The sequence below is a fragment of the Cupriavidus pauculus genome (assembly GCF_008693385.1).
Taxonomy (GTDB): Bacteria; Pseudomonadota; Gammaproteobacteria; order Burkholderiales; family Burkholderiaceae; genus Cupriavidus; species Cupriavidus pauculus_D.
Genome location: NZ_CP044067.1, coordinates 57672 through 114748, shown reverse-complemented (window position 1 = coordinate 114748; position 57077 = coordinate 57672). Strand labels below are relative to the sequence as shown.

The window sequence follows — 57077 nt, the reverse complement described above, 5'->3', positions numbered from 1 at the left end:
AGTTCGCCCTCGAGCAGGTACAGGACCTCTTCGCCCTTGTGGCTCAACGACTCGTGGTGCATGGCTTCGCCGGGCAGGTACGTGAGTTCGAACGCGCTCATCTGCTGGTCGGCCAGCACGCCGCTCGTCAGGCGGTAGGTGTAGCCCTTGCCTTCCATTGCCGCGGCGGCATTGCGCTCCGCCGCGCGGCTCACCACGAATTCGGGCTGGGGCTCCTGGCCCGGCCCTTCGAAGAAGTCCCGCAACGGAATGCCCAGCCGATCCGCAATCACGATCAGGTTGGAGATCGATGCATTCGTCTCGCCGCGCTCGAGCCGCGACAGGAAGCCTGCCGATAGCGCGGTCTGTTCGCTCAGGCCATCGAGCGTGATGGCGCGCGCCTTTCGTGCCGCGCGAATGCGCATGCCGAGTTGCCGGGACACCGCCTCGACGCGTTGCTCAACGTTCATGGGCTGTTGTTGTCGGTTGTGTGCACGCGAGTTTATCCGGAATGCACAGAAACGGCGAGCGATATTGCCTGTGGGGCAAATTTTGAGCCGAAATGGTGCGCTCAAGATAATTCTTTTGCCTCCCATGAAATTTGTGTACGATGCAAATCAACTTGCGTCTCACGCAAATTCACCTTGGAGGCCCCCATGCCCACCATCCGCCCTGCCATCGGACCCCTCGCGCTCAGCGCATCACTGCTCGCGCCCTTCGCCACCCACGCACAGATCTCCGACAACGTCGTGAAGATCGGCATCCTCAACGATCAGTCGGGCCCGTACTCGGATCTGTCCGGCCAGGGCTCGGTCGAGGCGGCGCGGCTGGCCATAGAGGAGTTTGGCGGCAAGGTCGCGGGCAGCCGCATCGAGATCGTCGCCGGCGACCACCAGAACAAGGCGGACGTCGGCGCCACGAAGGCGCGCCAGTGGTTCGATCGCGAAGGGGTCGATGTCATCGCCGATTTCTCGAACTCGAGCGTCGGCCTGGCCGTGCAGGGCCTTGCGGCCGAGCGCAAGAAAATCACGCTCGTCGCGGCCGCATCGAGCGAGTTCACGGGCAAGTCATGCTCGCCGTACTCGACGCAATGGGTCTACAACAGCTACAGCAATGGTCATGGACTGGCCAAGCTGCTGTCGAAGCGCGGCTACGACTCGTGGTATCTGATGACGGTCGATTACGCGTTCGGCCACGCATTCGCCGCCGATATCCGCAAGACCGTGCTCGAGTCGGGCGGCAAGATGCTCGGCGAAGTGAAATTCCCGCTGAACTCGCCCGACCTCAGTTCGTATCTGCTGCAGGCGCAAAGCTCCGGCGCGAAGGTCATCGTGTCCGCCAGCGCGGGCAGCGACATGGCCTCCACCGTCAAGCAGGCCGCGGAATTCGGCGTCACGCGCAAGCAATCGCTCGCCGCGCCCGCCGTGTTCATCACGGACGTCCACAGCATGGGGCTCAAGAGCGCGCAGGGCCTGCAGTTCCTGACCGCGTTCTACTGGGACCGCAACGACGCCACGCGCGCGTGGTCGCGCAAGTTCTACGAGCGGCGCAAGGCCATGCCCACGATGACGCAGGCCGGCGTCTACTCCGCGGTGCGCCATTACCTCAAGGGCGTCGAGGCCGCCGGGACCGATGACGCCACGGCCGTGATGGCAAAGATGCGCCAGATGCCGGTCAAGGACATGTACACGGAGAACGGCTGGATTCGCGAAGACGGTCAGGTCATGCACGACATGTACCTCGTCGAGGTCAAGAAACCCGCCGAGTCCAGGGCCGCGTGGGATTACTACCGCATCCTCGACACGGTTCCCGCCAACGAAGCGTTTCAGCCGCTTGCGGCCAGCGCCTGCCCGCTCGTGCGCAAGTAAGTACGCCCCCGCCCTTATCGACACCCACAGGAGACCCCTTATGCCTCACGCCATCACGATGACGCTCGACGACGTCCATGCCCTCGCCAAACGCCTGCTGCAGGCGCAGGGGTTCGGCGCGCGGCACGCGCAGGCCATCGCCAACACCGTCACCGCCGCCGAACGCGACGAGTGCCGCCATCATGGCCTGTTCCGCATTCCGTTCTACGTGAACGCGTTGCGCGCGGGCCAGGCATCGGGCGATGCGGAGCCCACGCTGTCCGTGCTCGCACCGGGCGTGCTCAAGGTCGATGCGCACTATGGGTTCTCTCCGCTCGCGCTCGAGGTCGCCGATGCCCCGCTGGCCAAACTGGCGAGCGAGACCGGCATCGCGGCGATGGCCGTCAACAATGCGCTCAACGTGGCGGCGTTGTGGCCCGAGGTGGAGCGTCTTGGCGAGCGGGGTCTGGTGGCCTTTGCGTTCGTCGCGGCCAGCCCGTATGTCGCGCCGGCCGGCGGCACCCGGCCGCTGTATGGCACCAACCCGATGGCGTTCGCCTGGCCGCGCGCCAATCATCCGCCCGTAGTGTTCGATCAGGCATCGAGCGCGAGCGCGCGCGGCGAGATTCAGGTGCGCCTGCGCGATGGCCGGCAACTCGAGGAAGGCTGGGCCGTGGGGCCCGATGGGCAACCGACGATCGATCCGGCGACGGCGCTCGCGGGCGCGCAACTGCCATTCGGCGGCGTCAAGGGCGCGGCCATTGCCATGATGGTGGAACTGCTTGCGGGGCCGCTCGTCGGCGATCTGCTGAGCTACGAGGCCGGGGAGAAGGACGTGGCCAATACCGGCGCGCCGTGCGGTGGCGAGCTGATCATTGCGATCGATCCCGTGCGGTGCATGGCCAACGGCGATCGCGCCGCGCAACTCGCGCATGGCGAGCAGTTGTTCTCGAAGATCCTCGAACAACCGGGCACGCGGCTGCCGTCGGACCGCCGTTACGAGGCGCGCAAACGCACCGTGCAACACGGCGTCACGGTACCGGCATCGTTGTACGAAACGCTACAGGAACTGAGCACGGGCACGTACACGGGCAAGCGCAACGCATATGAAGGCGACGACGCGCTGCGCGCCGCGCTGGCGGCGCAGGGAGCCTGACGTGGACAGCTACACGCCCACCGAGAACACCCGGATACGCCGGCGGCCCGAACGTGGGCACTACGATCGCGCGCTGGTGCACGCCATCCTCGACGAAGCGCTGGTCTGCCACGTCGGTTTCGTCGCGGACGGCATGCCGCGCGTGATGCCCACCACCATCGTGCGCATCGGCGATGCGGTCTACCTGCACGGGAGCCCGCAGAACCGCATGCTCACGACGCTGGCGGCGGGCGCGCCGGCCTGCATCACGGTGACCCACGTCGATGCGATCGTCGCGGGACGATCGGGCTTCGGCTGCAGCGTGGACTATCGCTCGGTGGTGATCTACGGCCACGGCGAGGTCGTGGAAGGCGAGGACAAGGCAGGGGTCCTCGACGCCGTCATCGAGTCGTTCCTGCCGGGCCACCGTGTCCGCCCCTACAAGGCCAGCGAAATCGGCGCCACGCTGATCCTGCGCTTCCCCCTCGACGAAGTCTCGGCCAAGGTCCGCGACCTCGGTGTGAAGGAAGTGGACGGCGACTACGACCTGGACTTGTGGGCGGGCGTCATACCGCTACACATCGTCCCAGGCGAGATCCGCGACTGCCCACGACTGAAGCCGGGCATCGCGACGCCGGACTACGCGCGCGAATATCGGGGGCCGGCGCGGACAGCGCCAGCCTGAGGCCATGGTCAATGCCCGTGCTGCCAGCTCTTGTAGACGAACTCGAGGCTGTACCCGTCCGGGTCCCTGACCTGTGCCGCGTAATAGCGCGGGTCGTAGTGCCGTTGCGGGCCTGGTGGATGGATCTCCGTTGCGCCCGCCGCCAGTGCCGCCGCGTGGGCGGTGTTCACTGCGGCTTCCGAGTCCGCGATAAAGCCGACGTGCGCGGCGCCCGGTGCGGCCGGGCCCTGCCGTAGCCAGAAGAACAACCGCCCGTTGGCACCGAAGCCCTTCAGGTCCGGATGCCCGGGCGGGCCGTCCTTGCCGTCGTAGTCGTGACGGGCGGCGATGCCGAGGGTCGGCAGTACCGTTTCGTAGAAGCGAATCGAGCGGTCGATGTCGCTGACGGTGAGAAAGACGTGGTCGAGCATGCAGGAATCCTGAGGGGGCATCAAGACTGCACGATAGCGTCCCCGGGCGTCGCCGGCTATGCCGAATCTGCCGAATCCCTGCCTATTCCTGCCAGTCCGACGAGCGTTGGATCAGGCCGCCACGCGGAACGCCGACACCGCATGATGCAGTGCCCCCGCCTGATCCTCGAGCGACGCCGCCGCGGCGCTGGCCTCTTCCACGAGCGCCGCGTTCTGCTGCGTCATCTGGTCCATCTGCGACACCGCGCGGTTGACCTCCTCGATGCCCGTGCGCTGCTCCGCCGTTGCCGTGGCGATGCCATCCATGATGGCCGTGACGCGGCCCACGGCGGTAACGATCTCGGCCATGGTCTGGCCGGCCTGCTCCACCAGCATCGACCCGCTATCGACCTCGTTCACCGACTCGAGGATCAGCGTCTTGATTTCCTTGGCCGCACCCGCGCTGCGCTGCGCAAGGCTCCGCACCTCGCCCGCCACCACCGCGAAACCACGGCCCTGCTCGCCCGCACGCGCCGCTTCCACCGCGGCGTTGAGCGCAAGGATATTGGTCTGGAACGCAATACCGTCGATCACGCCGATGATGTCGTTGATCTTGCGCGAGCTCGCGGTGATGCCGCGCATCTTGTCCACCACCTCGCTGGCCACGCTACCGCCGCGCTCCGCGATCTGCGCGGCGTCCGCCACGTACCGGCTCGCCTCGGCCGCGTTGTCCGCGCTCTGGCGCACGGCGGCGGTAATCTGCTCGAGGCTCGCGGCGGTCTGCTGCAGCGACGCGGCCTGCTGTTCGGTGCGGCTCGACAGATCCGTATTGCCCGCGGCAATCTGCTGCGCCGCCGCGTTGATCGCATCGGCCGATTGCTGGATGCCGGCCACGGTGCCGGCGAGCTGGTCGCGCATATGGCCGATCGCGTACATCAGGCTGCTGCGATCATCGGCACGCGTTTCCGCGCGCACGGTCAGGTCGCCGCTCGCCATGCGCAATGCCAGCGCGGCCGCCACCGGCGGTTCACCGCCGACCGATCGCTGGATGCTGCGAATGACGAGCGTCGCCACCACCGAGATCGCGATGCCCAGCAGCACGAGCAGCCCCACCGACTGATACAGCGAACTGCGGAACTGGGATTCGATGTCATCCATATACGTGCCGGCAATCAGATCCCAGCCCCACGGCTTGAAGCGCGACACATACCCGATCTTGGGGCTGGGTTCGTCGCTGCCCGGCTTGGGCCACCAGTATTCCAGGTACCCCGTTCCCTCGGACGACTCGCCACGCGCGGCGATCTCCACGTACAACGGATACCCCTTGGCATCCTTGAAATCGCGCATGTTCTTGCCATTGAGCTTGGCATTGGTCGGATGCATGACCACCGCCGAATCCGCCCCGACGATGGTGATATAGCCATCCTTGCCATAGCGCTGCGCGGCGATACGTGCCGTGGCCTGCGACTTGGCATCGGCCTCGCTGATCTTGCCCTGCCGCGCCTGCTCGGCGTAGTCGCGGATCAGCGACATCGACATATCGACCACACTCGCGAGCTCGCCGCGACGGTCGGCCAGTTGCAGTTGCCGCGTCTGGAACGCATGCGTGACGGTCAGCAATAACAGGCCGAGCCAGGCCAGCACGAGAGGGATCCAGAGTTTCTTACGCAGGGTCAGGCGATTCATGTGGGGGGCGATCAAGAAGAACGAAAACGAAATTGGGGTGACGGGTTTCCCCCGGATATCGGAGCGTTTTCTGTTTGCTTGAGTCTTTTCATCGCGGTGCACCATTCATAGGCACAACGAGACACTTCGGTGCTAAGGTAGCCGCCAGTGCGACGGCGAAAGGGGAGCCTGCTGTGGATCGGATCGATGTCATGCGGCTGTTCATCCGCGTCGTGGAGACGGGCAACTTCTCGAAGGCGGCGCGCGCCGCGGGCATCGGCCAGCCGACCGCGAGCAAGATCGTCGCGGGCCTCGAAGAGCGGCTGGGGGCGCAGTTGCTGAACCGGACGTCGCGCGGACTCAGCCTCACCGAGGCAGGGCAGAGTTTCTACGAAGGCGCCGTCGATGTCGTCGAACGCGTGGACGAGGTCGAATCGCTCGTCGTCCGTGGCGAGGCAGCGCCATCCGGCGTGGTGCGCGTCGCGCTGTCGCCGGCATTCGGCCGCATGATGATCGTGCCGCATCTGCCGCGGTTCTTCGAACGGTATCCCGAGGTATCGGTCGAGTTCAGCGTCGAACAGCGCTATATCAACCTTATCGAGAACGGTATCGACCTCGCGATCCGTATCGGGCCCCTCACCGACTCGACCGAGATCGCGCGGCGCATCGGCAGTACGCAATACGCGACCGTCGCATCGCCGGCCTATCTCGCACGCGCGGGCACGCCGCAGTCCATCGAGGATCTGGCGAGCCACGCGTGCATCGCCATGATGTCGCGCGACGCACCGCGTCCGTGGCCGTTCGCCACCCCGCATGGCACGACCGAACATGTGCCCGCGGGACCGGTACGCAGCAATGACGCCGAGTACGTACGCGGCGCGGTCCTGGCCGGCCTCGGCATCGGCCATAACGCGGGCTGGCTCTATGCCCGCGATATCGAGGCAGGCCGGCTGGTCCCGCTCCTGGAAGACTTTCGCCCCGCCCCCTTTCCGATCAGCGCCGTATGGCCCGGCAGCCGCCGGCTGCCGACCCGCACGCGCGTGCTCATCGACTTCCTCGCCGAGACGTTCGCGGCAGACCCGTTGCTCGCCATTCGCTAGACCGCCATTCGCTAGACCGCATTCGACAGACCATTCTTCGCGGGCATACGTGCTATGCCCCGGGGCCCTCTACCGGCCGGCCCGCCGCGCGCCTATCTTTGCTCCAACGATGTTTGCTCCAACGATGACACCGCAAGGAGCGGAAAATGGTTGACGAAAACGGCCCCCATTACTTTGTCGCATTCCAGACACCCGGCCCCAAGTGGGTACCGGGCGTGAAGTACAACGAGCAGCCAGAGTTCGGCGTGCATGTGGCCTATATGATCGAGATGCACGATCGCGGCCTGACCGTATTGAGCGGCCCGTTCATGAAAGAGGCTGGCGGCCTGTCGGGCGTGCTCGACGACGGCGGCATGACGATCTTCAAGGCGAAGGACCTGGCGGAAGCCACACGCATCGCGAACGACGATCCGACCGTCAAGTCGGGGTTGCTCAACGTCGAGGTCAAGATGATGTGGGTGCCGTTCCACTGACCGGACCCAACCGAATGGTTACAATCGAACGCCAACAACGTTCAACGCTTGCACGCCATCGGTGTTCGATATCAAACGAAAACCCGGTCTCTCGCTGGAGCCGGTCGTCAGACGCGACCTGCTGATCCTGTGGCTCTCCATTTCGGCGGCGGCCCTCGTGCTGGGAGGGCTGCTGCTGTTATTGAGCCGCCAGGGCGCGGGTCGCCAGATCGCGCATGCGCGGCAGGTCACGGCGACCAGTTGCCAGGCACTGCAGGCGGGCACCGCGCGCCTTTACCGCCAGCCTTCCGCAACGGCCGGTGCCCCCGATGTGCTGACTCCCGCCGCGGCGCAGGCCATTCTCGATCTCGCACTGCGCGACCAGCCCGGCGTGGAGGGCGGCTTCTGGCGCGAGAGCGCGGGCGTGGTCGCGTATGCGTTTCCGACCTACGACGGCACCGGCATCAAGCGAGATCCACCCAGCGCCGAACTCGACCGCATTGCCTCCATGGCGCAGCGCGCGCAGGACGCTTCGGGCCTCGTGACCGACGTCCGTCCCGGCTTGCGTGAAGCCGTCGCGTTCGCCGCCTGTCCGGTGGAAGCCGGCGATCGCCGGCTGATCGCCTGGACGCTGGTGCGCGTACCGCTGTTTGCCGCGGAAACGCTCAATATCCTGATGCTCGCGGTCAGCCTGCTGCTGGCGCTCGTCATCGTTTCCGGCGCGTGGCTCGGGTGGGTCATCTCCCGGTGGCAGCGCCAGGCCGTCCAGCTGCGAACCCAGCTTGCGCAGGCGGAACGGCTCGCCACCCTTGGACGTGTTTCCGCGGGGCTTGCGCACGAGATTCGTAACCCTCTGGGCACGATGCGCATGAAAGCCGAGAACGCGATGGCCGCGCCAGCCAAGCTGCGCGAAGCGCGGGTCAATGGTGCGCTCGAATCGGTACTGACGCAGACGGCTCGCCTCGAAACACTGGTATCGAGCCTGCTGGCCCTGACGCAGCCGTTTCGTGTCGAGCGCGAGAGCGTCGACCTGGCCGCCTGGCTGGAGGCACGCCGCAGCGCCCATGCCGACGCGGCCCATGCGCGAGGGATACGCATCGGGCTGGTCATCGACCCGGCGCTTGCCTCGGCCGCCAATGGCCTCGCGCTGTTCGACCCGACGCAGATGGTGCGCGTGTTCGACAACCTGGTACTCAATGCCCTCGCGCATACGGGACAGGACGGCGAGATCGAACTGGGCGCACGTCGCACGAGTCGCGGCACCTTGCTCATGTGGGTGGCCGACGATGGCGTTGGCATTGCCGCCGACCTGCGAGACACGCTGTTCGAACCGTTCGCTACCGGCCGTGCGGGAGGCACGGGACTGGGCCTGGCGCTCGTCCGCGAGATCGTTCAGGGTCATGATGGACGTATCTATCTTGCGGACTCGCCGCAGGGAACACGCATCGAGATGGAGCTCCCGTGGCCCAAATCCTGATCGTTGACGACGACGTCGCGTTCCGCGAGAGCCTGGCGGAGATGCTTCGCGACCTCGGGCATCTCGTCCTGCAAGCGGAGACCACCGACGCGGGGCTGCACAGGCTCCGTACCGAGGCCATCGATGCCGCGATCGTCGACCTGCGACTCCCGGGCGACGATGGCCTGGTATTCCTGCGTCGCGCAAGCGGCTTCTCGAGCGTGCCCTGCATCATGCTGACCGCCTACGCGAGCGGCGGCAACACGATCGAGGCCATGCGCCTGGGGGCGTTCGACCATCTGACCAAGCCCGTGGCACGGGCCGCGCTCGTGGAAACGCTCGAGCGTGCATTGCGGCGTGAAGCCAACGAGGCAGCGGCCGCCACGCCTGCCGGCAACACGCCCGCGGATGACACCGAGCTGGTCAGCAGCAGCGAGGCCATGCGCCAGGTGTTCAAGCGCATTGGTCTTGCCGCCAACACGGACGCCACGGTCCTCATCCTTGGCGAAACCGGCACGGGCAAGGAACTCGTCGCGCGCGCATTGCATCGCAACAGCAATCGGGCGGCCAGACCGTTCGTCGCGGTGAATTGCGCCGCGATCCCTCCCGAACTCATGGAGAGCGAGCTGTTCGGCCACGTCAAGGGCGCATTCACGGGCGCCGTCAGCGATCGTATCGGACGCTTCCGCGAGGCCGATGGCGGCACGCTCTTTCTCGACGAGATCGGCGACATGCCGCTATCCACGCAGGCGAAGATCCTGCGGGTGCTACAGGAGCGCGAGATCACGCCCGTTGGCGCAAGTCGCGTCCAGCCCGTGGATGTCCGTATCGTCGCCGCCACGCATCGCGACCTTCCCGCCGCGGTCAGGGAAGGTCGCTTCCGCGAGGACCTCTGGTACCGCCTCCAGGTCGTCCCGCTCTGGCTGCCGCCGCTGCGCGACAGACTGGGCGACGTGCTGCTGCTGGCCGAGCATTTTCTGCGGCAACTGGGCGGCGACGTTCCCAAACGTTTGAGTGCCCCGGCTGCCCGGCTGCTGCTGTCGCATGCGTGGCCGGGTAACGTGCGGGAACTGCGCAATGCCATGGAACGCGCGGCCATTCTCAGCCATGGTCCCGTCATCGAGGTCGAACATATCGGACTGGAGGCGCAGGCGCGGTCCGTCACGGCGCTCGATATCGACTGGGATGGCCCCATGGAACTCGCCGTCGCTCGCGTCGAAAGGGAAATGATCGTGCGCGCGCTGGCGGCGACCGCCGGCAACCGGGCGGAGGCCGCGCGTCGCCTCGGACTGTCCCGGCAGCAGCTATACCGCAAGCTTGCCGAGCTCCGGATCGATTGAACGTTCCGCGCGCAGGTGTCCACGCAGGTGTCCGAATCTGTGACAGATGGCTGTCCCGGCGGCGGACAGTCCCACCGGGGGCGGAAACGTAACCCATTGATTTCACGCGAGTTAGATCGCGGCACGGTCCTTGCGCCCCATGGAGGCATCCCAACCACGAGGAGCCTCCCATGTCCCAGCACACGATCGCCATCTCCACAGTCCTTGCCTTCGGTCTCTGCGGCGCAAGTGCAATGGCTATGCCGCCCGACCCCGCCGACGCGCCGGCGCCGCCGGTTCCGGGGCCGGCATCTCCCGTATCGATCGGTGGATACCCGTTGGAGGGCCAGGTTCGGCAGATGCTCATCAACCCATACGGTGAAGTCGACGGCTTGCGACTGGGCGACGGTACCATCGCCAGGTTTCCGCCTCACCTGTCCGCATCGCTGACGTCCCTCGTCAAGGTCGGGGACACCGTCCGCATCATCGGCCGGCCGGAGGCGGCAGGCACGATCCGGGCCGATGCCATCGTCCAGACGGCCACGGGCCGCACCTTGTACGACCAGCCGCCGCCGCTGGGAGAGGGCCGCCCCCTGCCGCCGCACCTGCGGGCGCAGCGACTGGAGCCGCTGCAGGCCGAAGGACGTGTGCTGATGGTGCTGAGCGGGCGGCGCGGCGAAACCAACGGTGTCATCCTCGGCGACGGCACCATCGTTCGTTTTCCTCCCGACAGCCTGCGCCAATCCGTGCAGACGGGCGCGCCGTTTGCCGCGTCGGGACTCGGCACGCGCAATGCGTACGGCACCGCGCTGGAAGCGGTGAGCATGGGCTCGGCGCTTTCCGCGCTGCAGCCGCTCTATCGCTCCGCACCGTAACGGAACGCCGCCGCGTGCCGCGATGAGAACGCGAGTGAGCTCCCGCAACTGGCTATCGGGCCTGATCTTCTTTCTGTCGGACGTCCGCGACGGACTCGGGCCCTTTCTCGGTGTGCTGCTGCTCAGCCAGGGCTGGCGCGCCGACGACATCGGTTACGTGATGGCGGCCGGCGGTGCCGCCGGCATGCTTGCGACCACACCGATGGGAGCATGGGTCGACCGGTCGCACAGCAAGCGGCTGCTGCTCGCGGCCGGCACCTTCGGACTCACGCTGGCGACCGCGGCGCTATGGGCCAGCCCATCGTTCGGCATTGCCATGACCTCTCAGGTGGTGACCGGCATGGCGGGTGCGCTGCTGGGCGCCGGCATCATGGGCCTGACGCTGGGGATCGTGGACCATGACGACTTGCCCCGGCAATTGGGCATCAATGAAGCGTGGAACCACGCCGGCAATGTCGTGGCGGCAGCGCTGGCCGGCATGGCGGGCTATCTGTGGGGGCTGTCGGCGGTGTTCCTGCTGCTGACCGTGATGGCGTTCGCGGGGCTCGTCTGCCTCATCCGTATCCGTCCCGAGGACATCGATCATGAGCGCGCGCGCGGCGATAGCTCGCCGTCCGCCGCTTCGGCGCATGACGGCGGTCAGCCCCCCTCGACGCTGCGCGTGCTGGCCGAATCGCGCGAGCTGCGCATGCTCGCGATCACGATGCTGCTGTTCCATCTCGGCAATGCCGCGATGTTGCCCTGGTTCGCGCAGTCGATCGTGGCACATGGGCTGGTGAACCCGAGCGTCTTCACGGCCGCGACGGTCATCGTGGCGCAACTGGTGATGATTCCCGCCGCGCTGGGCGCGGGCCGCTACGCGAGCCGCCACGGGTACCGCGTGCTCATCGTCGCGGCGCTTCTGGTATTGCCCCTGCGCGGACTCATCGCGGGGACCTGGGCATCGCCATGGGCACTGATCCCCGTTCAGGCGCTCGACGGCATCGGAGCAGGCTTGCTCGGCGTCGCGCTACCGGGACTCGTTGCCGGCATCCTCCGAGGCACAGGCCACGTCAACGCCGGCCTCGGGGCCGTCATGGCCGTGCAGGGCGTCGGCGCGGCGCTGAGCCCCGCATTCGCCGGGTGGATCGCGCATCATTTCGGCTATAGCGCGGCGTTTATCGCGCTTGGCGGGGTGGCGATCCTCGGGTGGTTCAGCTACCGATCCGGCATCTCGCCGCGCGCACCCGCCATGCCGCAACGATAACGTCACGACCGGGAGCGAGTACGGGGCGTATAGTGGAGACGCCATTCACAGCGAAACCTGACAAGGAGTCCCTATGACTGCGTCCACTTTCTCTCGCCGCGCGGCATTGCTCGCTTCGGTATCCGTGCTCCTGCTCTCCGGCACCGCCAACGCCCAGATCGGCGACATGCTGAAATCCTCGCCGCTGGGCGGCAGTTCCGGCCAAGGTGCCACTGGCGCGCTCGGCGGGCTTGGCTCGCCTGGGGGCGGGTCGCTATCGTCGCTATCGTCGCTCTCGTCGCTGAGTTCCGGTTCGGCCGGTAACGCAGCCGGCGTCATCGAATTCTGCGTCAAGAACAACTATCTCAACGCCGACTCGGCCACTTCGGCGGTGAAGGACAAGCTGCTCGGCTCGGTGTCCGGCGGGACCCGGGACAGCAACTACAGCGACGGCTCGCGCGGGATTCTTTCCACCAGCAGTGGCAGCAAGTTTGATTTGAGCGGGGGCGGGCTGAAGGCCGAGGTCACCAGGCAGGTGTGCGACAAGATCCTGGCGCAGGGGAAGTCGATGCTTTGAGGCAATTCTCTGCACATCCGGACGCCCGCTCGCGCGGGCGTCTTATTTCTAGATTCGCGCCGCGACGGGAATGCTGAAGGTCAGCGTGCTACCGTGGCCGGGTTCGGAAGACGCTTCGAGCGTCCCGCCATGGGCCTCCATGATGGAGCGGCAGATGGCCAGCCCCATCCCGATCCCCGTGCTCTTTGTCGTGAAGAACGGATCGAAGATGTTCTCGAGGGTCGTGTCATCCATGCCGGTTCCGCTATCCGATACCTTCACGCAGACATAACCGCCCTCGACTTGCGACGACACGGCAAGCTTGCGGGCCGGCGCCGGCGTCTCGGTCATGGCCTCCAGCGCGTTGGTGATCAGGTTGAGCACCACTTGCTGCAACTGGACGCCGTCGCCAAAGACGGCCTTCCCGGAGGCCGACAAGGACATCGACAGTCTCACCCTGCGATCGTCGATCTCGGGCCGCATGAGCTCGAGCACGCTGATCAGGACTTCATCGATGGCAAGCGGTGCCAGCGATGCCGGAGTCTGCTTTGCCAGAGCCCGCAGCGCGCGGATAATCTCGGACGTACGCGCCGCCGCGCTGTTGATCTGATCGAAGGCCGCCACGGCCTCCGTCACATCGGGGACGCTCCTTGCGAGCCAGCGGCGCCCTGCCCCGCTGCAATTGATGATGGCGGCGAGCGGCTGGTTGATTTCATGCGCAATCGACGCCGCCATGCCGCCCATCGCCGTCAAATGGGAGGTTCGCGCGAGGTCTGCTCTCGCTTTCACCAATGCGGCCTCCGTTTCGGCGCGCCGTTCATTCTCATCGACAAGTTCCCTGTACAGACGCGCGGTCACGATGGAATTGGCGGCATGTTGCGCCAGCATCTCCAGAAGCGCCGCCCTGTCCGCGCTGAACGCTTCCGTGCGGCGATTGTTCTCGAGGTAAAGCACGCCGACCATCGTCCCCTGCCGCATCAGCGGAAAGCACATCGCAGCGCGCACGGGGCGAGCGGCCCGCCCGACCATCCGACTGGACGCCAGCGCCTGGCCCGCGTCAACGAACGCGACGAGCCGCCGGCTTCTGATCGTCTTGTTGAGGATCGCCAGCGGGAGGATCGCGTCGGTGGGTGCCGAGGCCATGGTCTGGAAGACGATCCTGCCATGGTGCAACGTACCGATGGATTCGACGATTGGCTCGCCCCCTCTCATCAATAGCAGCACACCATATTGCGCATCGGCCTGAAGAATCATCGTGTCCAGCACTCGCTCGACCAGCTTCTCCAGCAGAATCTCTTCGGAGAATGCCTGAACCGCCCGCATGCCTTGGTGCAAATCGTTTTCCATGTCTTGTCTCCGGTGCAGCAGCGCGCCCGCGCCGCCTTCCGAGACATCGGCAAGCGCACGGTAGCTTACGATCAAGCGCTGCACCTTCGCATGCGCCCCCCAAACTCCATAGCAATAGCGTGCCCGCCTGGCATGCTCGAGCGCCAGTTCGACGCTCCCCTGGGATTGGTGATGCCTCGCAGAGAACTCCCAGGCAATCGATTCGACCATGAGCTGCCCGCTGACATTGGCGGCCGATGCCGATCTGGAATAAAGCTGTGCGGCAAGAACGTGCTCTCCGCGTGCGCGCGCCAGCTCGGCGCCGACCAGCAACGCCTTTCCGCCGAGTCCTGGTACCGTCGCGCCCCATTGCTCGAGCAACGCGCGTCTCGTCTCGATGTCGTCAACGATGGAAGGACTGACCTCGGCCGGTATCGTGCCCCTGGACGTCACGCTCAGTCTGGCGATGGCACCGAAGAATGCCAGGCATGGACCGCCTCGGTGGGGTGCCCGGCCGGGTGTATCCGTCGCCAGTGCTTCCGCCGCGCGAAACCGTTCGGTAGCCAGGGGCAGATCGTCGTCGAAGAATGCGGCCAATCCCGAGTAGAGATGCACGAGTCGCCGCGTTTCCTTCAAACGCCCCGTCAACTTCTGGTCGGCGGGCAGCACCGCGGCCAGCGAGAACGGAATCGGGCGCCGCACCGGATTATCGTGGCGCAGGTCCCGCACCAGCCGAAGCTGGGCGCCGACAACCAGTTCCGTCGCTCTGTCGCATGCGCGGCGCGCCGCCTCGATCGCGATGCGGGCTTCGGCATGTACCCGGCCCAGATGCTCGCCATTGGCGATCCGATTCACGATCCCTTCGACGAGCCGGCTGGCAACTTCCTGATCATCTGCGATGGACGGCTGCAGGCCCTTCACTCGGGAATGCGCGTGTGCGGCAGATCCAGCCGATATAGCCGGACAGGACGCTCCAGACGCGTCTGCCCGCCATTGAACAACCCAATGCGGTCAAGCTGGGGCACGGGCAGATAGAGGCGGCCCTGGCCGTCGAATGCGGGCGCATCGACCCAATGCAGCCGTTTGTCGGTCAGGACCGTTTCCGTGACACCGTCCGGCGAGATCCGTTTCAGCGAATCGGACGCCAGGTCCGAGTAATAGAAGTTGCCCGCGGCATCCATGACCGAGCCACCCATGGGCGGCAGGTCCAGCCAGGGCTGCACCTTGCCCGCGAGTTGGGCCGGCGTCAGGGCGACGTCGTTCAGCCAGCGGGTTTCGATCTTCGACCACGGCCCCTCGAGCGGGCCGAAATACAGCCAGCGGCCATCGTGGCTGACCTCCAGCGGATCGGCGTGAACACGCAGCGGACGTCCGTCCGGACCACGCAAGATCCGTCCATCGACGACGATATCGCGCCCGGCCGAAGCGGTCGTGGAACGCTCGCTTTCCAGCACCCGTCGCGCCACACCCGATTGCAGATCCAGCACGATGAGGCCCGGATCCCCCGCGTCGGTCAGATAGGCATGGTCGCCATGGAATCGAATGTCATCGATATAGCTATGGGTGCGCGCGACGTCCGGGCCAAGTGGAACAACCCGCCTGACCTGCCCCGTAGCCAGATCGATGGCGACCAGTTTCGCCGCGCCCGGCACCACGGTCCCGCCAAAGGCCGTCACCCCCGTATCGACGACCCATAGCTGTCCCGCGCCGTCGCGCCGGAGCGCATTGACGTTGACGAAGCGGTTATCGACGGCAACCGACGATGCGTCGGCATTCCACGCTGCGTCCGGAAACGGTACCAGCGCCCCGTCGGTGCCGACGCGGGCCACCGATGGGCCGAGCGAGCCCGTCCAGCGCGGGCCGGCCACGTAGATGCCACCGGCATCGTCGATCGCCGTGGCGTTCCAGATCATGCTGTCGCTCTCGGCCACAACATGCAGCGTCGGTGCCGCCACAGCGGCCTCTGCGACGATACTCAACGCGGCGGCGAGCAGCAGGGAAAGGGTCCACATTCTCATTATCGATCTCAAACGGAAGACATACGCTTACGGAACGTTCCTGGCGTCATCGCGGTGCTTCGACGGAACTGCTTGATGAAATGCGAGGCATCGCCGTACCCGCATCGATGGCCGATCTCGGCGACACTGAGGTTTCGAAACGCGCGGCTTGTCAGCATGGCCTTCGCGGACTCGACGCGGGTCTCCATCAGGTATTTCGCCATCGAGACGCCCAGTACCGCGAGATGGCGGTGAAGGCTTCTGACCGACATCCCCAGATCCGTCGCAATATCGACCGCGGCGATACTTGCTTCACGGTGCCTGTCGCGGATGCAACGCTGGATCTTCCCGGCCAGCTCGGACGAGCGGCTCAGCTGGATGTCGCTGGGTGGATTGAGTGCGCGCCCCGCCAACGCACCGAGCTCGCTGGCGAGCAATGACGCGTCATGGGCAACCGAATCCTGAAAGTCCTGAAACATCTGCCGGATAAAGGCGCAAAGGACTCGCGCCCAGCCCGCCGACGCATCGATATGCGCACCGACATGATCGTCGGCCCGATAGATCCAGCCCTCGATCCAGTGGGACGGCAATCCGACAAGAATGAGATCGGACTCGTCCGGCAGGTGAATCGCATACTCCCGCCCCGAACTCAGCAGTACCGCGTCCTGGCCACGCAGATCCACCGAGCCTCTTTCGGTATGCACCGACCAGGGACCGTTGTGAGACGTGACCAGGTGATAGGAGTCCCGCGAATCCAGCGCGATATTGCGCCGGGTCCTCCGCACCCTTCTGCCGACGGTCGCCATGGTCCTGCTCATACGGAGCGGCCCGAAGTCGCCAGAGAGAAGCTTCGCCTGAAAGCGCTCGGAGTCGGAAATATCGATGTCGCTCCTGGCAAGGGAGTGACCGATCGCGTCGATCCAGTACTCCCGTCTCAGCCGGGATTCGACGTCGTCCGTGGACCAGCGCCGGATCGACGTGTTTGGCTTTTCCATCTCGCGCGCCCAATGTGTATCATCATCAATGGTGCCTCAATCCCACCGCGTCCATGGCGACATTTACGACGATGTTTTCAGACACGATGCTCAGCAATCCAATGGAACGATGCCGACCATCTGAGAGGTGCGCACGAGATCGGGCAATGAACGCGCATTCATCTTTCGCATGACGGAAGCCCGGTGAACCTTGACGGTGATCTCGCTGATACCGAGGCTTGCCGCGATCCGCTTGTTCAGCGAACCCGCCACGACCCGAACGAACACCTCGAGCTCGCGAGGCGTCAGGGTCTTGAGCGTGTCGAGCGCCTCGTTGCGTGCCCGCACCTGCTCGCGCCTTTGCGCGTCCCGATGCAGTGCAATCATGACGGTATCGATGACTTGCTGTTCGGCGATGGGCTTGGTCAGGAAGTCGACGGCGCCCGCTTTCATGGCCGTGACGCACGCCTGCATATCGGTATGCCCACTCATGAAGATGATCGGCATCTGCAACGCCGGCTGCTGGCGCTGCAGGAACATCAGACCGCTTTCTCCACGGAGCCTGACGTCCAGCAACAGGCAGCTCGGCGCATCCTCGACGGTCGAGGCCTTGAACGCTTCCGTGCCTTCGAACGAGCGAATGCGTAATCCCACGGAGCGAAGCAGCGAGTCGAGCGACGCGCGGATCAGGGCATCGTCGTCGATGATGTAAACGATGGGTGAAGCCCCATCGGCGAACAGGTTCTCTGACATGGCAGTGATGGGAAGGATGACGACATGACCACTCACGTGAAATCATAGATGTCATACGTCCCGGCGAATGGTTTCGCCGTGCCGGGCTGATGGTCCATTCCCGCCAAGTCCGCGCGTACGCCCAACCGAACGTACGCGCGTGCGCCGCGCTACGCCACCTTACATATTCAACGACCGCTTCCGCACCGCCAGCGCCGCCTCCCGCATGGCCTCCGGCAGCGACGGATGCGCGTGGCTGATCATGCCGATGTCCTCGGACGCCGCCTTGAACTCCATCGCCACCACCGCTTCCGTGATCAGGTCGGAGGCGTTGGTCGAGACGATATGCACGCCGAGGATTTCATCGGTCTTCGCGTCCGCGATCATCTTGACGAAGCCTTCCGCATGCCCGAGCCCCAGGGCGCGGCCATTGACGGCCATGGGGAACTGCCCCGCGCGATATTCGCGGCCTTCGGCCTTCAGCTGGGCTTCCGTCTTGCCGACCCATGCGATCTCGGGTTCGGTGTAGATGACCCACGGAATGCAGTTGTAGTCGATATGCGGCTTCTGCCCGTCGATGACTTCGGCCACGAGTACGCCCTCGTCTTCCGCCTTGTGCGCCAGCATCGGCCCCCGCACGACGTCCCCGATCGCATAGATCCCCGGTACCGACGTACGGCACTTGTCGTCCACCGGAATAAAGCCGCGCGTATCGGCCGCCAGCCCGACCTGGTCGAGGCCGAGGTTGTCGGTGTTCGGCACGCGGCCGATCGAGACGATCAGGCGGTCCGCGTCGAGCTTGTGGTCCTTGCCGTCCTTGTCCTGATAGGCGATCTTGACGCCCTTGGCCGATGTAGTGATGTCGCCGATCTTGACGCCGAGTTCGATCGTCAGGCCCTGCTTCTTGAAGCTCTTGGCCGCTTCCTTCGCCACGCCCTCATCGACGGTCGGGAGGAAGCCCGGCAGCGCTTCCAGCAGCGTGACCTCGGACCCGAGCCGGCGCCAGACGGAACCGAGCTCCAGCCCGATGACACCCGCGCCGATCACGGCGAGCTTTTTCGGTACCGAGTCGAACGACAATGCACCTTCGTTGTCGGACACGATCTTGTTGTCCACGGGCACGTTCGGCAGATGCCGCGCCTTCGACCCCGTGGCGATGATCACGTCGCGCGCCGCGTACGACTGCGTCTTGTCGCCTTCCGTCACGTCCACGACGAACGCGCCGTCGGCCGCGCGCTTGTTGAACTTGCCGTGGCCCTTGAGCCAGGTCACCTTGTTCTTCTTGAACAGGAATTCGACGCCGCCCGTGAACTTGTCCACGATCGCGGCCTTGCGCTTGAGCATCTGCGGCAGATCGAGCGTCACGCCCTGCACGCGTACGCCGTGCTCGGCCATGCCGTGCTGCGCCTGCTCGAAGTTCTCCGACGAGGCCAGCAGCGCCTTGCTCGGAATGCAGCCGACATTGAGGCAGGTGCCGCCGAGACGCGGCTTGCCAGCGTCGTCGAGCCACTCCTCGACGCATGCCACGGTGCGGCCCAGCTGCGCGGCACGAATCGCCGCGATATAGCCGCCGGGACCGCCGCCGATCACGATGACGTCGTAGTCGACCTTGGCCGACGCGCTCACCGAAGACCCGGCAGCGGCGGGCGCGGCAGCAGGTGCCGGGGCCGCGGCGGGCTTCGCAGCCGGCGCGGCGGCCGCGGGAGCCGGTGCAGCGGCGGCCGGCGCGGCAGCCGTGGCCTTGCCCTCGGTATCCACCACCGCAATCACCTCGTCCGCCCGTACCGTTGCCCCATCGGGCTGCACGATCTTCGCCAGCACGCCAGGCGCGGGACTCGGCACCTCCAGCGTGACCTTGTCCGTTTCAATCTCGATGAGGATCTCGTCCTGCCCGACCGCCTCGCCAACCTTCTTTTTCCATTGGATCAGGGTTGCCTCCGCAACGGACTCGGAGAGCTGGGGAACCTTCACATCGATCATTGCCATGGTCATCCTCGTTGAACTGTCGTGCGACGAAAACTGCTCCAACCCGCAAGTGTATGGCGTTGGGCGGTATTGCGCATCCGTAGCGCTGTCACACCTTCGACATCAATCGCTGCGGATGTTGTTGTCCCTGATGACCTTGCCCCATTTTGCGTAATCGCCCTGCATGCGCGACGTCAGCTGGTCGGGCGGCAGATACGACGCGATGGTGCCGGCGCCCAGCATCTTCTGCTGCACCGCCGCATCCGCCAGCGCGCCCTTCAGCGCATCGGACAGCCTGGCCACCACGTCCTTCGGTGTGCCAGCCGGCACCAGCAGCCCGCCCCACGACGATGCATCGAAGCCCGGAAAGCCCTGCTCCGCCACGGTTTTGACGTCCGGCGCAAACGACACGCGCTTGCTGGACCCCACGGCGATCGGGCGCAGCTTGCCGGCCTTGATATGCGGCAACGCGGCAATCATGTCCGAAAACATCATCGGGACCTGGCCCGCCAGCAGATCGGCGATGGCCGGGGCGCTCCCCTTGTACGGCACGTGCTGCACGTCGAAGTGGCCGAGGTTCTTCAGCAATTCCGTCGAAAGGTGCCCAAAGCTGCCATTGCCCGCGCTCGTATAGTTGGTCTGCCCCGGCGCCGCCTTGGCCTTGGCGATGTACTGCTGCAGGTCCGTCACGTCGGGCAGCGCGTTGGGGTTCACCACCATGACGATCGGCAGTTCGTAGGCATTGCCGACCGGCGTGAAGTCCTTGAAGATGTCGTAGCCCTTGCGCGGCAGCAGATGCGGCGCAAGCAGCGTCGGCGTGGCCAGCATGACCAGCGTGTAGCCATCGGGCGCGGCCTTGGCGACCGTTTCCGTGCCGATCGTGCCCGATGCGCCCGGGCGATTGTCGATCACGAACGTGGTCTTCAGCGTCTCGCCCATTTTCTGGCCGATGATGCGCGCGGCCGTGTCGGTCGGCCCGCCCGCGGGGAACGGCACGACGAGGCGGATGGGCTTGTCGGCGGGAAATGGCGCCTGCGCGATGGCCGAGGCCATCGGCAGGGCGGTCGCCATCGCCGCCATGGCAAGTGTGGTGAGCGATGCGAGCGTCGTGCGACGCGCTTGACGGTACTTCATGTTGTGTCCTCCGGTGTATGACGTTGCTTTATCGTTGTTGTGGGGTACTGCCGCGCAGCGTCATCGCGCCAGGGCGAAACAGCCGCGCATCCATCTGCCGCAGATCGTCCGCGACGGCAATCGGCGTCGCGCATTGATCGAGCACGTCGCGCTGCAGGTCGATGCCCGGCGCGATCTCGACCAGCGTCAGGCGGGACTCGCCGTTCGCATCGGTGCGCATTTCGAAGACCGCGCGTTCGGTCACGTAGATCACGGGAATGCCGAGCGATGCGACATAGGGCCCGTTGAAACTCAGATGCGAGACCTCGGGCACGATTTTCTTCACGCGCCCTTCCGCGACGATGGACAGACGTTCGTCCCGCACCGCGATCTCGAGTCCGCCCGCCGTCAGCGTGCCCATGAAGACCACCGCGCGCGCACTCTGCGTGATATTGATGAAACCGCCCACGCCCGCGATCAGCGCACGCTCGCCCTCGCCGAACTTGCTCACGTTCACGTTGCCGTGCCCGTCGAGTTCGGCCAGCCCGAGTATCGCGAGGTCGATGCCGCCGCCTTCATAGAAGTCGAACTGCGCGGGTTGGTCGACCACGGCCTCCGGATACGCCGACGCGCCGAAGCTCAGGCCATCGGCCGGCGTACCGCCGATCGGGCCCGCTTCCACGGTGAGCGTGAAGCCATCGAGCCCGGCCTGATGCGCGAGCGCGCCCACGGCCGCGGGCATGCCCACGCCGAGATTGACCACGCGCGGCGCGCGGGCCGCGAGTTCCATCACGGCGCGGCGTTGCACGATCGTGCGCGCATCGAGCGATGCCGGGGCGGACGGCAGCGCCTCCGCCGCATGCGCGGCTTCGCCACGCCATGGCCGCACGTAGGCCTCGTTGTAGACCTCGGCAAACGTCATCTGATGATGCTCGGGGGCCTCGCTGACCACGACGTAATCGACGAGGATGCCCGGCACATGAATCGCCTGCAGCGTCTCGTGAAAATCGACGAGCGACTCCACCTGCGCGATGACGATGCCGCCCGAGTTGTGCGCGGCCTGCGCCATCGCGAGCAGTTCGTGGTGGAACGCCTCGCGATGCGTGCTGAGGTTGCCGCGCGGATCGGCGGCGGTGCAGCGGATCAGCGCGCAATCGATGCGGAAGCTCGGATAGAACAGATACTCGTCGCCACGGAAGTCGATCGCTTCCACCCAGTTCGCGCTGCCCGCGGCGATCGCATCGCGGGCACGCGCGTTGATGGCACCGCCGTGATAGCGCGCATCCTGTGCCGTGCGTGGATCGACGAACGTATGCAGGCCCACCTTGGTCAGCACGCCGGGCTTGCCGCCCGCAATCGCACGGTACAGATGCGTGATGACGCCCTGCGGCAGGTTGTAGCCCTCGCATGCCTCCTGCATGGCCAGCGTGGCGAGCCGCGTGGCCGACCGCCAGTGCCCGCCGACGATCGCGCGCGTCATGCCTGCATTGCCGAAATGGTTGACACCCCGCGCGCCGCGATCGCCCTGCCCCGCGGAATACACGAGCGTCAGATCGCGTGGCATTCCGCGCTGCAGAAAACGCCGCTCCAGCGCCTCCGTCACGCCTTCCGCGTGGCCCGCGCCGACAAAGCCCGCGCTGGCGACGGTCCATCCGCTCTGGACGAGTTCCGCCGCCTGGCTGGCCGTGATGACCTTCATGCCTGTCTCCCGATTTTGTAATCTGCGAACATTTGTTCGGAAAACGACTATCATACGGATCGCACGGCCAGATGCAAGCCCGTCTCCCACACCACCCATTCCCGACATGCCACGTGCCGTTTCCGCCGACAAGGAAGACGCCCTCGACGTCCCGAACGAGGCGCCCAAGAAGGACGAATTGCTCGATTCCCTGACCAAGGGGCTCGCACTGCTGCGCCTCTATGCAACGGGCGTCGACGGGTTGACGATGCAGGAAGTGGCCGAGCAGCTCGACGTCACGCGCGCGGCTGCGCGCCGGCTGCTGCTGACGCTCGTGCATAACGAATACCTCGTGCAGGACGGCCGCAGGTTCCTTCTGACGCCGAAGGTCATGGACCTCGGCTATGCGTACTTCGCGTCGATGAACCTGCCGCAGATCGCGCGGCCCTATCTGCAGGCGCTGTGCGCGGAGGTAGGAGAGAGCTGCTCGATCGGCATGCTCGATCACGAATCGGTCGTACTCGTCGCGCGCGAGGAACCGCGCCAGCTATTGCGCGTGGATATGGCGATCGGCCGCCGCATGCCGGCCTATGCGCATTCGCTCGGCCGCGTGTTGCTGGCCGGGCTCGACGACGCGTCGCGCGAGGCGTATCTGAAGCAGGCGGCGTTGCGCAAGCTGACGCCGTTCACGGTGACGTCGCGCCAGACGCTTGCGCGCAAGCTCGCGGAGATTCGCAGCGCGGGGCACTGCACGCTGATCAGCGAGCTCGTCGATGGGTTCGCGGGTATCTCCGTGCCGCTGCACGACCAGACGGGCAAGGTCGTGGCCGGCGTGGGCCTGAGCATGGTGCTCGGCAGCCGCGATCAGGCGTTTCTGGAGAAGCGTTTTCTGCCGGCGCTACGGCTCACCGCGCAGAAGATCGAGACGATTCTGAAGGCGCGTTAGCTCACACGGTCGCTGGTATCGACACGGAGACGGTCGCGGTGGCAGCCGCTTCCGCCGACGACATCGCCAGAAACTCGTGGATCTGCGCCACGACGGCCGCGCCCTCGCCGATCGCGCCACCGACGCGCTTGACCGAGCCCGATCGCACATCGCCCACCGCGAATACGCCGGGCACGCACGTCTCCAGCGCGGCAGGCAGCCGGTCCGACGGTCCATCGACCGCGGCCGCGCCCGTGCGCACAAAGCCCGAGCGATCGGTGGTGACATCGCACCCTTCGAGCCAGCGCGTTTCCGGTTCGGCGCCCACGAACAGGAACACGTTGCGAATATTGCGTTCCGTCTCGACGCCGGTCTGCCGGTTCTGCCACGACACGCCCACGAGGCCATCGCACGACCCCTTGTGCAGCGCGACGAGTTCCGTGTGCGGCAGCAGCTCGATATTCGGCGTGGCCGCGATGCGATCGATCAGGTAGCGCGACATCGTCGCCGCCAGTCCCGGCCCGCGCACGAGCATATTGACCTTGCCCGCGTGCTGCGACAGGAATACCGCCGCCTGCCCGGCCGAATTGCCGCCGCCCACGAGCGCCACCTCCGCGTTCGCACAGCTGCGCGCCTCGATGGCCGAGGCCCAGTACCAGACGCCGCGCCCTTCGAAGTCGGGCAGCATCGGCACATTGGGGCGGCGATAGCGCGCCCCGCTCGCGATCACGACCGTCCGCACGCGCAGCCGGCGGCCGTCGGTCAGCTCGATATGCATCACGTTGTCGGGTCCCGTGCGCTCGCAGTCGAGCAGGCGGACTTCCGACGGAATCCATAGCTCCGCGCCGAACTTCTCGGCCTGCACATGCGCGCGGCCCGTCAGTGCCGCACCGGAGATACCGGTCGGAAAGCCGAGGTAGTTCTCGATGCGGGCACTGGCCCCGGCCTGTCCGCCGTAAGCGCGTCGGTCGAGCACGACGACGTGCAACCCCTCGGAGGCGGCGTACACGGCGGTGGCCAGACCCGCGGGACCGGCACCCACCACGGCGACGTCGAAGATCTCGTGCCGCTCGTCGGTTTCCACCATGCCCATGCAGCGGGCCAGTTCGGTCTCCGTGGGATTGACGAGCACCGCGCCGCCCGGACAGACGGCAACGGGGTCGCCGGCCGCCGCGCCATATTGTTCGATCAGCGCCGCGGCACCGGCGTCCTCGCGTGCATCGACCACGCGATACGGTTCGCCATTGCTGCGCAGAAAGCTCTCGAGATGCAGCAGCGCGCCCGAGCCCGGGCGGCCGATCAGCACCGGACCGCTCTCGCCCCATTCGATCAGCGACACGCGGCGCAGGATCAGCGCGCGGATCAGCCGCTCGCCCAGGTCCGCCTCCGCGACGATCAGCGCGCGCAACTCCTGCGGCGTGACGAGCAGCGTCTCCACGTGATCGATGGCCACGGCATCCACAAGCGACGGCTTGCCCGACATTGCCGCCAGTTCGGCCGCGAAGTCGCCGCGCGTAAATTGGGTCAACGGCCGCGTATTGCCCAGCCCGTCGCGCTGGTTGATCTGCACGGTGCCGGTCAGGATGACGAACATCCCCGCCGTCCGCACGCCCGTGCACTCGAGGTGTCCACCGGGGGCATAGCAGCGCAGGGTTCCGAACCGCCCGATGCGGGCAAGCTCGGGTTCGGAGAACCGCATGTACATCTGATGATGGCGGGACATCATGGAGGCTGGAATGTCCCGATCTACCGCGCCGGTTGTCGCACCGGTTGTCGCTTCGTTCGTCGTGCTGGTCGTCTTGCTGGTCATCGCTGCTCCCCTGCAGGTTGTCGGCGCGGGCCACCAGCATGAACGTTACTCCGACTCGGCGACGTAGGGTGCGTAAACGCGGATCAAATGTCGTGAATCGCGCGGGAGCGGCCCCAGCGCCACATCGCACGCATCCGCCGGCACAGGTGGTTGCGCCGGCGGACGGTGACTCAGCGGTCAGTCGGGGATGACGCCTCAGGCCATATGCGACGCGCACTCTCCGCGTGCACCAAGACCGCGCGCGCCATCGGTATAGGCATCACGCATACCGATATGGTTGCCGCCATCGGTGTAGGGGTCGCGCGGACCCATTCGCGCGCCGTCCGTGAACGGATCGAAGCCGCCCTGCTTGCAGGTGGTCGTGCCCGCATGCTTGGTGGACGCACTGGCCGGAACGAAAGTTTCGCTCCATGCGGCGTGCGCGGCCTGGGACAGGCCGAAGGTCATCGTGGAAACAACAAACAGGGTCTTGGCAAGCTTCGTAGACATCGCGACTACTCCAACATCGAACTCCAATCGGTAACGGAAACGGCTGGCATGGCCAAACCGTGGAGCCATTGTCGGAAATCGAACGGATACGAACATGAGGCGAGCGTCCCGGTTTCGGGTGAGAACATCGGGAATACGCCCGCGCGCATGGGACTTCGGTCCCCACCGAGGGAATACCCTATCCCTCAGTTCCTACCCTTTCACCGCGGCCTCGATCTTCGCGACGTCGATCTTCGTCATCGACATCATCGCCGTGAACGCACGCTTGGCCGCCGCGCGGTCCTTGCTGGTGTACGCCTCCGTCAGCACGCGAGGCGTGATCTGCCACGAGATGCCCCATTTGTCCTTGCACCAGCCGCAGACGCTTTCCTGCCCGCCATTGCCGACGATCGCATTCCAGAGCCGGTCGGTTTCCGCCTGATCGTCGGTGGCGATCTGAAACGAAAACGACTCGTTGTGCTTGAACTCGGGGCCGCCGTTCAGGCCGATGCACGGAATGCCCGCCACCGTGAACTCGACGGTAATCACGTCGCCTTCCTTGCCCGACGGATAGTCGCTCGGGGCATGGTGCACCGCGACGACGCGGCTGTCCGGAAATGTTGCCGCGTAGAAATTGGCGGCCGCTTCCGCATCACCTTCGTACCACAAACAGATCGTGTTCTTGTTTGTCACGTCGTGTCTCCCTGGGGTGAATTCCCCCGAGCAGCATACGACCGGCCCATGACGCGTTCAAAGCGCAGTTTTGTAAGCAGATAGTGTTCGACATTGCAACTTTGTTGCATTAAGCTTGCCGACTGTTTCCACCTTCCGCGAGCAGTTTTCCATGCCTCCTCCCGATACGCGCGCCGCGCCACCGCCAGTGGCCGCCCTGCACGACGTGGTCTTTGCATGGCCCGGACAACGCGACGCGCGCCTGCGCATCGGCCGCTTCGACGTGGCGGCGGGCGAGCATGTGTTCGTCTCGGGCGAGAGCGGCAGTGGCAAGAGCACCCTGCTCGGCCTGCTCGCGGGCGTGCTCGTGCCGGACGAAGGCACGGTGACGATCTGCGACACCGCCTTGCATACGCTGGCCGGCGCGCGGCGCGATCGCTTTCGCGCGGACCATATGGGCATCATCTTCCAGCAGCTGAACCTGCTGCCGTATCTGTCCGTGCTCGACAACGTCCTGCTCGCCTGCCGCTTCTCGGCCGCGCGCCGCGAACGTTCGCGCGAGCAGGGCGACACGCCCGCCGACGCGGCGGCCATGCTGCTTGGCCGGCTCGATCTGCCCGAAGCGTTGTGGCGGCGCCCCGCGTCCCGGCTTTCCGTCGGCCAGCAACAGCGCGTCGCCGCGGCACGCGCACTGCTCGGCCGGCCACAGATGGTCCTGGCCGACGAGCCGACGTCCGCGCTCGACGCCGCGCGGCAGGCCGCGTTCATGGATCTGCTGCAACGCGAATGCCGCGCCGTGGGCGCGAGCCTGATCTTCGTGAGTCACGACGAACGGCTGGCCGCGCATTTCGACCGGCGGTTCCCGATGCCGTCCATGGCAATGCCGGCGCTTGCCGCGGAGGCCATCGCATGACGTTGTTCGGTCTTGCCGCGCGCAGCGCGTGGAACCGGCGGTACAACCTGCTGCTGATGGTCGTGGCCATCGCCCTGTCCACGGCACTGCTGCTCGGCGTGGAGCGCATCCGGCAGCAGGTGCGCGCGGGATTCTCGCAATCGGTGTCGGGCACGGATCTGATCGTCGGCGCGCGGGGCAGCCCCATGCAGCTGATGCTCTACACCGTGTTCCACCTCGGCAGCGCCACCAACGACATGCGCTGGGATAGCGCGCGACGTATCGCCGCGCATCCGTTGGTCGCGTGGACCATTCCGGTATCGCTTGGCGATTCGCATCGCGGGTTTCCGGTGCTGGCGACCAATGGCGACTACTTCCAGTACTTCCGCTATGGCGCGCAGCATGCGCTGCGGCTGGCGGAGGGCAAACCGCTCGATGCGCGGCCCGATGGGCTGTTCGACGCGGTGATCGGCGCCGAGGTTGCCCGCACGCTCCACTACCGGATCGGCGACCGCATCGTGCTCAGCCATGGCGATGACGATGCCCACGAGCATGATCACGGGCCGCTCGGCGAGCATCACGACCATGCGGACAAGCCGTTCGTGGTCACCGGCATTCTGGCGCCCACGGGGACGCCCGTCGATCGCACCGTGCACATCACGCTGGAGGCGATGGAAGCGATCCATCTCGACTGGCAGGCGGGCGCGCCAATGCCGGGCATGTCCATTCCGCAGCAACTCGTCCGCAAGTTCGATCTGACGCCGAAGCACGTGACCGGGCTACTGGTTGGCCTGAAGCTGCGCTCGCGGGTGTTTGCCGTACAGCGCGAGATTGCGGACGACACGCGCGAACCGCTGATGGCGGTGCTGCCCGGTGTCGCGCTCGATGAACTCTGGGACATGATCGGCGTGGCCGAGACCGGCATGATGCTGATGTCGGCATTGGTCGTTGCCGTGGGGCTCGCCGGGCTGGTATCGTCCATCCTCGCCGCGCTGGGCGAACGGCGCCGCGAACTCGCGATTCTTCGCGCGGTGGGCGCGCGCCCGCTGGATCTGTTGTTGCTGCTGGCGGCCGAGGGCTTCTGCCTGATGCTCGCCGGCACGCTGGCCGGTTACATGCTGTTGACGGCGGTGTCCGTCGCCATTGCACCGTGGCTGCAGGCGAGCCTCGGCATCGCATTGCCCGTGGCCTGGCCGCAGGCCAGCGAATTGCCGTTGCTCGGGGCGATCGTTGCCGCCGGTGCGGTGGCTTCGCTGCTGCCGGGCTGGCGCGCGTACCGCATCAGCCTTGCCGATGGATTGACCCCGAATACCTGAGCCCTTGCCAGTGACCACACGACGCCGGACCCTGCACGCCCTCGCCGCCCTGAGCGGCATCTGTCTGCTGCCCGCCGCGCGCGCGGCGAACGACGTCCGCGAGATCAAGTGGAGCGAACTGCTGCCCGCCGGGTGGGACGCGAAAGCGCCGTTCCAGGGGCTCGACCTCGACAAGCTCGAAGACGGCGATCCGCGCGCGCAGGAAGCGCTGGCGCGCGCACGCGACTACTGGAAGTCCGCGCCCGTCGAACGATCGCTCGACGGCGCGCGCGTGCGGCTGCCGGGCTACGTGGTGCCGATGTCCGGCGATGCGCGCATCATCGGCGAGTTCCTGCTGGTGCCATACTTCGGGGCATGCATCCACGTACCGCCGCCGCCGGCCAACCAGATCGTCCATGTGAAGCTCGACAAACCTTCCCGCACGCCGCTCCGCGTGATGCGCGCGGTATGGGCCACGGGCACGCTGCGCGTCGAGCGCCTGACGTCGGCGATGGGGGATGCCGGTTATGCGTTGCATAACGCGAGCGTCGAGCTCCATGTCCGTTGATGCGAGTTGCCGATGAAGTCTCCAGGCCGACGCCTGTCCGCGCCGTTATTGGCCACCGCCGCCGTCATCGTCTGCACGGCCGCTGCCGTGGGGGGCGGTTACTGGCTGCGTTCCCAGTCGCCCGCGCCGATTGCCGATACGAAGGCACCCGTCGTAGCGCAGCCTGATGCGCCCGTCGGCAACTATCGCGAGATCGACTGGCAAACCCTGCTGCCCAAGGGCTGGGACCCAATGGCCCCGTTCAAGGGCCTGAAGCTCGACGACATGGAAGACAACGATCCCCGCGCGGAGATCGCCATGGACAAGGCCCGCCAGTACTGGCAATCGGCACCGGTCGAACCGTCGCTCGACGGCACCGCGGTCCGCCTGCCCGGCTTCGTCGTCTCGCTCGACGGCGAAGGCGAGGCCGTTCGCGAGTTCCTGCTGGTCCCCTACTTTGGCGCCTGCATCCATCTGCCGCCACCGCCTTCCAACCAGGTGGTCCACGTGCGCACCAACCGCCCGCTGGACGGGCTGCGCACGATGGACACGGTCTGGATCCGCGGCGTCATGCGCGTGGAGCGCGCGGAAACCATGATGGGCGATGCCGGGTATGGGATGACGGACGCGATCCTCGAACCGTACCGGCCCTGACGCGACCGTTCCCCCGCCACACGGTCGTTCTGTGGAAATTCGTTGACTTGGCTACAATCTCGGAGGCCCGCAGAGGCCATTCGAGATAACGACACCGAGACGCCAACGACATGTCCAACCCCCTCCGTTCCGCGCTGCCCATCCTGGTCGGCGCGTCCGTCATGCTGTCCCTCGCCATGGGGCTCCGGCAAAGTCTCGGGATCTTCGTGCCGCCGCTCACGCGCGATATCGGGATTTCCGTGGGCGATTTCACGATCGCGGTTGCCGTGCAGAACCTCACGTGGGGTGTCCTGCAGCCGTTCGCGGGCGCGCTGGCGGTGCGGGTCGGGTTCCGGCCACTGATGATCGGCGGGTCGCTGCTGTATCTCGTCGGCCTGCTTCTGCTGGCGACGTCGCAGGGGCTCTGGGCCGTGATCCTCGGTGCGGGGTTGCTGATCGGTGCCGCCATGGCCACCACGGGCACCGCGATGTCGATGGCCGCCGCGTCCAACGCGGTGCCGCCGCATGTGCGCAGCCTCGTGCTCGGCTTCGTGTCGGCCTGCGGATCGCTCGGGGCGATGATCGCCGCGCCGCTCGGGCAGGCGATCTCGCAGGGCTGGGGCTGGCGCCTTGGCGTGGCCTCGTTCGTGATTCTCGCGCTGATCATGCTGCCCGCCGCGTGGTCCGCCGGCCGCGTCGACGCCTTGCGCCAGGCCACGCCCACCCATGCTCCCGTCGAACAAAGCGGCCGCCATGCGCTGATGAGCGCGCTGCGCCATCCGCCCTTTGTCGTCATGGCGCTGGCCTATACGGTCTGCGGCATGCAACTCGTCTTCCTGACCACGCACCTGCCGGCCTACCTCGACCTGTGCGGCATGGATCCGATGCTGTCCGCCAAGGCGCTCGGCCTGATCGGCGGCTTCAACGTGCTCGGCAGCCTGTTCTTCGGCTGGGCCGGCGGCCGGGTCAACAAGCTGCATCTGCTGGGCTGCATCTATATCCTGCGGTCGGCCGGCTTCGTCTGGTATTTCCATGCGTCGCCGACGCCCGAGACCACGATGATCTTCGCGTCGGTCATGGGCTTCCTGTGGCTCGGCGTGTCGCCGCTGGTGCAGGGGTGGATTGCGCAGACGTTCGGCCTGCGCTGGCAGGCGATGATCGCGGGCGTGGCGTTCTTCAGCCACCAGATCGGCAGCTTTATCGGGGCGTTCGGCGGTGGCTGGCTGTACGAGCTCGCGCGCAACTACGATACGGCGTGGAAGCTGGGGGCGGCGATGGGGCTGTGCGTGGGCGCCGTGCAGATCGCGTTCGCGTTTGCCTCGCGCACGCAGGCGCCGCGCCTAGCGACCTGAGCGCGCATCGTCGGCTTCGGTCCATCGTTTTAGCGCGCGGCGGAAGTTCGCGCCATCGCTGAAGCCGAGCAGCAGCGCAATATCGTCGGTGCTCATGCGCGTGGTCTTCAGATACTCGGTGGCGAGCGAGAACCGCACGTCGTCGAGAATCGCGCCGAACGACGTGTCTTCCGCCGCCAGATGCCGCCGCAACGTGCGGCTCGTCATGCCGAGCGCGTCCGCCACCGCATCCATGCCCGGAAACACGCCCGGCTCGCGCATCAGGATCTGGTAGACCTCGCCCGACACGCCGCTCGATGTCTTGGCCTCGCCCACGAGCCGGTCGCAGGTCTCCTGAATCAGCGCCGCGGAATGCCGATGCGCGAGCTGCGGCTTCTGCCCGAGGATCGCACTGTCGTAGATGAGTTCATATTCGGGTTGCCCAAACTCGCAGCGGCAGCCCAGATACCGGTCATACAGGCTCGCGTGCGCGGGCGCCGGGTGGGCAAAGCGCGCGAGAACGGGCGGGCAACGCTGCCCGGCCACATCCTGCAGATGCGTCACGTGCTGCGTGAACTGCTGCTCGATCAGGAACTGGCGCAATTCGTCCGAAGCGATGGCCACCATGGCATCGGGAAACGTCCACACCATCCGGTCCGGATACTCGGTCCATTCGATCGCGACCGTCGGTGTCGCGAGGCGATGGTATTTGACGCCGAGCCGGAAGTAATCGCGCAGCGACAGGCACGACATCAGCGCGTACCCGTACATGCCGTACGCCGCGAGATGCAGCCGTCCGCCCACCACGAACGGCGTCGCGGGGTCATGCGACAAGGCCAGCGCATTGCGGCAGACGGCGATGTATTGCCGCACGGACGTCAGCAGCGACGTGTCCGATAACGCCTCGGGCGCCAGCCCGCTGCCGCGCAGGCTGTCCTCGGGCGCGATGCCCTGCTCGGCCAGTACCTCCACCAGCGCGGCGATCTTGTACGGCGCATGGATGCGCTCGTTGTGCAGCGGAAATCTCGGCGGCACGGTTGTCTCCTCTGTCCTTCCCAGTTCTTCCCTGTTCTTCCCTGTCCTTCACTGTCCTTCCCGCCCAGCCTTCAATCTGTCCTCTTTGGACATGACCGTGTCCGGAAATGACCTTACGTCGGGCATGCTACCGAACTATCATCCCCTCCACAAGCTCGCCCGAGCCATATAACGAGACAGCCACCGTGACACCTACCCCCAAGCGTTCCGACGCCCGCAAAGTCATCATCTCGTGCGCCGTCACCGGCTCCGCGCACGTGCCCTCGATGTCGCCCTACCTGCCGCTGACGCCCGCCGATATCGCCTCGCAGGCAATCGAGGCCGCGCAGGCCGGCGCCGCCATCCTCCATCTGCACGCGCGAAACCCCGTCGATGGCCGTCCCACGCCGGACCCCGCGGTCTTCCGCGAATTCGTGCCCGAGATCGTGCGGGAGACCGATGCGGTCATCAACATCACCACCGGCGGCAGCACGCGCATGACGCTCGACGAGCGCCTGGCCTATCCGCGCGTGGCACGCCCCGAGATGTGCTCGCTCAACATGGGCTCGATGAACTTCTCGCTGCATCCCATCGCGCAGAAGATCGACCGCGAGGATGGCTGGCGCTTCGACTGGGAGAAGGAATACCTCGAAGGCATGGAGGACATGATCTTCCGCAATACCTTCCGGGACATCCGCAACATCCTCACCGAGTTCGCGGACCACGGCACGCGCTTCGAGTTCGAGTGCTACGACGTGGGCCATCTTTACAACCTCGCGCACTTCATGAACCTCGGGCTGGTCAAGCCGCCGTTCTTCATCCAGACCGTGCTCGGCATTCTGGGCGGCCTCGGCCCCGATCCCGAAAACCTCGTGGTCATGCGCAATACCGCGGACCGCCTCTTCGGGCGCGAGAACTACCACTTCTCCGTCCTCGGCGCCGGCCGGCACCAGATGCCGCTGGTCACGATGGCCGCGATCCTGGGCGGCAACGTGCGCGTGGGCCTCGAGGACAGCGTCTATCTGTCGAAGGGCGTGAAAGCGCGCAGCAACGCCGAGCAGGTCCGCAAGATCCGCCGCGTGCTCGAGGAACTGTCGTTCGAGATCGCCACGCCCGACGAAGCACGCGAGATGCTCGGGCTCAAGGGCGCGGCGGCGGTGACTTTCTGAGCCTCACGACAACAACCATCTGGAGACAACAATGGTGACCCCTTCGTTCGATTCGGGCAGTGACACGACCCACGCCGAAGCCACGCGCAAGGCAATGCGGTATCTGATCCCGCTGATGTGCGCGATCTACTTCATGTCGTACCTCGACCGCACCAATGTCGCGCTGGCCAAGGTGCAGCTCGCGCATGACCTCGGCATTACGGCCGCCATCTACGGGCTCGGCGCCGGCATCTTCTTTATCGGCTATGCGCTGCTGGAAGTGCCGAGCAACCTGATTGCCCACCGCGTGGGGCCGCGCCGCTGGATCGCGCGCATCGCGGTGACATGGGGCGCGCTGTCGGCCGGCATGATGTTCGTGCAGGGCGAATGGTCGTTCTACGTGCTGCGCGTGCTGCTCGGCATCGCCGAGTCGGGGCTGTTTCCGGCGCTGATGTACATGGTGACGCTGTGGTTCGCGCCGAAGGATCGTCCCGTCGCGGTCGGCTGGATCTACACGGCACCGGCCATCGCGCTCGTCATCGGCAACCCGATTGGCGGCGCGCTGATGCAGATGGACGGCATCGGCGGACTGCATGGCTGGCAATGGATGTTCCTGATCGAGGGGCTGCCCACGATCTTCGTCGGCATCCTGCTGTACTTCAAGCTGCCGGAGCGGCCGTCGGACGCGCGCTGGCTGTCGCGCGCGGAAGCCCAGTCGCTCGAGTCCCGCGCGGTCATCGACGACCATGCGCACCTGACTTCCGCCCACTGGATGGCGGCGCTCAAGCGTCCGACCACCGTGCTGATCGGCCTCATCTACTTCCTGAATCAGGTCGCGTTCGTGGGGCTCGTGTTCTTTACGCCGGCCATCATCCAGCAGATGCATGTCACCTCGCCGCTGCTCATCGGCGTGCTGTCCGGCAGCGTCGGCATCGGCTTCCTGCTCGGCGTGCTCACGCTGCCGCGCATCCATCGCCGCACGCAGTCGGACTGCAAGTTCCTGTGGGTGCTGACCGCGGGCTCCGCGTTGACCGCGGCGGGTATCCTGCTGACGTCGAACCAGACGCTGCAGATCGTGCTGCTGGCGGGCACGGCGTTCTTCGGCGGCGGCGTGCTCCCGTCCTACTGGACCATTGCGATGAAGCGCCTGCAGGGTATCCACGCGGCGGCGGGGCTGGCCTTTATCAACACGATCGGTCTGCTGGGCGGCTTCGCGGGTCCTTACCTGTTCGGCATGGCGGAGGCCGCCACGGGGCGCAGCGCATCGGGCTTTGCGGTGATCATCGGCGCCGCGTTGCTCGGCCTGCTGATCGTACCGCTGCTGGCGCGGGCCATCGACAATGAATCCGACGCCGGTCGGGCAAGTACCGAAGGCGGTCTTCCCCAGCGCGCGTAATAATCTCCACTCCTCACCACACGACAACGAGCAGGTTCATGAGACTCAGCAGCAAGGTAGCCATCATCACGGGCGCGGGCCAGGGCATCGGCGCCGCCACCGCCCTCAAGTTCGCCCGCGAGGGCGCGACCGTGGCCGTGTGCGACGTCAATCCCGAGGCCATATCGGCGGTGGTTCAGGCCTGCCGCGAGGCCGGTGCCGATGCGCACGGCTATACCGTGGACGTGACCGATCGCGACGCGGTGGACCTGATGGTGGCGAGTGTGCTGGCGCGCTGGCAGCGCATCGACGTGCTCGTCAACAACGCGGGCATCACGCGCGATGCGCGCCTCCAGAAGATGACCGCGAAGCAGTTCGACGACGTGATCGACGTGAACCTGCGCGCGGTCTTCCACGTCGCGCAGGCCGTCGTCGATACGATGATCGACCAGCGCGCCGGGGTGATTCTGAACGCGAGTTCCGTGGTGGGCGTGTATGGCAACTACGGCCAGACCAATTATGCGGCCGCCAAGTTCGGCGTCATCGGTTTCACCAAGACCTGGAGCCGCGAACTCGGTCCCAAGGGCATTCGCGTGAATGCGGTGGCACCGGGCTTTATCGAGACGCCAATCCTCGGCACCGTGCCGGACGAGGTGCTCGCGAAAATGCGCGATGACGTGCCGCTGCGGCGCCTTGGCCAACCCGAGGAGATCGCCAACGTGTATGCGTTTCTTGCAAGCGACGAAGCGAGCTATATCAATGGCGCGGTGCTCGAGGTCTCTGGCGGCATGACGCTGTAACGGCCCGGCACGACAAAGGAGACAGACTCACCATGACCATCCTCGACATGCTCAAGCCCCGCGCCGGCCTGCGCGTGCTGATCTCGGGCGGCGCCTCGGGCATCGGCGCGGTAATCGCCGACGCTTTCCTCGAGGCGGACGCGTCGGTCTACGTCTGCGATATCGATGCAGAGGCCGTGGCACGTGCCGCGAGCCGTCACCCGCGCCTGTTCGCGGGCGTGGCCGATGTCGCCGACGCCGCGCAGGTCGACCGCGTGATCGACGCCGCCAGCGAAGCGCTTGGCGGGCTAGATGTGCTCGTCAACAACGCGGGCATCGCCGGCCCCACCGGCGCGGTGGACGCCATCACGCCCGAGCAGTGGCAACAGACGGTCACGACCAACCTGAACAGCCAGCATGCCTTCCTGCGCAAGGCGGTACCGCTGCTCAAGGCCACGTCGGACAGTCCGACCATCATCGCGATGTCGTCGGTCGCGGGCCGGCTCGGGTATGCCTACCGCACGCCCTATGCGGCGACCAAATGGGCCATCGTCGGCCTCGTGAAATCGCTGGCCATCGAGCTCGGCCCGGACGATATCCGCGTCAATGCCATCCTGCCCGGCGTCGTCGAAGGTCCGCGCATGGACCGCGTGATCGCCGCGCGCGCGGACGAGCGCGGTATCGGCTTTGACGCGATGAAGGCCGAGTACCTGAGCAAGATCTCGCTACGGCGCATGGTCACGGCCGAGGATGTGGCCGCCATGGCGCTGTTCCTCGCCTCGCCCGCCGGACGCAATGTCTCCGGGCAGGCCATCAGCGTGGACGGCAACGTCGAGTACCTCTGACACGCGCAGGAGCAGCGCTGCGCGGACAGGCCGCCGTACACCGTGCTAGCGGGTCTTCCTCGGCCTGCGGCAACGGCACCGGACACCGAATGGCCTCCGCGCGGCCGCCACGCCACGCCACACCGCGCCGCGCGACCATCCACCTCGCTCCCTCGCGTTTCAGCGGGATCCCCCCCAAAACCAATCACCTGCGCCCGGAAAGCGCCAATAATCGCGCATCGATACGTGGCAGCGTCACAGCGACATCGACCGCGGCGTGGATCACCGTTCCCCAGTCCGCACGCCCGTGCCGACACCGCCGCCATATAGTAGATGTCAGCCATCGTCGCGTCGTAACCGTTGTTCAGGATCAGCTGCGGCCGGGTATCGCCCGGATGCGAGGCCGAGCGGATCGGATAGCCCCGCAGTACAGTGTCGCCAGGCGGGATATCGCGCTTTTGCGCGGGCGTATCGCGTAACGCCATCGCGCGATCGAACGCATCGGTCTCCCTGGTCCGCGCGGCAATCCGGCGCGGCATTCCGGCTCGGATTGCCGGCGTGCCGTACATCGGGTGGTACGCCGTGGCATGAAACACGCTTGCTTTCTGCCATCGCGCGGCGGCCATGGCGCGCTGCCCCCGGGCGAGGGTTTCGCCAGCATCCCGCGCGATACGTTCGGCAGCGCGCATCCAGGCATTGTGGAAAACCCCATCGTCACCATGATCGACCTCGCGGGCGATGGCGGCGACTTCCCCGTAGTCCGCGCCGCTGTAGGGGATGCAGGCCAGCGGCCAGGTGTCACCCCGACGATTGGCATGGCAGGACGCCTCGATGGGCCGAAAATGCGCCCGGCCGTTGTTGCCGCATGACAACATTTCACCGCAGAGATCCCGCGGACGCCCGTCCCCACGAAAGTAGGGATCCTGCGGATATTGGCAGTAGGCCTCAAGCTTTTCGTGATCGTTGTGTCTGTGTCCCCCTTTGCGCATACCCCCTGGAGAACCCTTCATGCCGCTTGCCGATGTCAAAGAAACGCCGACGATTGCCCGCAATCGCCGGTCCGCGCCGCTTCCGACGTGGATTGCCAATCGGATGGAGGCCCATTTCGTCGACCGGATGGAGAAGCTCTGGGGCGGCGACCATCTGCTCCATGGCCGCACGCCGGACCCCGATGCCCTGCATCTGAGCAGCAACGACTATCTGTGCCTGCTGGGGGAGCCCGGGCTCGTACAGGCGCAGGCGCGCGCGTTGCTCGACGAGCAGCCCGAACTGCTGATGTCCTCGGTGTTCCGGCACGGCGATACGCCCCAGCAGCGGCTCGAGCGCAAGCTCGCGGACCTGATGCAGGCGGAAGACGGCCTGATCGCCCAGTCCGGCTGGGCGGCGAACGTCGGTCTGGTGCAATGCATCGCGGGCCCCGGCGTGCCCGTCTATATCGACATGAACGCGCACGCGTCGCTGTGGGAGGGCATCAGCGCGGCCGGGGCGCAGGCCGTGCCGATCCGCCATAACGACTTCGCGCATGCGGAACGCCAGATCGAGCGCATCGGGCCCGGTGTCATCATGGTCGATTCGGTCTACAGCACCACGGGCAGCGTTGCCCCGCTCGAGGCGTTCGTGCGCGTCGCCGAAACCACGAAAAGCGTGATCGTGGTCGATGAGTCCCACTCGCTCGGCACCCATGGCCCACGCGGCGGCGGACTGGTACCGGCCCTCGGCCTGTCGGAACGCGTCCATTTCCGTACCGCGTCGCTGGCCAAGGCATTCGCCGGCCGCGCGGGCTTCGTCACCTGTTCCAGCCAGTTCAAGGAGTTCTTTGCCGTGGAAGCGCGGCCGGCGATTTTCAGTTCCGGCCTGTTGCGCCACGAGATTGCATGGTTCGACGCCGCCACGGACTTTATCGCGCAGGCGGAAGACCGCCGGCAGCAGCTGCACGCGATCACGCGGTCCATCAGAGCCGCCATCTCCGATCTGGGCTACAACATCAGCGACGGCAGCGAGCAGATCATCGGGCTCGAAGCGGGAACGGAGCCGCAGGTGATGACGCTACGCAATGCACTGCAACGGCGCGGGATCTTCGGCGCGGTGTTCTGCTCGCCCGCCACCCCCAAGAATAGGGCATTGATGCGCCTAACGCTGCATGCGAAACTCACGCCTTCCGATGTGGAGCGGCTTGTCGCGGTACTGGCGGCGATCCGGGATGAAGTCAGGCTCGAGGAATGGTCGTCGACGCGCAGGGCGCGGCGCGGCACATCGGGGCCGGCCGGCGGGGCATAGCCACGATCCCCACAATCCCTCAAGGAGTGCAGGCTGGATATGGAAGCAACGCGGAAGCAGGCAGGCGGCGAATCCAGTGCACGACGGCTGGTAAAAAATACATGGCGCGCCCTGTTCGAGCGGGCCTCGCGTACCACGCTGCTCGACGAGGAAAGCGTCGTGCGTCTGCGCCGGATCCAGATGGTCGGCGCGCTCGGCGTCATCGGGCATCCGCTCTACTACATCATCTGGTCCTACGTCTTCCCGCAGCCTTACGAGAACCTGTGGCTGCGGCTCGTCTGCACGATCCTGTTCGCTCCGCTGCTGTTCGCCTCCGCGCTGTCGCACAAGCGCTGGCTGCCGATGTATGCGCTGTTCGCGATTACCGTGGGCATGCCGTTCGCGTTTATTTTTCTCTATCTGGAGAATCACGGTTCGCTGGTGTGGGCGGAATCCGTCATCATCGCCATCGTGGTGCTCTACCACTTCAGTTCCGGCTTTGCGACCGTTGCGTTGCTCTCCGGCGCGGCCGCCGCGTTTGCGCTGTTCGTGCTGGCCGGCCACTCGCTTGCGGGCATTCCATGGCAGTCGCTGCTGTTGCAGTTGCCGATCATTGCCTTCGTCATTGCCGTGCTCATCGTCATCAAGCTCGATCGTCAACTGCTCGTGGAGCAGAAACGGCGCGGCATGGCGGTGGCACTCGCGACGGTCGCGCACGAACTGCGTACGCCGCTGACGAGCCTGGCGATGACCGCGGTCGGCCTCAGGGACCGCTTGCCGATGGCGCTCGACGCGCAGTCGCCCTATCGCGATGCGCTGCTGCAGGCCGTTGCCCGGCTGCAGACGGACGTGGCGTATGTCAACGGCAGCATCGAACTGCTGGTGGCAAACTCGAAGGATCCCAAGTCGGCCCGGCAGGAAGCGTTCGAACTCGCCGATTCGATTCGCGCGAGCATCGGCCGCTTTCCGTTCGAGCCCGCCTACGAGGGCATCGTGACGGTCGAGTCGTGCGAGCCCGTGCATGTCATGGGCAATGCGCAGTTGTTCGAACTGGTCATCACCAACCTCACGAAGAACGCGCTGGAGGCCATCAAGCGGGCGGGCAAGGGGCGCATCCACATCCGCTGCGACGCGCGGGACGATGGCATCTATGTGCTGTTTCGCGATACGGCCACGGGCGTGTCGCCGCACGTGCTTGCGCGCATGTTCCAGCCGTTCTTCTCGTACCCGGCCCACCGGGGCACCGGTATCGGACTGGCGTTCTGCAAGGACGTGCTCCGTAGCTGGGGCGCATCGATTACGTGCCGGTCCGTCGAGCACGAATTCACGGAATTCGAGATTCAGTTTCCCGCGCTGAAGCCGGGGAATCCGGTGACATGATCGGCGATTCGGTCGCTATTCATTCAGGCGCGAGGCTGGAAGCCACCGGAAGATCGGGATCGACCACGCTGTCGTAGTAGTGGAAGGCGTGGCATGCGCTGGCCCAGTACCGGTTCGTGTTCTTGCGGTGACCGATGCCGATCAGCGTGCGGCCCGCGGCCTTGATTTTTTGCGACACGGGCATGAAGTCGCTATCGCCGCCGATGACGATCACGGTACCGATATGGCTGAAACGGCCCATATCCTCCGCGGCGTCGAGGCATAGCTTGATATCGGCCCCGTTCTTGGCGGACGGGCCCGGCGGGAACAGCTGGATAAGCTCCACCGCCCCCTGCAGCAGGGCATCGCGGTATCGGCCGAAGAACTGCCAGTTGCAGTAGGCCCGGTTGATGGCAATGGTGCCGAAGGATGCGCAGCGCTCCACCAGCGCCTGTACATCGATCAACGGCTCCTGCGCCTTGAAGCGGTTGTCCTGCTTCGCATAGGCGCCCTCGCCGTATTTCGCTTCGACGAGTCCGGCATGCAGATTCTCGAAATCCCAGTAAATCGCCACGGCCCGGCCCGCCGCACTGCCCTCGTCGTTCAAGTTCTTCTCCTGTATCGGTGCATCTCGGTATCCATCCGATGGATTGTCTACCGCATGACGCGATACGTCGACTGGACGAGTCCCGACGGAAAATGCCGGATCGAGGCAAGCGTGAGGCTCACGTCATGCGCGAGGCTGCCGAACAACGGCCGGCCAGCGCCGATCAGGACGGGCACCGTGGTGACGACGAGGTCCGCGATCAATCCTTCGCGCAGGAAGGACTGGACCACCTGACCGCCATCGACGTACACGCGACGCACGCCCTCCGCATCCAGCTGCGCCATCGCGACTGCGGGCGCGCTATCGGAGAACCGCACCTTTCCCTGAAGCGCCTCCGGCACGGGCGTACCCGCCAGTTCGCGGGACAGCACGAGCACCGGCCTGTCGTAGGCCCATTCCCCCATGGTCAGCACCTTTTCATAGGTGCCCCGCCCCATGACGATCATGTCCTTGTCGGCGATAAAGTCCGGGTAACCATGATCCTCGGCCGGATCGTCCCGCTCCAGCAGCCAGCCGATGTCCCCATCGGGGCGCGCGATAAAGCCGTCGAGGCTCGTGGCGATAAAGACGTGTCCTGTGGTCATGGGGAATGAGCGCGAGCGCTCGGAAGATGCAAGCCTCGGGAAAAGAGGAAGCTGCATCATACCGCGCCGATGCAGCGCCGCTGCCCTTTGCCGGGAGCCTGTTCAGGAGGCGGTCATCCTTCCCTGATAGCGTCGCGCCCCATCGTGGAGGAGCCACTTGTGAAACTCGTGGCAATACTGTTGACGATGGGCGCAGTGCTCGTATGCACAGACGCTGCCGCTCTATTCCGATGAACCGCGCTTTCTCGCACAGATCCAGCCGTTGTCTGCCGGGAGGACGGCGAGAACACGCGCATACGCCGCGAGTTCTCGAGCGTGAAGTGAAGGCTTGAAGACGGCTTTACGCTGATCGGCTGCAGCGCTTGTCTGCTGACGATAAGAAAACAGCGAGTGCGCATCGAAACGCCGCGCCGTGCGTGTATGTTGACAGGTCACTGGGAATAGGCGACTACTGGACCGGCCTGTAAGTGACACATAGTGCATAATTTGCTGCGCGGCGGCGGACGCATTATCATGGCCTAGGTAGATATCACGGCCATGATATATCCCATGGCCATGGGACAAGCGATGAAAAGCGCATCTGAACTCTCTCTAGCCAGCTTTTTTTCCGATCTCGGTTGGGACGTCGCTCTCGGCCCTCCTGCTGAACGGCTTCGCCCCGATCTGACGATCAGAAAAGGCTCGTTCCATTACGTCGCCGAGGTAAAAACTGCGGCGGAAGCCCGTTCGGATCGGGTCGTAGCGCTATTGGCCCAAGCCATTCTCGAAGCGCTGTCCTACGCCGGCAGCGAGCCAGGTGCCAAACCGCTGGCGCTTGTCGGTGTGAACGAGTTACCCGATGCGCTGGTTCGTCGGGTGTCCGATTTCACGGGACAGTTCGCGCCCGACATTGCGTTCGGTCTCTTCGGCGCCGATGGTCGGCGGTACTTCGAGGGGAATGGACTGTCCGAACTCACGCGCTTGGACGAACGCCCGGACGCCGTTGGTCACTCGTCGCCGCATGCCCCCAATCTCCTATCCGACCTCAACCAGTGGATGCTGAAGGTCCTGCTTGCGCCGGAGATTCCAGCCTCCCTGCTCACGGCTCCGCGCAAGGAATTCAAAAGCGGTACGGAGCTCGCCGAGGCTGCAAAAGTCTCTCCGATGAGTGTGTCGCGGTTTCTCGGCGCGTTGCGACGCGACGGCTTTTTGTCATCGGGCAGAACGCTCCGACTTGTCAGGCGGGAAGCACTGTTCGAACGGTGGAAATCGAGCGCCGTTCGTGTCGGACCAGAACAGCCATCCAGATACCTGATCTCCGATGTCGATGGCGGGCAGTTGAAGAAGTTCATGGGACGCTATCGGAGCGAAGCGTGCATAGGGTTGTTCGCGGCGGCTGACGCCTATGGCTTGGGGCACGTTTCGGGCGTGCCTCCGCACGTGTATGTTCGCAAGATAGGCAGCTCGATTGACGGGGATCAATGGAAGGGCATACGCCCCGCACGCGAAGGCGAAAAGCCGAGTCTAATTCTGCGGCAACCGCTGTTTCCTGAGTCTGTATTCAGGGGAGCTGTCCATAGCGATCAGGTATCGGCCACGGATGCGATTCAAGTATGGCTTGATGTGTTCCTGCATCCCTCACGGGGGCGGGAACAGGCAAAACTGATCGAAGAAAAACTCATCAACAAACTGATTGGGGAGTCCGCTTGAACGATCTGGATGCCTTCGTAAGACTGGCGATTGCACTGCAGCCCTGGCGGCATCAAATTGTCTTCGCAGGCGGTTGGGCCTACCGCCTGTATCGGCAACACCCATTGGCGATCATCCCTCCTTACGACGCGCTCTATACGAGGGACGCAGATGTCGCGCTGGGGGACAAGGAAGCGTTCGACGGGAACATCAAGGAGGCGCTTGCCAAAGCGGGATTCCAGGAAGAACTGGAAAGCGAGTTCAGGCCTCCGGTGTCCAAGTACACGCTGGGCAAGGAAGAACAGGGCTTCTATGTCGAGTTCCTCACGACCTTGCGCGGCAGCGGAGTCAGGCGATCAGGCGAACATGACGCGACCACCGAGTTGGCCGGCGTGATCGCGCAAAAGCTGCGCTACATGGATCTGCTGCTGATCGACCCATGGCACGTCTCGTTGGCCACAGATGCAAACTCGACGGAGGCACTTAACCGACTCCAAATTCCCAACCCGGTAGCGTTCATTGCACAAAAGCTTCTTATCCACGACAAACGGAAGAAGGAAAAGAAGCCGCAAGATCTCCTTTACATTCACGACACCCTCGAGCTATTTGGCTCACGGATCGACGTCCTCAACAAAACGTGGAAGCAGGCGATTATCCCCGCGTATGCCGACTGCGACATCGCGAAGATTCTTGAGGCGCGCAAACAGATCTTCGCCGGGACCACGGACATGTTGCGCGAGGCTGCGCGCATTCCCGCGGACCGGATTCTTGAACCTGAAGAGATGCGAGGTCTGTGCTCCGAACTGCTGGATGAAGTCTTCGAGTAACGACTGATCGGCGCCCTTCCCCTCTGACACCTACCCGCCGCGTGGCCCACGCCGCATGGCGCGGCGCACGATGGTCTGGCGCGCGTTGGCCACCGCGCGGACCTTGTCGTTGGCGGCGCGTAGCCGCTCGATGACTGCCGCGCGGCGTTGGGCGATTTCTTCGGGGGATTCGAGCGTGTCGTAGCTGGTGTCCACCGCGCCGGCGGGCACGGCCCGCTCGAGTTCGAACAGCGCGATGCTGATCTCGGTCACGGCGACATAGTCCCAGCGGGTGGGCACCGCGGCTTCCGAGAACCAGATTTCGCCTTCGCCGGGCGCGATCAGCGCGACCACGTCGAAGCCGCGCACCTCGAACCGCAGCATCTCCGGCCGCGGATGCGAGAACGCGCGCTCGAGGTAGCGGCGAAAGGCCAGCGCGTCGATCCGATGCCGCGCGTCCGCCTGCGGGTCGTCGGGCGCGACGAATACATGCTCCTCGCGCGGCCGCGTGCCAAGCATGACTTCGCGGTAGGCAATCGGCGGCAACGGCGACGAGGGCAACGAGGGCGGCGGCGGCGCGGCGGGTGGTTTCGCTTCAGGCATCGGCATCCGGCGGCAGCCGGTCTCCGGCATGAGAAGTCCCCATTATCGCGATCCGATGCCACGCCGTCGTGACCCATTTGTGGAGACCGTCGCACCCGGGCAACGCCGAACAGCGAGATTTCGCACCAAAACGCGTCACGCACTACTGCACCAACTCGGGTACACTTGCATCGTTCGTGTTCACATCCAGTCGAGACAATGGAGTCCATGCAAGAGCTTCGGGCCACGAACCTGCGCGAGCAGGTGGTGGAACGTGTGCGGTCGGAGATCGTATCGGGGCGCACGCCCGCAGGCACGGTCTACTCGGTGCCGGGCCTCGCCAATGACCTTGGCGTATCGACCACGCCCGTCCGTGAAGCGCTACTCGAACTGAGCCGGAACGGATTGCTGGTCCCCATGCGCAATCGCGGCTTCCGCGTCGAGGCGTTGTCGCTCGAGGCCCTCGACAATCTGTTCACGATGCGCGAACTGCTCGAGCGGTTCGCGCTCGAATCGCTCGCGCGGCAGGGGCTCAAGGATCCGAAACCCGTGCGCGAACTCGCCGATGCCGTGGGCCGCGCCGTCGAACGCGGCGATGTGGCCGCCTATATCGCCACCGACCGCGCGTTCCACGAAGCGCTGGTGTCGCAGGTCGGCAACCCGCTGCTCACCCGCCTGATCATGCAGCTGCGCGACGATATGCGGCTCTACGGCATCGACTCCGAAGAAGGCAAGCAGCGCCAGCGCGATTCCGTGCAGGAACACTATCAGATGGTGGACCTGGCGATTCGCCAGGACGTGGCGGCCATCGGTGAACTGATCAGCCGCCATATCCTCGCGTGGAAACCGCTGTTCCGCTCCGCCCTCGCCCAGCAGGCCTGAGCCAGATCCTCAGCCAGATCCTGAGCCGAACCCTGCGCCGTCAGCCCGTCGCCCCGCGCGCGATCGACATGCCGCGCAGGGCCGCGCGTTCGGGCGTGCCCCGCGCGTAGCCGAGCACGGGTTTATTGACGGGCAGGCCGGCGGAGAAACAAGCGTTCATGGTGGTCATGATGGACAGGTTCGCCATGCCGCATCAATGCGCGGGCATCACGGGCGGGTGGTAGCTGAAGGTCGCCATCAGCAGCGCCGCCACGGCGATCACGATCGGCGTATGGATCAGGAACTGCACGGCCGTGTAGCCGACGAGGTCCTTCGACTTGAGCTTCAGAATCCCGAGCAGCGGCAGCATCCAGAACGGATTGATGAAGTTGGGCAGCGTCTCCGCGATGTTGTAGACCATCACTGTCCAGCCGAGGTGCGCGTGCAGATCGTTCGCGGCCGTCATGATGTACGGCGCCTCGATGACCCATTTGCCGCCGGCAGAGGGAATAAAGAAGCCGAGCACCGCCGAATAGATCCCGACCAGCACCGAGAAAATGCCCGAGTCATGGGCCAGGCTCACGAACCAGTGCGCGATCTCGTCGGACAGCGTCACGCCCTGCGCATTGCCGACTTTGGTCAGCATGTAGCCGATGCCGCCATAGAACGGAAACTGCAGCAGCACGCCCCCGACGCTCGGCATCGCGCGCACGAAGCTTTCCAGGAAACTGCGCGGACGCCAGTGCAGCAGCAGGCCCAGCAGCAGGAACACGAAGTTGTACGTGTTGAGCTGCGACATCGTGATGAGCGGATTGCCGCTGCGGAACGCGTTCCACAGCCAGCCCGCGGCAAGCAGCACGACGACGATCGTCAGCAGCGGGCTGAACTCGAGGTAGTCGCCGGGGCGCTTGCGCTGGGCCGGCGCCATCTGGTCGTCCTCGAGCTCCACGCCAAGGTCCTCCGCCGTGCGCGTGGCGCCGCGGCTGGGCGCCGTCATATGGCAGATGACCGCCGACACCACGGTCACGAGCACGATCACCAGCAGGTTCTGCCAGGTGAGGATGGTCTCGCCAAACCCGATGACACCGGTAATGGGCAGCAGCGACGCCGGAATGCTCGCGGGCGTGGCCTGCAGCTGCGCGGCCGACGAGCTCATGCCCAGCGTGAAGCCGCAGCCCATGCCCAGATACGCAGCCGCGCCCGCGGCGCGATAGTCGAGCATCAGGGACCGGCGGCGTGCCATCTCCCGCACGAGCAGTCCCGAGAAGATCAGGCTGAGGCCCCAGTTGACGAGCGATAGCCCGATGCTGAGCACCCCCACGAACACGATGGCACCGCGCGAGGTCTTCGGGATCTGCGCGAGCCGCCGCAGCAGCGCGGCGACCGGCGGCGACATGGCCAGCACGTAGCCCGTGACGGCGACCATCGCCATCTGCATCGTAAAGGGGATGATGCTCCAGAACCCGTCGCCGAACGCCTTGCTGGCGGCCATCGGATTGCCGCTGTGCAACGCGGCGCCAAGGCCGACCACGGCACAGGCGACGACCACGAACACATAGGCGTCCGGGAACCATTTCTCGGCCCAGGCGACGATGGCCTGCGAGAAGCGCTCCATGGAGGTAGTGGGTGGCGCCAGGTCTGCGGCGGGCCGGGATTGCGGTTGGGACATGGTTTGCCTCGTTGCGATAAGCGTGGTGGGGGGATCTCGGGCGCCGTGGCTAACGGCGCAGTGTGACGGGGGTAAGCGGTACGGCCATGCAGGTCAGGCAGCGATCGGGCGGCCCATCCCATGGCGACATATGGGCGACCTTGCCTTCGACGACGGTCATGACGCAGCTCTCGCACTGGCCCACGCGGCAGCCGCTGGGCAGCCGGATGCCAGCCTGCCCGGCGGCATCGAGCACGGTGCCGCGCGCGGGCGTCCATTCGAACGTGGCATCGGCGTCGAGAATGCGCACCGGCTGCGGCGCGAGCGTGCGCGGTATCTGCACGTCGGCGGAGAACGTTTCCTCGAAGATGTCGAAATCGGGCAGGCCCCTGCCCTGCAGTGCCGCACGCACGCTGGTCAGGAAGCCCGGCGCGCCGCACAGATAGGCCAGCGGCCGGCGCGCGACCAGTGCCGCGTCGAGCATCGAAAAATCGGGCGCGACCGAGCCATGCACGCATGTCAGTTGCACGTTGCCAAGGCGATCGGCGAGCGCATGCAGGACATCGGCAAACGGATGCGCCACGCCGGGGCGCGCCAGGTGGACAACCACGACCGGCGGGGTGGCGTGTCCCTGCGCGCGGCGTTGCGCGAGCGCTTCCAGATGGCCGACGAACGGCGTGATGCCGATACCGCCCGCCACCAGCACGATCGGCCGCCGGGTCTGCGTGGGAATCGTGAACACGCCCGACGGCGTGGAAAGCTGCACGATTGCCCCCGTCTCCAGCGCATGGAGCCGCGACGACATGCGTCCGGGCGGATGGTCGTCCGAGCGGGCCAGCCGCACGGCAATGGACAACGCGCGCGGTGCCACGTTGGGGCCGATCAGCGAGTACGCGCGGCGCGTATCGATGTCCGCCATCGATACGACCACATGCTGTCCCGGCAGGAAGTCCGGCAACGGCCCTCCGTCCTCGGGCGCGAAGTCGAAGCGCTCGACATCCTCGGCGATGCGCGCCTTGGCCACGAGCCGGAACGCGCGCGCGCCGGGCCATGCCCCGCGGTTGCCGGCCACATCGGCCTCGATGCGGCACATCGTCGCGCGCAACGGTACCGAGCCGCTGACAGGATCGCGCTCGTCGTCGCCGAGAATCGCGTTGATGTTCGACGTTGCGCTCCCATGCGCGGCCGTATCCGTATGCCCGAGCGGCTCGCATCCCTGCCACCAGCCGAACTCGGCCACGGCCACGTGATCGTGCAGGGCCGCATCCACGCGCGCCTTGAGCCGCACCGCGCCCAGCCGCGTGACCACGCGCACCCAGTCTCCGTTGTGCACGCCGATCGTCGCCGCGAACCCCTTGCCGATCTGCACCTGCGGGGCCGGTGCCTTGCGGCGCAGCGTGGCCACATGCCGGTGCGACGAATGCACGTACCAGCCGCTCTTCGCGGTGGTCAGCACGGTCGGGTAGGCGGTGCGAGCGGCCGGATGCTGGGCAGGCTCGACGAACGTCGGCAACGGTGGCTGGCCGATCTCCTGCAATGCTTCCGCATAGAGCTCCACGCGGCGCGTGCGCGTGGCAAAGCCCGTCACACCGCCATCGGCGCGCGTGGCGGCATATTTCTCGCGCGACGCAGGTTGCGGAAAACGCAGACCTTCCGGGTGCCGCCGCAGATCGTCCACGGTGATGCCCAGCGGCGCCAGCTGATGGTTCCAGCCGGCCTCGATGCTGCCGCCGAACATCGCATCCCGCATGCCCATACGCATGGCCAGCGCCATCACGATCTCGTAATCGGCCCGCGCCTCGCCCGGCGGCGGCACCATGCGCGGGCGCAGCTGCACGTGCTCGACGGCCGCCTGCGTGATCTCGAACCCGCACTTGAGCGCCTCGCGCTCCCACGGCAGGTTGGCCGGCAGCACGAGGTCCGCCTGCTCCGCCGTCGGGTTCATGAACATATCGACGTGCACGTGATAGTCGAGCGCGTCCAGCATGCGCCGGTTGCGCGCGGCATCGGCCTGCGTGACCACGAGGTTGGTACCGAAGCTCACGAGCGTGCGCACCCGATAGGGATCGCCGTCCAGCACCGCACGCGCGAGATCGCGCGCGGTAATCCAGCCAAGCCGCGGCGGGCCCAGTGGCAGCTCGTCGAGGCCCAGCGCCCTGGCGCGCTGTTCGGGCGGCAGCAGTTCCGCATAGTCGTTGACGGTGCGATACGGCGGCGGACTGGTCCACAGGTTGCCGCCTTCGCGATCGCATGCACCGGTCAGCGCGTAGAGCGTGGCGATCGCGCGTTCGGTCTGCGTGGCGTTGGTGTGCTGCCCCACGCCGGTCCACGCGTGATAGGCAAGGCGCGGCGCGTGCATGAACAGCGCGTTGAACTGTTCGACCTGCTCGCGCGTCATCCATGTCAGGCGTGCCACATGTTCGGGCGTATAGGCCTCCACGTGCCGGGCAAGCGCATGGAGCACCGTGGCATAGCGGCGCGTGTGGCCGTGCCGGTCGAGGCATTCGCCTTCCGCCCGCAGTACGACGCCATCGGGATCGTTGCGCGAGGCGGGGTCGAACGGACGCGGGGTACCGTCATGCGCGCGCACGACAAAGTGCCCGCCCTCGCCCTGCTCGTCCCACAACTCGTCCGCGCGCAGCAGTCGATCCGTATCGAGATCGACGAGCAGCGGCGCGTTGGTCCATGTCCGCACGAACGCTTCGTCGAAGCTTTGCGTGGCAATCAGATGCCGGATCGCGCCGAGCGCCAGCGCCGCGTCGGCACCGGGCCGCACGGGGAGCCACAGATCGGCCTGCTGGCCGGAGCCGTCCTGCTTCGGGTCGATGACGACGATCTTCGCGCCCCGCTGCCGCGCGGCCGCGACGCGCGATGCCTGCGCCAGCCACGTGCGGGCCGGGTTGTGGCCCCAGAGCACGACCACGTCGGCATGGTCCAGGTCCGGTGCGCCGATGCCGCGGCCGAAGGTCAGCGCATGCGCGTAGTCCTTGTGCCAGCCGCAGACCTCCACCGCATACAGCAGGTTCGGGCTGCCATAGCATCGGATAAACCGTTCGACCCACTCGAAGCTATCGACCATCGGCGTGCCGCTCGGCGTCGTCACCGCAAAGGCCACGGACTCGGCGCCATGCCGTGCGCGCGCCGCGAGCAGACGTTCCGCCATCTCGTCGAGGGCCTCGTCCCACGAAATCGCCCGCCATTGCGGATCCGCGGCGCCGCGTGGCGTGGTCCGGCGCAGCGGCCGCGTCAGCCGCAAAGGGCTCGCCACGAGTTCGGGCGCGGCCCGTCCCTTGGCGCATAACGCGCCCCCGGTCGGATGTCCGGGCAACGGCAATACCCGGACCAGACGACCCTGCTCCTCATCGATCTCGTTCAGCGATCCACAGCGGGACCGGCACAGCGTGCAGTACCCGGCAACTTGTTTGGTCATCTTAGTAGCGCGTCACACATCATATTTCCGTATTGAGCGCATGGTAGCGGGTAGTACGCTAGGCTGCATCAGGGTTTACGCGAGATAAATGCCGACAAATGCGCGCCCTTCCGCGGTGCATACGGTCGCCCTTGCCTAGGGTGCAGCCACATCCTATAACGTGTCACGCGCTACTGATTTCGGTGCGCACCCTACGAATGTGGAGTCAGAAAGACATGGATATCCAACGTTGGAAGCGGCTCGTCTGCCTGGGCTGCGGCTTTATGTACGACGAGGCGGAGGGGTTGCCCGAGCACGGACTGCAGGCCGGCACCCGCTGGGAGGATGTGCCCGACGACTGGGTCTGCCCCGACTGCGGCACGCCGAAGGCGCGGTTTGAAATGGTCGAGCTGCCGTACGCGCATGAACCGGTGCCGGCCACCGCGGAGAAAGCAGCACCCGTTCCCACCCGACCGCCCGAGAACTTCGTGCTGCGCGACAGCGAGCGCGGGTTCCACCAATACCTGTCGACGGGCGAGACCTCGTCGTACGTGGCCGGGCATCCGAACGCCGTCATCAGCCGGCATTCGAGTTTCAACTTCGCCGACTACCAGTCGGGTCGCCGCGGGTTCGGACCGATGCGCATGTTCGGCGAGGAAACCTTCAGCGGCATGGGTTGCGGCTACAACATGCATCCGCACCACGACTTCGTGATCTGCGCGTTCGTGCTCGAAGGCGAGCTCACGCACATCAACACGGTCGGCAACGTCGATCAGCTCCATGCGGGCGACTACTACGTATTCTCGGCCGGAGCGGGCGGCAAGCATGCGGAGCTGAACATCAGGAGCGAGGACATGCGGATCGTCTACATCTGGTTCCTGCCGGGCCAGTTGCTGCTGCCGCCGTCCTACCACCGCGCGCGGTATGCCGCGGAGACCTCGCGCAACCGCCTTGTCACGCTCGTTGGCGATACACCGGGCGCACTGCCGATTCCGCAGGACGCCCGCGTTTCGCGGCTGAGCGCCGACGGTCCCATGCTGCAGCGCTACCAGCCGTCCTCCCCCCGTCATGGCGTGTACCTCTTCGTCATCGAGGGGTCCGCCGAATGCGCGGACGTCGCGCTCACGCGCCGCGACAGCATGGCCCTGTTCGGCGGCGAAGCGTTTGCGTTCCGCACCGGCCCCGGCCATACCGACATTCTTGTCGTCGAAACCACCTATTGAAGGATCCCGTCATGCCGATCATGCACGTCACCCATGTGGAGGGCGCGCTGCGCCCCGCCCAGAAAGCCGCCCTCGCGAAGGCCCTCAACGAAGTCCTGCTCGTGATGGAAGGCAATGCCCGCACGCGCGGCGGCCGTGCCTTTGCGTGGGTCCTGTTCCACGAGGTCCACGAGCAGGACTGGTGGATCGATGGCCGTACCGACGACAGCCTTGTCGCGCCCCCTGGCACGTTCCTCGTCCACGTGACGATTCCCGAGGGCTATATGAATGCGGCGCACAAGACCGAGGTGCATGCCGCGGTCAACGGCGCGATCCTCGGCGTGCTGGGCGGTGAAGATCACCCCGATGCCGGGTCCAGCGTCCTCGTCGTCATCGACGAGGTGACCGAAGGCAACTGGGGCGCGCGCGGGCGGACCATCAGCCTGGCGAGCATTTCGGAGGCCGTGGGCCTGCCGAAGGACGGCGAGCGGTATGCGTGGGTGCGTGCGTATTTCGCGGCCAAGGCCCGGCAATATGCGGCGGCCGGGTATCCGGCCGATTGCGGCGGCCTGCTGCCGGAGGCCGCCTGATCCGCCTTCGTTTATCGCATCCTCGAAGGTGACCTTCCACAAATGAAAATTGCCTGCATGGCAGGCGTGTCGCACAGTCTCCTCTGCCTCAACAAGAACGGCAGATGCCGAAAAACAGGAGGAGACATGTTGCGATCGATACTGAGACCCGTGCTGCGATGCATGCTCGGCGCCGCGATGGTGGCGCTGCTGCATGGCGCGGCGCTGGCCGATACCTATCCGTCCCGCCCCGTGCGGCTGCTCGTCGGCTATGCGCCAGGCGGGCCCGTGGACACCGCGGCGCGGATCTACGCCGACTATCTGGGACGCGTGCTCAAGCAGCCCGTGATCGTCGATAACCGGCCCGGCGCCAGCGGCGCCATCGCGGCCGGGATGACCGCAAATGCGAAGGCGGACGGATATACGCTCTATTTCGTTGCGAGCCCGACGATGACGATGACGCCGCTCGTGCAGAAATCCGTCACATTCAAGCCCGCACAGGACTTCACCTATGTCGGTCTCATTACCGATTACACGAACGTCCTGCTGATCAACAAGGACTTTCCCGCGAAGAACGTGGACGAGCTCGTGGCCTACGCGCGCAAGCATCCGGGCGAGGTCAGCTATGGCTCGGCCGGGGTCGGCGCGTCCAATCATCTGTCGGCCGAGTTGCTGGCCCAGATGACGGGCGTGAAGATGCTGCACGTGCCTTACAAGGGCAACGCTCCGGCCATGGCGGACGTGATGAGCGGCAAGGTCACCTTTATGTTCGACATCACGGGCACGGCGGTCGGCCACGTCAACGGCGGCAAGGTCCGCGCGCTCGCCGTGACCTCGAAGGAGCGCAATGCCGCGCTGCCGACCGTGCCGACGATGGTCGAGTCCGGCCTCAAGCAATACGACCTCACGGGCTGGTATGCGCTGATCGGCCCGCTGGGCATGCCCGCCGACGTCACCGACCGGCTGGTCAAGGCACAGCAGGCAGTCGGTCAGGAGCCCACGTTCCGGGAGCGCATGTCGGGCGTGGGGTACGACCTCAATGTCTCGGGACCGGCCGCGCTGCAGGAGCGCATCCGCAAGGAACTGGCGCTGTGGGGGGGCGTGGTGAAGACCGCGCATATCGAAGTGGAATAGCCGACTCGGTTCGGCGCCCGAGAAGTACCTCTTTCCGGAAGACGAATTGCCCTGCGCGGGCGCCGCTCATACACTGCTACGCATTCTCTCCACAAGGACATCGACGAGATGCCACGGATGCATCGGATCAGCGACATCCCCCGCCATCGCGCCGCGCGCGCGCCGGACGATGTGGCCGCCTTCGAAGGCGAGCGCACGGTCACGTTCGCCCAGCTGTGGGACGACATCGGCCATGCGTGCCAGTATTTACAGGCGCAGGGCGTTGGCCGCGGCGATCGCGTGATGATCGTCGCGGAAAACTGCCTCGCCGTGGTGACCACGATCTTCGCGCTGTCCGAGCTCGGGGCCTGGCCCGTCGTGACCAACCCGCGTCTGACGGCACGCGAGGTCGAGGAGATTCGCGCGCATTGCACGCCGCGGCTGATGCTGTTCACGCATGCCGCCTCCCCCGATGCGTTACGCCACGGCCTGCGCTACCGCGCGCGCGAGATCGCGCCGGCGGGCCTCGGCCCCGTGATGGCCGCCGACCCCGATCTCCGCAGCGTGGCCGAGCCCGAAGCGCTGGCCAACGAAGTGGCCGCGTTGATCTATACGTCCGGCACGACCGGACAGCCCAAGGGCGTGATGGTCACGCATCGCGGGCTGCTCCACTATGCGGGTGTCACGGTGGAAAACCGCCGCATGCACCCTGGCGACTGCGCGTACGCGGTCATGCCGATGTCCCATATCTTCGGGCTGGCGACACTGCTGCTGGCGACGTTCCAGGGCGGCGGCAGTCTCTATCTCGTGCCGCGCTTCAATGTGGCCGACGCGTGCGCCGCGCTGCAACGCGACGCCATCTCGATCCTGCAGGGCGTACCCGCGATGTTCAGCCGCATCCTCGCGCATCTGCGCAAGCACGGCATCGAACGGCTCGCTTCGCCACGCCTCCGTTACCTCTATACCGGCGGCGGCCCGCTCGAGCCGACGCTCAAGCGCAATGTGGAGGCCATGTTCGGCCAGCCGCTGCACCATGGCTACGGCATGACCGAATATGCAGGCTCGCTTGTGATCACGCGTATGGATCGTCCGCGCGACGACTGCGCGGCGGGAGAAGTCGTCGAGGGCGCGGAACTGCGCGTGGTCGGCCCGCACGGGGAACCGCTGCCGGCGGGAACGCCCGGCGAACTATGGGTCAAGGGGCCGGGCGTGATGCGCGGCTATTACCGCGAGCCCACGCAGACGGCCGAGGCACTGCGGCCCGATGGCTGGCTCAATACCGGCGATATCGGCCGCATCGCCCCCGATGGCGCGGTGTTTATCGTTGGACGCACGCGCGATCTTATTATCCGGTCCGGATTCAATGTCTACCCGATCGAGGTGGAGTCGGTGGTCAATTCGCATCCTTCGGTGCGGCTGTCGGCCGTGGTGGGCAATGCCACCGTGGATGGCAACGAGGAAGTGATTGCGTTCGTGGAGTTACGCGAGGGCGAGACCTTCGATGAACCGGCGTTGCTCGCGTATCTGGCCGAGCGGCTATCGCCCTACAAGCGGCCCGCGCGCATCGTGCGCGTAGCGGCCATTCCCACGACGCCCAGCGGCAAGCTGCACAAGCACCAGCTGCGTACGCTCGTGCGCGAGATGATCTAGGCGGGACCGCGCATCCCGTCTTCGACCAGCAGGTCCACGAGCTTGCGCGCGAACACCGGGAGCGCATCGAGATCGGCCACGCAGATCTGCAGGTTGCGCTCTGCCCACTCGTCCTGCAACTGCACGATGCTGAGGGCCATCGTCTGCGCATGGCGCCGCGCGGTGCTCTCCGGCAGCACGCCGATCCCCACATTGGCCTCGATCATGCGCCCCGCGGTCTCGAAGTTGCTGACCTGAATGCGCCAATGCAGCGTGCGTTGCAAATCGGAGGCCGCGCGCTTCAGAAAATTGTGAATCGCACTTTCCTCGGGCAGGCCCACGAAGTCGTATTCGAGCGTATCGGCAAACCGCACGCGTTTCTCGCGTGCCAGCGGATGGCTCAGCGCTGTGGCCAGCACGAGCCGGTCCACGCGATATGGCATGACCTCGAGCCCCTCGTTCGGCATGACACCGGCCGCAATGCCGATATCGACCATGCCTTCCTGTACGGCCCGCACGACGTCGGGGCTCAGCCGCTCGCGGATATCGACGGTCACGTTCGGGTGATTGACGAGGTAGGTACGCAGGACGCCGGGCAGGAACTCGCTCATCGCGGTGGTGTTCGCGAACACGCGGATATGGCCTTTGATGCCCGACGCGAATTCCTGGAGGTCGCCGCTCAGCTGCTCGATCTGCCGCAACACGCGGCGCGCATGCGCCAGCAGCGTTTCCCCGGCAGGCGTGACCTTGACGCCCTGGCTGCTGCGGCTCAGCAGCTTGACGCCGATCTGCTCCTCGAGGTTCTTGATCCGGGTGCTCGCGGCGGGCAGCGATAGATGGCAGCGTTCTGCACCGCGGGTCACGCTGCTGGCCTCCGCGATATGCGTGAACAGATTCAGATCCACCAGATCGAAGCGCATGACGGTCGTCTCCCGAATAATCGTCGATTATCTCCCGAAAGCCCCCTCGATCGATGCCCGCAATTACCCGAAATCCGCATCGCGTGCGATCTTCGCCTATATGAAACGCCTGCCTCGAAAGATGCAAATTGCACCGGCCGATGGCTTCGTTCAAGCTGTACGTCCGATCACTGGCGGAAGCATCCCATGGCACAGGCAAACCAAGACCAGACGCACGACCACAAGCAAGACCACAATCAACATGAACCGTTGCAGGTGGCCATCGACGACGGCGTGGCAACCCTCACGCTGAACCGTCCGCAGCAGAAGAACGCACTCGATGTTGCCATGCGCGATGCATTACGCGAAACGGTGTACCGTATCCGCGCCGATCGCGGCGTCCGTGCCGTCGTGCTGCGCGGCGCGGGCACGGATTTCTGCGCCGGCGGCGATATCCGCTCCATGAATGTCACGGCCGCCGGTGCCGGCCGCGACCGGCTCGACGATATGCATGGCTGGATCGCGCAGCTTGCAGACCTCGACCGCCCCGTGGTCGCGGCCGTCGATGGCGTGGCCTATGGCGCCGGTTTCAGCCTCGCGCTGCTGGCCGACTTTATCGTCGCCTCTCCCCGCGCCCGGTTCTGCATGCCATTTATGAAAGTGGGACTGGTGCCGGACTGCGGTGCGCTATACACGCTGCCGCGCGTCGTCGGCATGGCCCGCGCGCGCGAACTCGTGTTCAGCGCGCGTGAGGTCGGCGCCGAGGAGGCGCTGCGGCTGGGCGTTGTCCTCGAGATCTCGCCACAGGAAGCCTTGCACACGCGCGCCGATGCCCTGGCACGCGCGCTCGGCGGGGCCTCGCCGACGGCCTTCGGCCTGGCCAAGCGCGCCATGCTGCAATCGTTCGACAGCGATCTGCGCGCGATGCTGGAACTGGAGTCACTGGGTCAGGGCATTGCCTTCACCACCGACTATCACCGCGAGGCCGTGCGGCGCTTCAAGGAGAAAGCGCCACCGCTGTTCCAATGGCCCGCGCCTGTGGCCCCCTAGCCGGCGGTAATGCCCGCGGTCTTGATCACCTTGCGCCATTTCTCGATCTCGGCATGCAGACGCTGGCGCATCTGCTCCTGCGTGCCCGGGTCGGCTTCGGCACCAGCCTGCAGCAGGCGCTGGCGCACGGCCGGATCGTTGACCGCGACATTGAAGTCCGCATTGATCTTGTCGAGGATCGGTTTCGGTGTGCTGGCCGGTGCAAACAGCGCGGCCCACGAGTAAGCCTCGTATCCGGGCAGCCCCGATTCTGCCACCGTCGGCACGTCCGGCAGCATGCCCGAGCGCTGACGGCTCGCCACGCCGAGCACCTTGATACGGCCGGACTTGATATGCTGCAGCGCGGTCGGCGCATCGCTGAACATCAGCTGCACCTGGCCGCCGAGCAGATCGTTCATCGCCGGGCCGCTGCCCTTGTACGGAATATGCTGCAGTTTGGTCCCGGCCTCCATATTGAACAGTTCGCCGGCCAGATGCGTGCCGCCGCCGTTGCCCGAGGAACCATAGGCCAGCGGCTTGTCGCTCTTCTTCGCATAGGCGATCAGCTCGCGGATATTGTTCGCGGGCACCGACGGGTGCGCGCAGACGAATACCGGGAACAGTGCCGCGAAGCTGATTGGCGCAAAGTCGCGCTCGATGTCATACGGCAGATTG

54 protein-coding genes (2 of these 54 cut by a window edge) are annotated in these 57077 nt (G+C 65.9%); 32 read left to right on the top strand and 22 right to left on the bottom strand.

Translation table 11 applies throughout. The features are described 5' to 3' along the window. Positions 1–449, bottom strand: partial view of a cupin domain-containing protein gene (locus tag FOB72_RS18765; protein ID WP_191002334.1) — the 5' portion only. The gene continues 151 nt to the left of window position 1, outside the view; 449 of the gene's 600 nt are visible here — the first part of the coding sequence; the start codon lies at positions 447–449; its stop codon lies beyond the left edge, outside the window. A 186-nt stretch (positions 450–635) separates the two neighbouring features. On the opposite strand from FOB72_RS18765, the gene FOB72_RS18760 reads away from it, so the two are divergent. From FOB72_RS18760 to FOB72_RS18750, 3 genes are read left to right on the top strand one after another with little or no spacing between them, the layout of a single operon-like run. Continuing rightward, the gene (locus FOB72_RS18760) at positions 636–1847 is read left to right on the top strand and encodes an ABC transporter substrate-binding protein (RefSeq protein WP_150374256.1); all 1212 of its coding nucleotides are present in this window, start codon (positions 636–638) and stop codon (positions 1845–1847) included. 40 nt (positions 1848–1887) lie between these two features. Beyond that, positions 1888–2982 (top strand): Ldh family oxidoreductase, encoded by a 1095-nt coding sequence (locus FOB72_RS18755; RefSeq protein WP_223851690.1) that lies wholly within the window; start codon positions 1888–1890, stop codon positions 2980–2982. A gap of 1 nt (position 2983) precedes the next feature. After that, entirely contained in the window at positions 2984–3646 is a 663-nt protein-coding gene (locus FOB72_RS18750; RefSeq protein ID WP_191002333.1) for a pyridoxamine 5'-phosphate oxidase family protein, read from the top strand. An 8-nt stretch (positions 3647–3654) separates the two neighbouring features. Here the strand turns inward: FOB72_RS18750 and FOB72_RS18745 are convergent, their stop codons facing one another. Both FOB72_RS18745 and FOB72_RS18740 read right to left on the bottom strand, forming a co-directional pair. Then, positions 3655–4056, bottom strand: a complete 402-nt coding sequence (locus FOB72_RS18745; RefSeq protein WP_150374254.1) for a VOC family protein — start codon at positions 4054–4056, stop codon at positions 3655–3657. A 111-nt stretch (positions 4057–4167) separates the two neighbouring features. Further along, complete coding sequence (locus FOB72_RS18740; RefSeq protein WP_150374253.1) at positions 4168–5721, bottom strand: methyl-accepting chemotaxis protein; 1554 nt, start codon at positions 5719–5721, stop codon at positions 4168–4170. Between the two features lie 173 nt (positions 5722–5894). Here FOB72_RS18740 and FOB72_RS18735 point away from each other — a divergent pair, with 173 nt between their 5' ends. The 7 genes from FOB72_RS18735 (at position 5895) to FOB72_RS18705 (ending at position 12704) form a co-directional block, all read left to right on the top strand. Continuing rightward, a complete protein-coding gene (locus FOB72_RS18735) occupies positions 5895–6800 on the top strand; it encodes a LysR family transcriptional regulator (protein WP_150374252.1) in 906 nt (301 codons plus the stop codon). A gap of 146 nt (positions 6801–6946) precedes the next feature. Then, entirely contained in the window at positions 6947–7273 is a 327-nt protein-coding gene (locus FOB72_RS18730) for a YciI family protein (RefSeq protein WP_150374251.1), read from the top strand. A gap of 61 nt (positions 7274–7334) precedes the next feature. Next, complete coding sequence (locus FOB72_RS18725; RefSeq protein WP_223851689.1) at positions 7335–8729, top strand: sensor histidine kinase; 1395 nt, start codon at positions 7335–7337, stop codon at positions 8727–8729. Beyond that, positions 8714–10048, top strand: a complete 1335-nt coding sequence (locus FOB72_RS18720; protein ID WP_150374250.1) for a sigma-54-dependent transcriptional regulator — start codon at positions 8714–8716, stop codon at positions 10046–10048. The genes FOB72_RS18725 and FOB72_RS18720 overlap by 16 nt, the downstream gene beginning before the upstream one ends. A 338-nt stretch (positions 10049–10386) precedes the next feature. Beyond that, entirely contained in the window at positions 10387–10902 is a 516-nt protein-coding gene (locus tag FOB72_RS18715; RefSeq protein ID WP_223851688.1) for a hypothetical protein, read from the top strand. A gap of 34 nt (positions 10903–10936) precedes the next feature. Beyond that, positions 10937–12148, top strand: a complete 1212-nt coding sequence (locus FOB72_RS18710; protein WP_411859864.1) for an MFS transporter — start codon at positions 10937–10939, stop codon at positions 12146–12148. A gap of 73 nt (positions 12149–12221) precedes the next feature. After that, complete coding sequence (locus FOB72_RS18705) at positions 12222–12704, top strand: DUF2501 domain-containing protein (RefSeq protein ID WP_150374247.1); 483 nt, start codon at positions 12222–12224, stop codon at positions 12702–12704. A 48-nt stretch (positions 12705–12752) separates the two neighbouring features. On the opposite strand, the gene FOB72_RS18700 is transcribed toward FOB72_RS18705, so the two are convergent. The 7 genes from FOB72_RS18700 to FOB72_RS18670 form a co-directional block, all read right to left on the bottom strand. Further along, positions 12753–14930: an ATP-binding protein gene (locus tag FOB72_RS18700; RefSeq protein ID WP_150374246.1), complete on the bottom strand. Its 2178-nt coding sequence runs from the start codon at positions 14928–14930 to the stop codon at positions 12753–12755. Next, on the bottom strand, positions 14927–16021 hold the full coding sequence (locus FOB72_RS18695) for a major royal jelly family protein (protein ID WP_223851687.1): 1095 nt from the start codon (positions 16019–16021) through the stop codon (positions 14927–14929). The genes FOB72_RS18700 and FOB72_RS18695 overlap by 4 nt, the downstream gene beginning before the upstream one ends. Positions 16022–16035: 14 nt before the next feature. Beyond that, a complete protein-coding gene (locus FOB72_RS18690) occupies positions 16036–17001 on the bottom strand; it encodes a helix-turn-helix domain-containing protein (protein WP_150374244.1) in 966 nt (321 codons plus the stop codon). Positions 17002–17091: 90 nt separating this feature from the next. Then, the gene (locus FOB72_RS18685; protein WP_317889553.1) at positions 17092–17769 is read right to left on the bottom strand and encodes a response regulator transcription factor; all 678 of its coding nucleotides are present in this window, start codon (positions 17767–17769) and stop codon (positions 17092–17094) included. 123 nt (positions 17770–17892) lie between these two features. After that, complete coding sequence (gene lpdA, locus FOB72_RS18680) at positions 17893–19698, bottom strand: dihydrolipoyl dehydrogenase (protein ID WP_150374243.1); 1806 nt, start codon at positions 19696–19698, stop codon at positions 17893–17895. Positions 19699–19800: 102 nt separating this feature from the next. Further along, complete coding sequence (locus FOB72_RS18675; RefSeq protein WP_150374242.1) at positions 19801–20811, bottom strand: Bug family tripartite tricarboxylate transporter substrate binding protein; 1011 nt, start codon at positions 20809–20811, stop codon at positions 19801–19803. Positions 20812–20839: 28 nt separating this feature from the next. Beyond that, positions 20840–22489, bottom strand: a complete 1650-nt coding sequence (locus FOB72_RS18670) for an acyl CoA:acetate/3-ketoacid CoA transferase (protein ID WP_150374241.1) — start codon at positions 22487–22489, stop codon at positions 20840–20842. 106 nt (positions 22490–22595) lie between these two features. Here FOB72_RS18670 and FOB72_RS18665 point away from each other — a divergent pair, with 106 nt between their 5' ends. Further along, positions 22596–23414 (top strand): IclR family transcriptional regulator C-terminal domain-containing protein, encoded by an 819-nt coding sequence (locus FOB72_RS18665; RefSeq protein ID WP_150374240.1) that lies wholly within the window; start codon positions 22596–22598, stop codon positions 23412–23414. Position 23415: 1 nt separating this feature from the next. On the opposite strand, the gene FOB72_RS18660 is transcribed toward FOB72_RS18665, so the two are convergent. After that, positions 23416–25092, bottom strand: coding sequence for an FAD-dependent oxidoreductase (locus FOB72_RS18660; protein ID WP_223851686.1), 1677 nt, complete (start codon positions 25090–25092; stop codon positions 23416–23418). 37 nt (positions 25093–25129) lie between these two features. Here FOB72_RS18660 and FOB72_RS32615 point away from each other — a divergent pair, with 37 nt between their 5' ends. Then, entirely contained in the window at positions 25130–25270 is a 141-nt protein-coding gene (locus FOB72_RS32615; protein ID WP_223851685.1) for a hypothetical protein, read from the top strand. A gap of 128 nt (positions 25271–25398) precedes the next feature. Here FOB72_RS32615 and FOB72_RS18655 read toward each other — a convergent pair whose 3' ends face one another. Beyond that, entirely contained in the window at positions 25399–25692 is a 294-nt protein-coding gene (locus tag FOB72_RS18655; protein WP_150374238.1) for a hypothetical protein, read from the bottom strand. Positions 25693–25884: 192 nt separating this feature from the next. Next, positions 25885–26364: a VOC family protein gene (locus tag FOB72_RS18650; RefSeq protein ID WP_150374237.1), complete on the bottom strand. Its 480-nt coding sequence runs from the start codon at positions 26362–26364 to the stop codon at positions 25885–25887. Between the two features lie 151 nt (positions 26365–26515). Here FOB72_RS18650 and FOB72_RS18645 point away from each other — a divergent pair, with 151 nt between their 5' ends. The 5 genes from FOB72_RS18645 (at position 26516) to FOB72_RS18625 (ending at position 31062) form a co-directional block, all read left to right on the top strand. Then, positions 26516–27256 (top strand): ATP-binding cassette domain-containing protein, encoded by a 741-nt coding sequence (locus FOB72_RS18645; RefSeq protein WP_150374236.1) that lies wholly within the window; start codon positions 26516–26518, stop codon positions 27254–27256. After that, the gene (locus FOB72_RS18640) at positions 27253–28551 is read left to right on the top strand and encodes an ABC transporter permease (protein ID WP_150374235.1); all 1299 of its coding nucleotides are present in this window, start codon (positions 27253–27255) and stop codon (positions 28549–28551) included. The genes FOB72_RS18645 and FOB72_RS18640 overlap by 4 nt, the downstream gene beginning before the upstream one ends. Before the next feature lie 10 nt (positions 28552–28561). Continuing rightward, a complete protein-coding gene (locus FOB72_RS18635; protein ID WP_223851684.1) occupies positions 28562–29098 on the top strand; it encodes a DUF3299 domain-containing protein in 537 nt (178 codons plus the stop codon). 12 nt (positions 29099–29110) lie between these two features. Beyond that, entirely contained in the window at positions 29111–29731 is a 621-nt protein-coding gene (locus tag FOB72_RS18630) for a DUF3299 domain-containing protein (RefSeq protein WP_150374233.1), read from the top strand. 110 nt (positions 29732–29841) lie between these two features. Further along, positions 29842–31062 carry an MFS transporter gene (locus FOB72_RS18625; protein WP_150374232.1) on the top strand — a complete coding sequence of 407 codons (1221 nt, stop codon included), beginning with the start codon at positions 29842–29844 and terminating at the stop codon, positions 31060–31062. Here the strand turns inward: FOB72_RS18625 and FOB72_RS18620 are convergent. After that, entirely contained in the window at positions 31051–32076 is a 1026-nt protein-coding gene (locus tag FOB72_RS18620; RefSeq protein ID WP_150374231.1) for an AraC family transcriptional regulator, read from the bottom strand. The two genes, FOB72_RS18625 and FOB72_RS18620, sit on opposite strands and share 12 nt — an antisense overlap. Before the next feature lie 185 nt (positions 32077–32261). On the opposite strand from FOB72_RS18620, the gene FOB72_RS18615 reads away from it, so the two are divergent. From FOB72_RS18615 to FOB72_RS18585, 7 genes are all read left to right on the top strand, one after another. Continuing rightward, a complete protein-coding gene (locus FOB72_RS18615; RefSeq protein ID WP_223851683.1) occupies positions 32262–33224 on the top strand; it encodes a 3-keto-5-aminohexanoate cleavage protein in 963 nt (320 codons plus the stop codon). A 31-nt stretch (positions 33225–33255) separates the two neighbouring features. After that, positions 33256–34599: an MFS transporter gene (locus FOB72_RS18610; protein ID WP_150374229.1), complete on the top strand. Its 1344-nt coding sequence runs from the start codon at positions 33256–33258 to the stop codon at positions 34597–34599. A 38-nt stretch (positions 34600–34637) separates the two neighbouring features. Then, complete coding sequence (gene fabG / locus FOB72_RS18605; RefSeq protein WP_150374228.1) at positions 34638–35378, top strand: 3-oxoacyl-[acyl-carrier-protein] reductase; 741 nt, start codon at positions 34638–34640, stop codon at positions 35376–35378. 32 nt (positions 35379–35410) lie between these two features. Then, a complete protein-coding gene (locus FOB72_RS18600) occupies positions 35411–36202 on the top strand; it encodes an SDR family oxidoreductase (RefSeq protein ID WP_150374227.1) in 792 nt (263 codons plus the stop codon). A gap of 566 nt (positions 36203–36768) precedes the next feature. Further along, positions 36769–37050 carry a hypothetical protein gene (locus tag FOB72_RS18595; protein ID WP_150374226.1) on the top strand — a complete coding sequence of 94 codons (282 nt, stop codon included), beginning with the start codon at positions 36769–36771 and terminating at the stop codon, positions 37048–37050. Positions 37051–37189: 139 nt separating this feature from the next. After that, positions 37190–38458, top strand: a complete 1269-nt coding sequence (cqsA, locus tag FOB72_RS18590; protein ID WP_150374225.1) for an alpha-hydroxyketone-type quorum-sensing autoinducer synthase — start codon at positions 37190–37192, stop codon at positions 38456–38458. 39 nt (positions 38459–38497) lie between these two features. Beyond that, a complete protein-coding gene (locus FOB72_RS18585; protein WP_150374224.1) occupies positions 38498–39817 on the top strand; it encodes a sensor histidine kinase in 1320 nt (439 codons plus the stop codon). Between the two features lie 19 nt (positions 39818–39836). Here the strand turns inward: FOB72_RS18585 and FOB72_RS18580 are convergent, their stop codons facing one another. Both FOB72_RS18580 and FOB72_RS18575 read right to left on the bottom strand, forming a co-directional pair. Continuing rightward, a complete protein-coding gene (locus FOB72_RS18580; protein ID WP_223851682.1) occupies positions 39837–40403 on the bottom strand; it encodes an NYN domain-containing protein in 567 nt (188 codons plus the stop codon). Positions 40404–40450: 47 nt separating this feature from the next. Beyond that, complete coding sequence (locus FOB72_RS18575) at positions 40451–40987, bottom strand: dihydrofolate reductase family protein (RefSeq protein WP_150374223.1); 537 nt, start codon at positions 40985–40987, stop codon at positions 40451–40453. 549 nt (positions 40988–41536) lie between these two features. Between FOB72_RS18575 and FOB72_RS18570 the strand changes: the two genes are divergently transcribed. Then, positions 41537–42676 (top strand): helix-turn-helix domain-containing protein, encoded by a 1140-nt coding sequence (locus FOB72_RS18570; protein ID WP_150374222.1) that lies wholly within the window; start codon positions 41537–41539, stop codon positions 42674–42676. Continuing rightward, positions 42673–43482, top strand: a complete 810-nt coding sequence (locus FOB72_RS18565) for a GSU2403 family nucleotidyltransferase fold protein (RefSeq protein WP_150374221.1) — start codon at positions 42673–42675, stop codon at positions 43480–43482. The genes FOB72_RS18570 and FOB72_RS18565 overlap by 4 nt, the downstream gene beginning before the upstream one ends. Before the next feature lie 30 nt (positions 43483–43512). Here the strand turns inward: FOB72_RS18565 and FOB72_RS18560 are convergent, their stop codons facing one another. Then, entirely contained in the window at positions 43513–44064 is a 552-nt protein-coding gene (locus FOB72_RS18560; RefSeq protein WP_223851681.1) for a hypothetical protein, read from the bottom strand. A gap of 198 nt (positions 44065–44262) precedes the next feature. Here FOB72_RS18560 and FOB72_RS18555 point away from each other — a divergent pair, with 198 nt between their 5' ends. Continuing rightward, positions 44263–44925, top strand: a complete 663-nt coding sequence (locus FOB72_RS18555) for a GntR family transcriptional regulator (protein ID WP_150374220.1) — start codon at positions 44263–44265, stop codon at positions 44923–44925. A 40-nt stretch (positions 44926–44965) separates the two neighbouring features. On the opposite strand, the gene FOB72_RS32815 is transcribed toward FOB72_RS18555, so the two are convergent. The 3 genes from FOB72_RS32815 to FOB72_RS18545 are packed head-to-tail and all read right to left on the bottom strand — an operon-like array spanning position 44966 to position 49982. After that, entirely contained in the window at positions 44966–45094 is a 129-nt protein-coding gene (locus FOB72_RS32815) for a hypothetical protein (protein WP_263364816.1), read from the bottom strand. A gap of 24 nt (positions 45095–45118) precedes the next feature. After that, positions 45119–46573 (bottom strand): short-chain fatty acid transporter, encoded by a 1455-nt coding sequence (locus FOB72_RS18550; RefSeq protein ID WP_150374219.1) that lies wholly within the window; start codon positions 46571–46573, stop codon positions 45119–45121. A 49-nt stretch (positions 46574–46622) separates the two neighbouring features. Then, the gene (locus FOB72_RS18545) at positions 46623–49982 is read right to left on the bottom strand and encodes a molybdopterin-dependent oxidoreductase (RefSeq protein ID WP_150374218.1); all 3360 of its coding nucleotides are present in this window, start codon (positions 49980–49982) and stop codon (positions 46623–46625) included. Positions 49983–50197: 215 nt separating this feature from the next. Between FOB72_RS18545 and FOB72_RS18540 the strand changes: the two genes are divergently transcribed. From FOB72_RS18540 to FOB72_RS18525, 4 genes are all read left to right on the top strand, one after another. Then, complete coding sequence (locus tag FOB72_RS18540; protein WP_317889552.1) at positions 50198–51184, top strand: rubredoxin; 987 nt, start codon at positions 50198–50200, stop codon at positions 51182–51184. An 11-nt stretch (positions 51185–51195) separates the two neighbouring features. Next, positions 51196–51753: a tautomerase family protein gene (locus FOB72_RS18535; RefSeq protein WP_150374217.1), complete on the top strand. Its 558-nt coding sequence runs from the start codon at positions 51196–51198 to the stop codon at positions 51751–51753. A 126-nt stretch (positions 51754–51879) separates the two neighbouring features. Continuing rightward, positions 51880–52866, top strand: a complete 987-nt coding sequence (locus FOB72_RS18530) for a Bug family tripartite tricarboxylate transporter substrate binding protein (protein WP_411859863.1) — start codon at positions 51880–51882, stop codon at positions 52864–52866. 117 nt (positions 52867–52983) lie between these two features. Beyond that, a complete protein-coding gene (locus FOB72_RS18525) occupies positions 52984–54495 on the top strand; it encodes a class I adenylate-forming enzyme family protein (RefSeq protein WP_223851679.1) in 1512 nt (503 codons plus the stop codon). Here FOB72_RS18525 and FOB72_RS18520 read toward each other — a convergent pair. Next, on the bottom strand, positions 54492–55394 hold the full coding sequence (locus FOB72_RS18520; protein ID WP_150374215.1) for a LysR substrate-binding domain-containing protein: 903 nt from the start codon (positions 55392–55394) through the stop codon (positions 54492–54494). The genes FOB72_RS18525 and FOB72_RS18520 overlap by 4 nt on opposite strands. Positions 55395–55580: 186 nt before the next feature. Here FOB72_RS18520 and FOB72_RS18515 point away from each other — a divergent pair, with 186 nt between their 5' ends. Beyond that, positions 55581–56423: an enoyl-CoA hydratase/isomerase family protein gene (locus tag FOB72_RS18515; RefSeq protein WP_150374214.1), complete on the top strand. Its 843-nt coding sequence runs from the start codon at positions 55581–55583 to the stop codon at positions 56421–56423. On the opposite strand, the gene FOB72_RS18510 is transcribed toward FOB72_RS18515, so the two are convergent. Continuing rightward, positions 56420–57077 carry the 3' portion of a tripartite tricarboxylate transporter substrate binding protein gene (locus FOB72_RS18510; protein ID WP_150374213.1) on the bottom strand. It continues 344 nt past the right edge of the window, so only the last 658 of its 1002 coding nucleotides appear in the window; its start codon lies off the right edge, out of view; the stop codon is at positions 56420–56422. The two genes, FOB72_RS18515 and FOB72_RS18510, sit on opposite strands and share 4 nt — an antisense overlap.

Coding starts and splice junctions, on each gene's coding strand:
- FOB72_RS18530 (WP_411859863.1), top strand. CDS start 51,880: ATGTTGCGATCGATACTGAGACCCGTGCTGCGATGCATGCTCGGCGCC.
- FOB72_RS18545 (WP_150374218.1), bottom strand. CDS start 49,982: ATGACCAAACAAGTTGCCGGGTACTGCACGCTGTGCCGGTCCCGCTGT.
- FOB72_RS18655 (WP_150374238.1), bottom strand. CDS start 25,692: ATGTCTACGAAGCTTGCCAAGACCCTGTTTGTTGTTTCCACGATGACC.
- cqsA (WP_150374225.1), top strand. CDS start 37,190: ATGCCGCTTGCCGATGTCAAAGAAACGCCGACGATTGCCCGCAATCGC.
- FOB72_RS18560 (WP_223851681.1), bottom strand. CDS start 44,064: ATGCCTGAAGCGAAACCACCCGCCGCGCCGCCGCCGCCCTCGTTGCCC.
- FOB72_RS18610 (WP_150374229.1), top strand. CDS start 33,256: ATGGTGACCCCTTCGTTCGATTCGGGCAGTGACACGACCCACGCCGAA.
- FOB72_RS18705 (WP_150374247.1), top strand. CDS start 12,222: ATGACTGCGTCCACTTTCTCTCGCCGCGCGGCATTGCTCGCTTCGGTA.
- FOB72_RS18745 (WP_150374254.1), bottom strand. CDS start 4,056: ATGCTCGACCACGTCTTTCTCACCGTCAGCGACATCGACCGCTCGATT.
- fabG (WP_150374228.1), top strand. CDS start 34,638: ATGAGACTCAGCAGCAAGGTAGCCATCATCACGGGCGCGGGCCAGGGC.
- FOB72_RS32815 (WP_263364816.1), bottom strand. CDS start 45,094: ATGACCACCATGAACGCTTGTTTCTCCGCCGGCCTGCCCGTCAATAAA.
- FOB72_RS18540 (WP_317889552.1), top strand. CDS start 50,198: ATGGATATCCAACGTTGGAAGCGGCTCGTCTGCCTGGGCTGCGGCTTT.
- FOB72_RS18535 (WP_150374217.1), top strand. CDS start 51,196: ATGCCGATCATGCACGTCACCCATGTGGAGGGCGCGCTGCGCCCCGCC.
- FOB72_RS18555 (WP_150374220.1), top strand. CDS start 44,263: ATGGAGTCCATGCAAGAGCTTCGGGCCACGAACCTGCGCGAGCAGGTG.
- lpdA (WP_150374243.1), bottom strand. CDS start 19,698: ATGGCAATGATCGATGTGAAGGTTCCCCAGCTCTCCGAGTCCGTTGCG.
- FOB72_RS18515 (WP_150374214.1), top strand. CDS start 55,581: ATGGCACAGGCAAACCAAGACCAGACGCACGACCACAAGCAAGACCAC.
- FOB72_RS18715 (WP_223851688.1), top strand. CDS start 10,387: ATGCTCATCAACCCATACGGTGAAGTCGACGGCTTGCGACTGGGCGAC.
- FOB72_RS18575 (WP_150374223.1), bottom strand. CDS start 40,987: ATGACCACAGGACACGTCTTTATCGCCACGAGCCTCGACGGCTTTATC.
- FOB72_RS32615 (WP_223851685.1), top strand. CDS start 25,130: ATGTCCCGATCTACCGCGCCGGTTGTCGCACCGGTTGTCGCTTCGTTC.
- FOB72_RS18660 (WP_223851686.1), bottom strand. CDS start 25,092: ATGCGGTTCTCCGAACCCGAGCTTGCCCGCATCGGGCGGTTCGGAACC.
- FOB72_RS18645 (WP_150374236.1), top strand. CDS start 26,516: ATGCCTCCTCCCGATACGCGCGCCGCGCCACCGCCAGTGGCCGCCCTG.
- FOB72_RS18675 (WP_150374242.1), bottom strand. CDS start 20,811: ATGAAGTACCGTCAAGCGCGTCGCACGACGCTCGCATCGCTCACCACA.
- FOB72_RS18525 (WP_223851679.1), top strand. CDS start 52,984: ATGCATCGGATCAGCGACATCCCCCGCCATCGCGCCGCGCGCGCGCCG.
- FOB72_RS18630 (WP_150374233.1), top strand. CDS start 29,111: ATGAAGTCTCCAGGCCGACGCCTGTCCGCGCCGTTATTGGCCACCGCC.
- FOB72_RS18570 (WP_150374222.1), top strand. CDS start 41,537: ATGGCCATGGGACAAGCGATGAAAAGCGCATCTGAACTCTCTCTAGCC.
- FOB72_RS18740 (WP_150374253.1), bottom strand. CDS start 5,721: ATGAATCGCCTGACCCTGCGTAAGAAACTCTGGATCCCTCTCGTGCTG.
- FOB72_RS18550 (WP_150374219.1), bottom strand. CDS start 46,573: ATGTCCCAACCGCAATCCCGGCCCGCCGCAGACCTGGCGCCACCCACT.
- FOB72_RS18760 (WP_150374256.1), top strand. CDS start 636: ATGCCCACCATCCGCCCTGCCATCGGACCCCTCGCGCTCAGCGCATCA.
- FOB72_RS18520 (WP_150374215.1), bottom strand. CDS start 55,394: ATGCGCTTCGATCTGGTGGATCTGAATCTGTTCACGCATATCGCGGAG.
- FOB72_RS18730 (WP_150374251.1), top strand. CDS start 6,947: ATGGTTGACGAAAACGGCCCCCATTACTTTGTCGCATTCCAGACACCC.
- FOB72_RS18695 (WP_223851687.1), bottom strand. CDS start 16,021: ATGTGGACCCTTTCCCTGCTGCTCGCCGCCGCGTTGAGTATCGTCGCA.
- FOB72_RS18665 (WP_150374240.1), top strand. CDS start 22,596: ATGCCACGTGCCGTTTCCGCCGACAAGGAAGACGCCCTCGACGTCCCG.
- FOB72_RS18670 (WP_150374241.1), bottom strand. CDS start 22,489: ATGAAGGTCATCACGGCCAGCCAGGCGGCGGAACTCGTCCAGAGCGGA.
- FOB72_RS18595 (WP_150374226.1), top strand. CDS start 36,769: ATGAAACACGCTTGCTTTCTGCCATCGCGCGGCGGCCATGGCGCGCTG.
- FOB72_RS18600 (WP_150374227.1), top strand. CDS start 35,411: ATGACCATCCTCGACATGCTCAAGCCCCGCGCCGGCCTGCGCGTGCTG.
- FOB72_RS18690 (WP_150374244.1), bottom strand. CDS start 17,001: ATGGAAAAGCCAAACACGTCGATCCGGCGCTGGTCCACGGACGACGTC.
- FOB72_RS18585 (WP_150374224.1), top strand. CDS start 38,498: ATGGAAGCAACGCGGAAGCAGGCAGGCGGCGAATCCAGTGCACGACGG.
- FOB72_RS18755 (WP_223851690.1), top strand. CDS start 1,888: ATGCCTCACGCCATCACGATGACGCTCGACGACGTCCATGCCCTCGCC.
- FOB72_RS18640 (WP_150374235.1), top strand. CDS start 27,253: ATGACGTTGTTCGGTCTTGCCGCGCGCAGCGCGTGGAACCGGCGGTAC.
- FOB72_RS18625 (WP_150374232.1), top strand. CDS start 29,842: ATGTCCAACCCCCTCCGTTCCGCGCTGCCCATCCTGGTCGGCGCGTCC.